Genomic DNA, 57671 nt, shown 5'->3' on the forward strand with positions numbered 1-57671 from the left:
CTTTTTGTTTCGCCATCGTTAAAAGAATAAGTTTTTGTCGTAAATCTAAGTCATCATAATTTTTATTTTCTTTCATTAAAGCATTATATAAATTCCGTTCTACTTGTTCCTTTTTCCCGAAATTAAACAACCAACCAACTTGATCTGCTTTTTTTCCATATTTACTATATTGATATTGAACACCGAATAGATTATTAGAAACTTCTCCTGTAAATATTCCTTGATTATCAAAACCAGCTTGGTATCCGTGAGCGATTTCATGTAAAGTTCCCCAACTCAGTTTATCTAACCACATCTTTGTACTATCTGAACTATTCGCTGTCCAATTTGCACCATAATAGGCACCGCCAGCACCGGATATATCTGCTTTTAAAAAATAACGATTTTGACTTTTTTTATTTTCAACCGCTGAACCATCTAAACCAATAATTGAATCATACATCGCAAAAATATTTTCATAATACGCAATTAACTCATCCAATGATTGAAAATCTTTTAAAGACCTTACTATTTCTTTATCTTTTTTAGGTATAAATAATTGAAAACTCTCCCCTTGAAGTAACGCATACTCTCCATCAAATTGATCCCATGTACTAAAAAATTGAGATACACTTCCTTGTTGTTTATAAATGGGAAGAGGTTTAGTAGCACTTTCATTCCCTACTTGGTACTCAAGTACAGCGTGCTCTTCACCATACGGAGTATCTATGAAAGGAACTAAAGGCGTATCACCTTGAATGGTAATCCATTCATTTCCTACTTGTATGGATTTTTCATTTTTAGAGTCATTAGACAATAAACGTAATGTTAATTTGTCTTTAAAATTAGGATTCGTTTGTCTTACCTTTAATGGTGTATTTCTCTGCAAAATAAATCCTAAATCTTGTCGATCGTGATATTTACCCTTACTTATGCCCGCCTGAAATATCCAAGTAGGCTCTTCTAAACTAGTAATTTCTTTTACATTTGTTCGTTCATCAGCATGTAAGTGTATATTTCCTATGAGGAAAAACATTGTATACATGATGCCTATAACAAGTAGCCTTTTCATTTACATATCTCCTTTTCTATTTTTTATATACAAAATACAATAAAACCCTCCTTCTTTACTTATAACTGTCGTCAGTAAGTTACTTATTAGTGTAATTATTATAGTTACATTAGCTCATGATTATCAATCATTAAATATATGTAATTTTGCATATATTAATGTTTAACGAAAAATTTCGAGATATCTTGTAATGATCCAATATTATTTCATACATTATTCAATAAAAAAAACACACGAAGCCCCTTAAGTCTTCATGTGTTTTCATACATGTTATTACATTTATAATTGAATAAATTATCTTATTCTGTAATATTAAATTTTGAAACCAATCCCCTTAATTCTTCCACCTTTTCTTTCATTTTGTTGGATTGGATTGATATTTGTTCAATTGATACGGCCTGTGATTGAATTGAATTTACTGTTTGAAGCGTCTCCTTTTTCACATCCGTTGCAGTTTCAGAAACTAGCGAAAGAGAAGCATTTACTTCTTCTGTACCAGCAGACATCTCTTCTGTCGCTGCGGATACTTCTTGAATTTGACTTGTAATCTTATCAATATCTCTCATAATAGACAAGAAGGTTTGATTCGCTTTGTGGGCAGCTTCTTTTCCTTCTACTGCCTTCTGTTGGCCTTTTCGCATGACATTAACTGTATCTTGAGTATCTTGTTGAATGGATTTTATTAAATGATTCACTTCCTTTGCAGATTCTTTAGATTGCTCAGCCAAGTCTCGAACTTCTGCGGCAACCACTGCAAATCCTTTCCCATTCTCTCCAGCACGTGCCGCTTCAATAGCGGCATTTAAGGCAAGAAGATTCGTTTGTTCGGCAATATTAGTAATTGCAGCGAGAGCTGTATCAATCTGTTGTGTACGTGTAACAAGTTTATTTATTACTTTTGATGTTTCCTCGACAACATCATGCACACTATTCATTTGAAGAATAGAGTGATTTATCACTTCACTACCGATATTTATTCGTTCTGTAGTCGTTACTGCTACCTCAGCGACTACAGCTGAAGATTCAGCTACAGTTTGCACCCCGGTTGTAATTTCTTCCATTGAGGATGAGCTCTCTTGAATACTAGTTACCTGTCCTTCTATTTTTGTTTTTACTTCTAAAACAGTCTGTACAACCTCATTTGAAATACTAGACGCTCGATTTGTATCTTGTAATACGCCCTCCGTAGTAGAAATAACCTCTTGTGTTGTCATCTTAACATTCGCAATTAATTGTTGAAGGTTATCTAACATACTATTAAAAGACTGAACAATATGCCCTAATTCATTATTTGCTTTATAAGGAGTACGTGTTGTTAAATCTCCAGCTGCTACTTTTTCCATATCACTTTGTAGTAACGCAAGTGGTTTTCGGATAGTTATTTTAATAATATATCCGATTAATATAATTATTAAAATTGCTAAAATCGAAATACTAACAAACATTATCATTGTATTTTGAGCACTATTATTATTTTCCTTCTGTAAAAGCTCTGCATTATTACTATTATATAAAATCAATTCACGAATTGATTTTATTGATTTTTGCATATTAGGTTCAATCTCTTTTAGGTAATATGCATATGCTTCCTCATTATTAGATTTCCCTAATTCTTGCGCTTTCTTCATTTGAGTCCTTAATTCATTAAATGTTTCATGAAACGTGTTATATAATTCTTTTTCTTTAGTAGAAATAACTTTAGCCTCAAACAGCTTTAAAAGATGATCATTTTCCTTACGAATTCCATCCATTTCTCTTATTAATTCATTCATTCTTTTTTCATCTTTTGATAACATTATTTCCATAAAGTTCATATTAACATGATAAAAATTAGATTCTACAATCCCAATCCGCTCAATTGGTAGTAAATTATCCTCATACATATTAGAAGAAGTACTTTTCCCTCTTTCTAGCCCCAAAAATCCTATTAGGGATAATACTATACATGCAATACTTGATATAGCTATTAGTATGTTTAGTTTTGTACCAACCTTACTGTTTCTTAATAATTCCAATTTAACATTCTCCATTCTAATATATAGTTTAAGTAATGTATTTTATAATAAGAATCCCAAAATTACGATGTTTATTTTGCGATATGCAATTTTGCATATCATCCACTACTGATTCAAAATAACCTAACATTGTAATTTTGGTTTTCCAAAAATTCATGATTATGAACACACCCTATTAATTCTTGAACTTCTCATCCAAAATATCCAAAAATATTGTGGCACCAGGGGAACCCATCATTGATGTATAAATTACACTACCATACAAGACTAGCTTAAAAATATTTTTCTTATTGCTCATTTTTCTATTTCCTCTCTATTAGAAGTACTCCTAGCACATCACACTAATAAAAACGATAGTATTAAAAAATAAGGAAAGACATAACACCTATGTCTTTCCTCTAAAATTGTAACACTCAATATACTCTTAGCTCTATTTGATTTGCCAGTTAAATCCTCACATTTCTTTCTTTATAATATCTCCTAACTCCGTCCAACTTGTAATCCGCGGGATATTGAGATGTTGATTGTAAGAAGTAGTTTTTGCATACACATTTATCGGTTTTCCTATTAACGTTTCTAAGACTGCCGGCTTATCATCAAAGAAATAGTTTAATTTTATTTCTTGTATGAAGTGTATTTTTTCTTCATCCTTCATTCCATAGAAAAAGCGATCTTCATGTACCGGAAAACCTTTTTCTATTAACCATTTTTTTGTTTGCTCTCCATGTTCTTTAGGCCGTGCTGTTATATAGTATATTTCATGTCCCTGTTTTTCTAATTCTTGTAATGTCTCTACTGCATATGGAAACGGTGAACAAGAAGTATAATAAATCTCATCCAGCAAACTATTCCACATATGACTGCCTTCCTCCGAAGTCATCCCAAATGCTTCATGAATTTCAATTGTTTTTAAAGAATGAAATACATCCAATCCTACTTTTTTGTTTAATTTCTTATTATATAAATGAAAAGCATGCTGCCTTAAATCAATTAATGTATCATCGATATCAAATCCAAACTTCACTCTTCATCGCTCCTTTCTGCAATCCATTTATCGGAACATATAAGTAGCTTTTATTCTCCTTATATTTTCCGATATTCTGGATAGCCAATAAATCTATAATCTTTTCCAACCTGGGTAAATGATACATCCTTAAATTCAATTGCATCTTGCATTTTAGTAATACCAGTCCCCTCTACAAAGCTAGGCGCCAATCTGCCCCCAATAATTTTTGGTGCGACATATAATATAAGTTTATCCATCAATTTATTTTCAATAAACGAAGCATTTACCTCTCCACCACCTTCAACAAGCAGGGAGGAAACTCCTTTTTGCCCTAAAACATCAAGCATTTCATGTAAGTTTATATGCTTTTCTCCGCTAGTAACAAATACTTTAACTCCTGCATTTTCTAATGCTATCTTTTTTTTCGCTGCATGATTACTTGTTGTAAATATCCAGGTAGGAGCTTCTCCATCTGTAACAACATTAGCTTCCATCGGTATGCGTAATGTCGAGTCCAATATTATTCGAATTGGATTTCGTCCATTTGGAATACGTGTTGTCAATGATGGATTATCCTTTTGAACAGTATTCGCTCCTACTAAAATAGCCGCATTTTCGTTTCGTATTTGGTGTACTTCTTGTCTTGCTTCTTTAGATGTAATCCACTTACTATCCGATGAAGACGTAGCGATTTTACCGTCTAATGTAACTCCTGATTTAATCGTTACAAATGGACGCTTTGTCAAAATATATTTATTAAAGACTTCATTCATTTTTTTAGATTCTTCTTCACACACTCCTACAAGTACTTCAATACCTGCATCTTGTAGAATTTTAATTCCACGTCCAGAAACAAGCGGGTTTGGATCAAGTGTAGCAACTACTACCTTCTTAATTCCTGCTTGTACAATTGCTTCAGCACAAGGCCCTGTTCTACCATGATGAGAACAAGGTTCAAGAGTTACATAGATTGTAGCACCACGTACCTGTTCTCCAGCCATACGTATCGCATGTATTTCGGCATGTGGTTCTCCGGCCTTCATATGTGCTCCGACCCCTACAATTCGATTATCATTTACAATTACAGATCCAACCAATGGATTTGGAGTCGTTTGTCCCTTCATAGCCTTGGCATTTTCTAGTGCTAGCTTCATATACAATTCATGCTCAAGCATGTAAGTGTCCCCCTTCAAAATGTCCAGAACGCTGAATCTTCGTTTGCAAATATTTCTCATTAAACTCTGAGATATCACCCCATAACGGTTCACGACTCGTAACATTTAATCCAGCTTTTTGTAACGCTTCTAATTTTTTCGGATTATTTGTAATAAGTTTTACAGGTTTTGAGCGTAGCGCTTTTAATACTTCAATTGTATCATCATAGTTTCGAACATCATCTTCAAAGCCTAGGTTCAGATTAGCTTCTACTGTATCTAACCCATTTTCTTGCAAGAGGTACGTCATTGCTTTACTAAACAAACCAATTCCTCTTCCTTCATGATTCGCTAAGTAAAATAAAGCACCTGAACCATGTTCTGTAATCATTTGTAAAGACTGCTTTAATTGGAATCCACAGTCACAACGTTTACTACCAAAGATATCACCGGTGTGACAAATACTATGCATACGAATTAGGGCATCTTCAGAATTCTCAAAATCACCATATACAAGCACACTAGATTGCTGCATATCAGCTAAATTAATAGATGAGAGTTTTTTGATAATTCCTTCTACACTATTTGTAACCTCACTACATTGTAACCAAGAATACCATTGGAAAATTTTAGTCTCCCCATATAAATTAATTGGCAATTTGATAGGTCCTACTAAATAAATATCCTTTCCATCTTGATGTATAAATTGAATTTTATCTTCTAACATATGAATTGTATCTGTTGTAACCATTAGGTACCTCCTAGTATTGAGAATCTCTAAAAATTCTCTTCCATTGTTATATTTTTTATTGTTTAACTTACACAACGTAAGTGTTTTTACAGATGCTATTCTTTTTTCTCTCAGCTTATATGCAATATGTATCATTACAACTTTGGCCATTTAAAGAAAAGAGTTTTAGTTACATAAAACAACTTAGTTACTTTATGTAAGTGAGTATACATTCGTAATTAATTTACGTCAAGTAATTAATTATAAAAACATTTGTTACTAATAGTAAGATGTTATATAATTTGTTTTAGGAGGTGAAGGAAAATGAATGATTCTACATTATGCCCTCGCTTTGAAAAAGGAATGAAATTTTTTAGCCAACGATGGACAGCACTAATTATTTACCAACTTTTTTCTGGATCTCAGCGCTTTTGTACGCTTGAATCTTCTCTTCCTGTTAGCGGAAGATTACTTTCAGAAAGATTGAAAGAATTAGAACTAGAAGGAATTGTCGAACGTAAAGTCTTTCCTGAGACACCAGTTCGTATAGAATATTCTTTAACTCAAAAAGGATTTGCTTTAGAAGCTATTATTCGCGGAATAGAAGAATGGTCACAGGAATGGATAGAACTTGAGGAATAACATAAAAGCTTTTTCGTATATAGTTTTAAGTAATCAAATTACAGATATCTATTATTAAAACGCTAGTTTTTCAAGCATTTATGAAAAGCTAGCGTTTTTTAATGAATAAAATAAAATTTAAGAAATGAAACAAGATGATCAAACCGATCACCTTGTTCCTTTAAAGATTAAAATAGTGATTTTAACAACTTTTATTAATACATACTCGATTAACAGAAATAATAAATAGAATTTTTGTAACTAAACAGTTTTATTTTCGCAATACAGTTAGCTTATCCCGCTATTTGCGGACAGTAAGACCACCACTGATTAAATTCCCATTTTATTGCATTTGAATATTACTTATGAAATTTCACACGCTCTTCAAGTGGTTGGAATTCTTTTTCACCTGGTGCAGCTGTTGGATTACCAAATGGCATTTGTGCAATTAGCTTCCAATTAGCAGGGACATTCCATTCTTGTTTTACCTCATCGTCAATTAATGGATTATAATGTTGTAAAGATGCCCCTAATCCCTCTGCTTCTAAACCTGTCCACACGACTAATTGGTGCATACCTGATGCTTGGTGTGACCAAATTGGGAAGTTTTCAGCATATGCAGCAAATTTTTCTTGAAGCGATTTAACGATAGCCTCATCTTCAAAGAATAGTACTGTTCCATAACCAGCTTTAAAAGAATCCATTTTTTGTTGCGTTCCTGAGAAATCTCCATCTCCAACTACTTTTCTTAATGTTTCAGTTGTAATATCCCATAATTTATCATGAGCTTCACCAAATAATACAACTAATCGCGCAGTTTGAGAATTGAAAGCTGATGGAGTATATTTCACAGCAAACTCCACAATTTCTTTAATTTTTTCATCCGATACTTGTACCTCTTTGTTAATTCCATAGTAAGTACGTCTTTCTTTCAGTGCAGTATAGAAATCTTTTGTCATAATTCATTTCCTCCTAAGTTTTAATATTCTTCAAAATGATACATTGCGAAGATAATATGAGTTGAAATGAGTTCATTTTTGAACCATTGAACACCATAACACCAATTGCTAGTCATTCTGAATCTAAACCACTGCTTCTTGCTTCAGTTTCCCTAAAAAAACACTTATAGCATCATTGATATAATCTAGTGATCATTCGGTATTATTTTACCCATTCTCTATTCATGTATCCTGCTTGTTTCATATTTACACAAATATGAAAATAACCTTAAATTGCTGGTCAAAAAAGCCAGGTAGCATGAATAACACATTACCTGGCTTTTTACATTTTTAATTTAAATTCAACTAAACATTACCAATGAATAGTAGTAAAAACTATACCTGTCACTTATTTAATAATTAACATCTCATAAGGATGTTGTTCCATAAATCTATTCTCCCAAGGAATCTCTAATGATGTCCAATTTGAACCACCGTCTACTGACTGATACACTCCTTTATTGCTAAACAGATAAAACGTTCCATCACTTGTTGCCTTTAATACTGGTATGATTGTGCCTTTAGGAGTTGGTAAACCTACATTCATTTCTGCCCAAGACTGATTTTTTTCTTTCTTATAAATAAATGATTCACAATTTCCATTATTGTAATCATGCGCTACGTGTGGATTTGAAGATGTCGCGATAATAATATTTTCTGGATCATTTGGGTTAACTGCCATTTGATATGCGTAATGATGCTTTAGCCCACTACACATATAGTTCCAAGTCTTACCTCCATCATTACTCTCCGCATACTCTTGACCTGGTTCTTTCAAGAATGAATCACCTAACACCCCGTATAAACGATTTGGCGCATCGCCATGTGATTTAAGAATGTGAATATCTTGAGGATAGTTCCCCTCTTTTTCCTCAGTCCATGTCTTACCTCCATCTACACTTTTAATTAATCCGCCTACCTCAATAGTCGTATAAATAGTTTCTGGATTATTAGCATCAATTTCAATATGTTTTACATGGTGTGTATATGTTCTTTGAGGAAAGAACCATGATGAATATGATGGCATTTGTCGATAATCAGTTAGCAGCTCAAAACTGTCTCCTCCATTTTTGGATACGAACATTGCGCTCGGTTCAGTTCCTACATATACAATCCCGTTACCGTCATCCCCCTTCGCTGGAGATACAGAAACTGCTGTAATAGCTCTCATATGAATAGCATTTGCTGGGAACACTTCACCAAAGGAAGGTAACGCACCAATCGCTTCCCATGAACTTCCTCCATCTTTACTTCTCCATAATCCCCTGTCAAAGGTACCACAATACATTCTTTCTGGATCGTATGGATCTGAAGCTAACGCAACCGGATTCGCACCTACAAACTGCGATTGGACGCTCCATGTTGAGTCTTTTTTTTCTGCAATTACAAGTTCTCTATCAAACGCTAATATGAATTTTTCCATAACTAAAATCTCCTCGTTTCATAATATATCTACTGTATTATTTAAATTTTTACCGTTACAAGTTATGAGATAACACTTATATGCTACAGCATATAAAGGATAAATTTTATAAGCAATATGTGATTAAAAACTTACATTATATAATTTGTTAACTTCACATCAGTATGATGAACAAGATGTCCTGTTAACTCATATAAGTCCATATGCCACCTTCAAATAAATCGCAATTTATATGCTATAGCATATATAATATAGAATGCATTATTTTATGTCAAACTTTAATACTGTTAATAAGTTCTTTAGCTCGCCTAAAGTAATTTAAAAGTCATAATATAAACAGAAACATTTTATTGAATAGAAAATAAAAAAAGAGTGCAATTTTTGCACTCTTTTTACTCATTTCTATTAGAAATCAAAGTTATCAGGATCTGGACCAACGCGGTGATTTTGATTTAATGCATCGATTTTTTCCATATCTTCTTTCGTTAATTCAAAGTTAAATACATCTGCATTTGCAATAATGCGGTGCTCTTTCGTTGATTTTGGAATTGTGATCACTTCATTTTGAAGGTCCCAACGTAAAATCACTTGTGCTGTTGTTTTACCATGTTTCTCAGCAATTGCCTGTAATGTTTCATTATCTAATAATTGACCTTGCATAAGTGGTGACCATGCTTCCATTTGAATACCTTGTTCTTTACAGAAAGCTTGTAATTCTTTTTGTGTTAAACGAGGATGGTATTCTACTTGGTTGATCATCGGCTTAATTTCTGCATCTTTTATTACATCTTGCAGATGGTGAATTTGGAAATTACTTACGCCAATTGCACGTACACGCTTTTCTTTATAAAGTGTTTCTAACGCTCTCCATGTATCTTTATATTTCCCTTCTACAGGCCAGTGAACAAGATATAAATCTAAATAATCTAGCTTTAATTTTTTTAAGCTCTCTTCGTATGCAGCAATCGTTTCTTCATATCCTTGATCTGCGTTCCATACTTTTGAAGTAATAAATAATTCTTCTCTTGAAATACCAGTTGTTTCAATACCGGCACGAATCCCCTCACCTACAGCTGCTTCATTTCCGTAAATTGCAGCTGTATCAATGCTGCGGTATCCTGCTTTAATTGCTGATTTAATCGCTTCTACAAGTTCTGGTCCTTCTTCTACTTTAAATACACCTAAACCAAACCAAGGCATTTCCACACCATTACTTAATACTGTTTTACTTTGTAAGTTTTTCATTTTATTTTCTCTCCTTTTATTTTACTTGATCTCTTTTTTCTAATGTCATGCTCCATGCTGTTAAAATAACAGCACCTACTACCATAATGCCGCCTACCCAAGCTGTATGAATTAACCCTAACGAGTTCGTTACAATACCGCCTAAATAAGCACCAAGAGCAATCCCAGCATTAAACGCCGCAATATTAATTGCCGATGCAACATCGACAGCACTCGGTACAAATCGTTCAGCTAACATTACGACATATACTTGTAACCCTGGAACATTCATAAATGCGAATAGCCCCATTAAAATAATTGTGATTAACCCAGCTACCTTAAATGGTGCCGTAAATGTTAAAACAAATAGTATAATCGCTTGAATAAAGAACATGTAGAATAGCGCTCGAATTGGATTATGATTCGATAATTTTCCGCCAATCACATTCCCTATCGCAATGGCGATTCCATACACTAATAAAATGATAGTAACCGTATTTGCTTTAAATCCTGTTACCTCTTGTAATAACGGAGATAAATACGTAAATGTTACGAATGTTCCCCCATATCCTAATGCAGTAATAATGAAAACTAGTAACAGTCTTCCGTTCGTAATCAGTTTAAATTGATCGCGGAATGATACAGACGCACCTTTTTTCATATTAGATGGAATGAGAATACTATTTGCAATTAAGGCGATAATTCCAATTACTACAATTGCTAAAAATGATGTTCTCCAGCCAAATTGTTGACCAATAAATGTTCCAATTGGTGCACCTGTAATAGTTGCAACTGTTACACCAGTAAACATAATCGCAATCGCGCTAGCCCGTTTATTTTCTGGGACAAGTGCCGCAGCAATTGTTGAACCAATTGACATAAACACACCATGCGAAAGTGCAGAAATAATTCGCGCAATAAGTAATACAGTGAAGCTTGTTGCTACCGCTGCGATCCCGTTACCAATAATGAAAATAATCATAATCCACATTAATAACGTTTTTCGTGACATATTAGCTGTTAATGACGTTAATACTGGAGCCCCAAACGCTACGCCTAACGCATATAAAGAAACTGTTAAACCAGCCGTTGTAACCGACACATGTAAATCTTCCGAAATAGATGGTAATAAACCGACACTAACAAATTCAGTTGTCCCAATCCCGAACGCACTAATTGCTAACGCTAACAACGCAAATATACTTCTTCGATTCGTCTGAACTTCTGAAGACGATGCTGTATATGAATTCAATTGAGTTTCCCCTCTTCCCTATAATTCCTATCATAATAGTGCGATAAAAAGGCCCTTTTATCTTCTAAAAAACATATTTAATCTCTACAAACGCTATTATGAATGGTTTCATTCTTTTTTTAAAGAACGCACTTTAAAGTACTATAGGTACTTTTTAGTACCGTAAAGCTTGTCTCTCTCTTACATGTACTATTATGAAATATATTCAATACAATGAATAGTACGTACTTTAAAGTGCTGTAGGTACTAAAAAGTAACATAGTTAGTTACCAGTACCGTAAAGCTTGTTTCTCTCTTACATGTGCTATTATGAATGATAAGCACCCTAATAAAAAGTACGTACTTTAAAGTACTATAGGTACTAAAAAGTAACATTTATATAACCTAGCTTATTTTGCTCAAAAATTGAAATCTACATTCCACGAAAAAGACTTTCAAATGAAGAAATACACTTTCCCGTAGAGGCAACTTTAGAGAATATTACTTAAACATATAAAGGATCATGTTCATTACCACAGACAAATAATAAAAAGGCAAAAACGAACAGAAATGTGTTCATTTTTGCCTTTTTTATTTAATGATTAAAATGTACGACTTTTGGAAAGGAAATCTGCATTAGCTCCTGTTACACCACTTTGTCCCCAGTTCCCTGGAATCATTTCACGAATAAGAATTAGCACTTTATCCAAAGGTGCATGAGTATATTTAGATGTTACTTGTGTAAGTTCGTTTACCCACTTATCCTTTGTCTCTTGATCAAATGTATTCCATATATCAATCTTAATAATAGCCATTCCATTAACGTTACGACCTAGTGTATCGTAAGACTCTTTTGTCTCCCAATCGGACACCCTACTTTTCACAGCAAAGGTAGCATCACTTGCTACAGCCCCAGCTTTCCCCCAGTTTTCTTTCTCAAGTTCCGTTATCAACACTTGAATTTTATCAGGGACAATTTTTAATAGTTTTATTGTAAGTTCCGTTACACTATAAATAAATTCCTTCTTTTCTTCTGTTGACATGGTTGGCCAAGTATTTAGCTCGATTAATGGCATAGTATTGCCCCCTAAATTTAATTATCTATTGACTAGTTACAACTATTGGTTCAAATGATTTTTAACTGCTCTTACTACCAATTCGTGATCTTCTTCTGGTGGTAATCCTGAAACTGTTATCATTCCAATAACCCCTACGTTTTTTATTCTGATAGGAAAGCATCCACCAAACGCAGCATATTCCGAAGTATCTAAAAGATATTTTTCATTATATGAAATTCCAGTTATTTCACTTTGTATCTGCATATAATACGAGCTACGATCATGCAGGGAAACGACTCGTTTTTTACGCTCAATCCATTTCGTATTTTCCGCATTTGTCCCTGTCATCTTGAAATGAAATAATTGCACACCATTTTTCGTTATATCGACAGCAATCAATTTCCCCTCTCGCTTTGCTGTTTCAACGATAAATAAACCTAGTTGCAAGGCATCTTCATTTGTAAAAGAGGAAAATTGAAGCGTTTCCTCCTCTTTTACAATTTGTTTACTTATTTCATTCAAATTTGAAGTACTCATATCTTTAACCTCCATAATTGTTTTATGCCACACCGACATTTTTTCGAAATTATTAGGCCATATAGTACAACCTTTCAATCAATCTGATTCCAAATAAACTGCTGTAACATCGTTGGTAACTAGTAGTACCGTAAAGCTTATTTTCTTCTTACTGGTGCTATTATGAATGATATTCAAAGTTATAAAAAGTACGCACTTTAAAGTGCTATAGGTACTTTAAAGTACTATTCTACTTATCCCTATCTTACAGAGACTATTATGAAATATATTTAACATCTTAAAAATGTATGTACTAAAGAATAATATTTTTAATCACTAACTTTTTTGATCAATCGTTATAATCCAATTTCATCAAAATTTTTATCAATTATTACACTATCCAACAATAGGAGGAAACAAAGATGGATGAAAATATATCCAAAAGCTGAAAAGCAGTTGAGTCCCTTGAGGAAATAGTTATAATTCACTACTTATAGAAATAGGCATACAAAAACGCCATCCTTTCCTATAATTCTACAGAAAGAATAGCGTATTTTTCAAAAATGAGTTCTTTTATTGAGAAACTTTGATTCTATATCATACATAAAAGGGCAACCAGTGCTAAAACAGCTGGAAGTCCTTGTTTCACAATAATTGATTTATTAGATGTGAAACCTCCGAAAATAGCTGCTACCACCACACAAATCACGAAAAATAATTGGACCATATAACCAATTGGATTGAGTCCAAGTACAAGTCCCCAAATGAGACCAGCCGCTAAAAATCCATTATATAAACCTTGGTTTGCAAACATAATGGCTACGTTTCGATCTCCTTCTAAATGCTTCGGTAATTTGAAAGCACGTTTCGCTACTTTTGAATCAATAAAAAACATTTCAAGGATCATGATAAACAAATGTTCTAATGCTACGATCCCGACTAAAATAGCTGCGATTATTTCCACACTATTCTGCCCCCTACACTCTCTATTCTTTAATATTCTCTACATTTTTTTGCACCTGTAATAGAACATGAATAAGTATTTTGCGTTCTTCTCCACTGATATTTACGAACATTTCCTTCATAAAATGTTCCTTTTCTTTCTTGTCAAAATATTAATTGATATATCAATTATTGATACATCAATTAATATACATCTCTCTTTTTATTTTTGCAAGTTTTTTTGCTCAATTGGTTTTATTTTGTTCCAGCAACTTTAAACCAATTCAAAACATCAGTTCGCATTTCTAGAAATCATAATTACTTTAAGTTCATTCTGACAATCATATTTAACTAAATATATAAAAGAATTGAGTTATATCTCCATCAATTTATAAAAATTAATTTTTTCTAAAAACAGATACTTTACGTTTTTTATAGTAATAAAAATCATTTTTTTGTTTCAGAGGCAATCCATTTTGTTAGCCTGATGGGCATAAGATAGCACCCATATGGAGAACCAATTATCTTTCAAGAAGATGGCTAGAAATCTGGAATTGGTACAGGAGTTGCCTACTTCCCCGATTCAGATGGTACTAATTTAGAGCTAATTGCTCCAAAAGGGCCATTTAGACGTGACTAATTAAAATATATTAATACTGAAAAACCACCTTTATGAGAGGTGGTTTTTTGTTGCTAATAGTGAAGGTTAATATTGAGGTCTGATTGATACCTATTCCTTTTCCACATCTTTCATCATACCATCGAAAGAATAGTCTTATAGCTATTTCAAATATTTCGGCAGTACTATATTGCTAGCAAGCTAAAATTTCATGGTACTCCCCAAAAACTCTGCTGAATCATAACCCAAAGTTCATTTTATCATTTCAAGGTAATTCGAAATTCTTAAGTTGTTGGGCACGGGGTACAGCTGAAAAACAGTGTATATTCATTAACTTCAAACTAATTTTGATGTAACAAAATTGTATTTATACCTTTTTAACAAATTCAGATTTTAATTTCATAGCTCCAAAACCATCAATTTTACAATCAATATTATGATCTCCATCAACTAATCGGATACTCTTTACTTTTGTACCAATTTTTACAACTGATGAAGTTCCTTTTACTTTAAGATCTTTAATTACTGTTACAGAATCACCATCGTTTAAAATATTTCCATTTGCATCTTTAATTACCTTTGTATCTTCACTATTTTCAGCTTCTAATTCTAAAGTCCACTCATGAGCACATTCTGGACAAACAAAAAGATTCCCATCTTCGTAAGTGTATTCTGAATTACATTTTGGACAATTTGGTAAATTAGACATATTTTTATTTCCTCCACTCATTTTCGTGTATTCTATTAAATAAATATTATTTTTAATTTCCCTTTTCCGTTTAAATATACGGAAAATATTCTCTTCTTACTGTTTGATACTTATTTGTTGAATGTATAAAAAAACTACTTGTTCACACCTTGTAAAAAATCTTCTCCACATTCTCCAAAGCAAACTTTCTTCTTCTCTATTTTTTAATAAAATGATGAAAAAGTAGATGAAATCAAACAAACTTTGTATGTGAAGTGAAATTTTTAAAAATCTAATGCATTTACTTTATTCTTTATTGTATTGATTTCCTGAGATTGCTGAGAAAGCCCTGTACACTCATGAAAAGCAAAATGCTTACACCCTATACATTTTCTTGTATTCAGATGTCCTAAAGCACAATTAATTGCTTCCCCGGTATGATCAAAAAAGTTTTCTTTCCCAATCTCAGCGTACAATCCATTCTTATCTAGATTGGCTTTTAGCTCTGATTGAATTCCAGAAATAAGAAGTACGCCACCTTGTTTTTTGAAGTGCTGAACAATATTCCTAAAGTAAGACTCTCCTGTGGTATCAATAAAAGGAACTTTTCCCATACGTAAAATTAAAACTTTAGGTTTATAATGAATAGTCGCTAAAATATTTTGTTCAAATGTTTGAGCAGCCCCAAAGAATAATGGGCCTTCTATTGTATAAATACTAATTTGTGGACAATCATGAGCTTTATTTACCACATGCGATAACAATTTTTCATTCTTTTTTGTATGATCAGGAAGCACTTTAGATATAACAAGCATATTACTCATACGTTTTGTAAACAAAATAACAGCTAAAATAAGACCGATCTCCACAGCTGTTGTTAAACTAGTAAATACAGTAAGTAAAAATGTTACTAGTAATACAAGGGAATCTCCTGTCTTCATTTTGAGTATGTGATAAAAATGTTTTTGTTCGCTCATATTCCAAGCTACCACCATTAAAATGGGAGCCATACTAGCAAGAGGAATATGTGAAGCATATGGAGCTAACAGTAAAAGTGTCAATAACACAAATCCCCCATGAATAATACCCGACATCGGAGATACAGCCCCACTCTTAATATTAGTCGCTGTACGAGCAATTGCTCCAGTTGCTGGAATCCCGCCAAATAACGGGGTAACAATATTTGCAATCCCCTGACCGACAAGCTCTTTGTTACTGTTGTGTTTACTATTTGTCATACCATCTGCCACGACAGCGGATAAAAGCGACTCAATTCCACCGAGCATCGCAATAACAAATGCAGGACCAATTAACTGTTTTATACGTTCTAATGTGATTTCTGGTATATCAAACTGAGGAAGTGTATTTGGAATCGTGCCATATGCTGTACCAATAGTAGGTACATGACCTGAGAAAAATACAGTTGCAATTACAGTTGAAATAACAACACCTACTAATGAACCAGGCACTTTTGGTAAAATCTTTGGTGTTATGAGTATAACAAAAAAGCAAATCAAAGCAGTTATAACACTATAAAAATTGGTAGTACTGATATGAGTGAAGAGTTCCTTCAAATTCGCTAGAAATTCCTCATGCTTTTTTATACCTGTTAAACCTAAAAAACTAGCAATTTGTCCCGTAAAGATAATAACAGCAATACCTGAAGTAAAACCAATTGTTACAGGACGTGGAATAAACTTAATTAAAGAGCCTAGTTTGAAGATTCCCATAAGACATAAAATAATTCCAGCTAACAAACCCGCGAGTAGTAAATTTTCGTATCCATAGGTAATTACAACTCCTAAAAGAATCGGAACAAAAGCACCTGTAGGTCCTCCAATTTGATACTTCGAACCACCAAACAGTGAAATGAGTATTCCAGCAATACAGGTTGTATAAATCCCATACTCTGGCTTAACACCAGAGGCTATAGCAAAAGACATAGCAAGTGGAATCGCAACAACTCCAACAATCATTCCTGAAAGAAGATCCTTTTGAAAATGTGCTAATGAATATCCTTCAAACCTTCCTGTAAATAACTTTCTCATTACAAACCCTTCTTTTCTATTTTTAATAGATCTGGATTACAAATGTATTTCTCGGTCCCTTATACAGAAAATTGTCCTTTTCACAAAAATAAAAAACATCCTAATATTTACTATATGTTTTACTTAAATGACACTCCAATTCACCTATATCTCCACCTTGTTGTACATAGGATTTCAATCTTTCTGCTAAACGTTCTCCGGCTCGACTATCTAGCTTCTTCGTATCAATAAACGATCTAATCCTTACCTTATCTGGAGTAATATCTCTACGAAACATTTGTCCTGGAATTTCACTCCAAAAACGATTCCATTCATCCAGTAATCCTATTTGATCAAATAAAAAACCTTGAATTCCACATAACCAAGCTGTACAAGCAGTATTTCTTTTTCGACATCCAACTCCATCTTGTAAATGTTGGCATGAAAAACAACAAGAATTTCCACTTTTTATACAAACTTCACAAACGTAATGAGCTCCTAATGAGCGAAATGTTTCAATCCCATGTTGGATGATATCTTCTTTCTTAACCTCAATACTCAACCTATCCCTCCTTGGCCATCATTTCACTTTCTGCTTCATCTAGCTCTTCTAACATTGAAATCGTATCGATTAAATGGTTGTTGAAAATCTTCCGTGCAACCACCAATAAATCCACAATAATAGGGTCTCGTAAAGAATATAAAACTCTTTTTCCATCTTTCCTACCAACAACAATATTTTTTGAACGTAGTACACTTAATTGCTGAGAAACAGCTGAGCCTTCCTTATTTAAAATATCTTGAATTTCGTTTACGCTTTTTTCACCTTCTGACAATAATTCTAAAATACCTATTCGCAAAGGGTGTGCTAAGGCTTTAAAGAAATCTGCTTTAAATTGTTGCATTTCGTTTCCCATTGAAATCCCTCCGTTACTTTTCCTCAATTTCAAAAAGTATCATATACATCTTCAAATGTTTGAATATGTATATGATACTTTTAAAACCTCGAATTTTCAATACAAATTTTACAATATTAATTAAGCATCAAATAGAGAAATATACTATTCAAATTCAGGTTCAAAATTTATTATCCAAAATAAAAGCGCCTAACATATTAGGGATATATAATACGTTAGGCGCTTGATATTTAAAATTTTTCGATTTAGGTCTTGATAATATTGGATGAGTATATGACCAAAACGCTAGATGACTAATATGAATAAACTTATTTGTAAAATTAATTCCTTAGAATATTTTAAGAGCAAGTTTTGAAAAAAACTATTCAAAACTTGCTCCTTATTTTCTCAGATCCAACTATTTTGATACTAAAACCAACAGTAGTGAATTAGAATAATGACTTAATACTTGCTAAGACAGTAAGTACACCTACAATAATAACAAATACGTTGCTCATTTTCCCTTTGTATTTAGCTAGTACTGGCACTTTTTGAATCGCATACATCGGTAATAGACATAAGATAGCAGCAACTAAAGGACCGCTTAGAGAATCAATAAGTCCAAGAATACTTGGATTTGTATAAGCAACAAACCAGCATGATAATACAACAAAAGTAAGAATTATTGTCTTAATTGTTTTTTCTTCAATATCTTTTCCACGTGATTTACCAAACTTAATAATCATGTCACGCATTACTTCAAATGCTCCTATATAATGGCCAAGGAAAGACTTTGTAATAGCCACAAAAGCAATAATTGGAGCTGCAATAGTGATTACAGGCGAATTAAGCTCATTAGCAAGATATGAAAGAATTGATAAGTTTTGCTCTTTTGCCATTTTTATATCATCTGGAGTCAAGCTCAATGCGCTACTCCAAACGAAGAACATAACAACAGCGAATGTCATGATATAACAAACCTTTTGTATTTGCGCACATTTAGCATCAGTGGCTTCGATTCCATACGTAGCTCTCTGTTTCACAACAAATGATGAAATCATAGGTGAATGATTAAATGAGAATACGATGATTGGTAGAATCATCAATATCGTCCCAAAATAGCCTGTTCCTGTTGAAGCAGTTGAAACAGCTGAAAAACTAAGCATTGACGTATTCCACTGTGGAATTAAAGATATTGCGATAAACAGTAGAGAAACTATGAAAGGATACACTAACATACTCATTACCTTTACAGTAATATCTTGACCAAAATTCAGTATAGCGATAAGACCAAGAACTAATACAAGTGATAAAATAGCTCTTGGAGGTTCTGGCATGTGCAATTGATGCACAATAAAACTACTTGCAGTGTTTGTAAGCGCAACCGAATACATTAGTACGATTGTATAAATTGAACCGAAATATACGATGTTAAAAATGATACTCGCTTTATTTCCGAAATACTCTCTAATTGTACCTGTGATCCCCTCATCAGCAGAATTAGAAGCGTATATCATTTTAGCAAGTGCCCTATGTGAGTAGTACATAACTGGATATGCAAGCAATGTAATTAGTAGTAAAGATAATAAACCACCTGAACCTGCATTAATCGGTAAAAAGAGCACCCCTGCTCCAATTGCAGTTCCAAATAGACTGAGTGCCCATGTAGTATCCTGCTTATGCCACTTTTTCGGATCTGCATATTGCTCATTTTTTAGTGCGGTATTTTCAGCTTGAACTTCTATTTTCTTTGCAGTATTCCCGTTCATATAATAACTCCCCCTTGTATCTATTCCTGCATTTCTCTTTGCAACTAATAAATATTCCCTTTTTGGAAAATGAATTCCTTACAAGTTGCCCCACATTGTATGTCCTTCATCATAATGAATCCAAATTGAAACATTCGCTAATTAGCGTCCTAATATAATTGTTAGCGTTCACAAAAAAGTTTACTCGTAATATCCGCTCTTTATATAAAGAACCCTTAAGAGAACAATATGGAATAGACTTCATAAATACGTTGCAACATTTCTAATAACAGTGTATTACTTTAATGGTTTCTCTTTTTTACTTTTAACAGTAATTTTAGCTAAACCGGCCTCTCTTCATTTGCGAGGCATTTCTTTCTCAATTCTATACATTACTTTCATAACTTCGGTAGCACTGATGATATTGCTCACACAAGCCACTGAAGCACATTACATACGTTTCGCCTCTAATCACACACCTTTCTTACTAATAATCGCATTTTTTATATTTTCTCCAGAGATAATAAAATTTCTCTCGACGCCCTCATTATAACGTGTATATTTATAAAATTAATATTTTTATATTTTCAGAAATATTAAAGAGGAATAATTTTATATGGATAATATTTTACAGTTAGCATGTAGCCATTGTTTTTATCGCTTAAAGCTGAATTAGTTAGTAAAAAAATACAATAATACATTGTTTTTCTAGGTGACTTATTATAAAAATACTTATATCCCCTTTTATCAAAAAATTTTATTTTAAACATAAAAGATATTCTAATAAATAATTAATGTAGGTAAAAAGAAAAAAATCCCAAAATAAAAAAACCAAATTTTAGGATATATATTATTAATATTGAATTCATATACAATTTAAAAAGCTACACTGAGCAAAAAACAAAAAAGCTGCCCCATATGGACAGCTCATTTACATAATTATCGTTATCAGGAATACACAAACAAATCACTTCAATATCATCTTAATTGTAGTTTGTTCGGCTCTTCTTCAGGGATATCTCTATGTTTGTAATGAATCGTTTTTACATCATTTCCTTTTATGCGAAAAGTAATTGTGTCCCATAAGGCGGATTGTGTGCACCCTCAAAAGTTTAAATTTTAAAATCCCTCATTAACTAGCTCTTTTATCGAGTTTAATTTTGAAGAAAGCTCGATAAACCATTCTTCATCCCCTGTTAATAATGCAAGATCTATAAGATAAAGGATTTGTTCCTTATTTATTACCTTTGATTCAGGGAGTTTGTTAACGTGTTTACTAAAGAGTAAAATCGCTTCGTTTATTGTGTACTGGCCGTCACGTTTCACAATACTAACTGTAACTATATCCTCTACATCATCAAGTGATACAATATAACCAACTATTAATTCACCTTCATTTGATATTCCACGAACCCAATCTCCTACTTTTAAAACATGATTATTATTTGACATCATACCGTTTCACCTTCCTATAAATATTTTTTGTGACGATAAAAAAGATATAAAAACAAATTATACTGTAATATTTTTCATTACATTTAAGTGTTAAGAACTCACGGCTATATAATAATTAAGCCGCTTAACGCTCTTGATTGATAAGGTCAACAACTTCTTTCATTGTATAATTCTTTAAGTATTCACCTAGATGCTCTTCAGCACCTAAGAAAATAGCGAAAAGAACTTTTCGCATATTCGAACCTACAACACACTGATTGTTTGATTCTGGACACTTCGGCTGCAAAGCACCTTCAGAGGTTATCTGATAAATATGCCAAAGATTAATTTCATCTAAATCGCGAGCGAAAATAAAACCGCCACCAGTCCCCTCTTTCGATTGTATAAACTTATGTTTTTTTAACAAACTTAGTACTTTGCGAATGCGTACTGGATGAACACCTGCACTTTCTGAAATAGCATTACTTGTTGACATCCGGTCTGGCTGTAAAGCTAAATAAGTTAAACTGTGTATGGCCAAGGTAAAGTCGCTGTTCATGATTTTCCTCCTACGATTAAAAATATTGTTTCTCATATATTAACATACTGTAGCCATAAATATTACAGATTGATTAGAACGTTAAAACATGTGGAATGCTTCTTGCCATAAAAAATTAATTCCCTTATATTCTATCCCGTCCCACCTATATCTGATAACTTCATTTAGCTTTTTAAGTTAAAAAGAAAATTAAACACTCCACTGTTTCTTCACTTGTTCTTCTGCCAACTGTTCAATTTTTGTCCAAATCGTATCTTTACTCACAATAACATTTGTTTGATAATTTTTATCATTATAATTAACTGTAACACATACTTCAATCATCTTCTGCTTCCTCCTTTCAAGAAAATTTCTTATTTATATTTAATACCTGAAAAATTTTGAATTTAGTTATAATCTCTAGCATATAACTTCATTTTTTTAAATAATTAAGTTTAAAAACCCCACTGTTTCTTCACTTGTTCTTCTGCCAACTGTTCAATTTTTGTCCAAATCGTATCTTTGTTCACAATGACATTTGTTTGATAGTTTCTATCTTTATAATTAACTGTAACGCATACTTCTATCACCTTCAGTTTCCTCCTTTCAAAAAATTTCTCTTTCATACTATTACTTATTAATTAGCCAACTTTTGCAGTTCAATGTTTAAAAATGTTCGGACACTACGTGGTAAAAATTTGCGAATTTCTTCTTCGTTAAAACCAATTTGCAATCTTTTTTCGTCCAGCATAATCGGGCGACGCAACATTAGTGGATGCTCAATTATTAATGTATAAAATTCATTTAGCGAGAGCTCATCAATATTTATATTTAAGTCCTGAAAAGTTTTGGATCTAGTTGAAATAATTTCAGTAGCCCCCTCTTCAGTTAAACGAAGAATCGATTTAAGCTCATCAACTGTCATAGAATTTGATACGATGTTTTTTTCAATATAATCAATTTGATGCTCTTCAAGCCATGCTTTCGCTTTTCGGCATGAAGCACAGCTTGCTGTTGTATATAGAATTACCATATTTAACTCACTCCTTTAATGTTATTAAACGTACATTTTAAATATCGCTTATTGAAATGTATTAAAAAAAATTACAGTTTAGAATCAAATTCACATAATGTTAATTATTCAGCAATGTTTCATTTATCTCTATTATTCATGCTACATTTTACAGACGTTAACAACTCACTTTTAAAAATCTTACTGTAATTTTAAACTTTACAGTTCGATTAATCAACTGTTAAGTCTTGGATTAATTTTAATAATACAACAAATTATTCTCATGTAAAATTCCCCATAGCATGATGGCTCCTTCAAAGCACATTTCACGCATTTCTTGCTTACAAGTGCTATTATGGATTATATTCATCCTAATAAAAAGTACGTACTTTAAAGTGTTATAGGTACTAAAAAGTAACATATGCATTTTTAAGTGCCGTTCTGCTTATTTCTCTCTTACATCGGTTATTATGACCGATATTTAGCACAATAAATAGTACACACTTTAAAGTGTTATAGGTACTAAAAAGAAATAATTTTAGTATTGCAACGGATGTAGGCTCACAACTGTAATCTAAATTCATCAAAGGAGTTTTTTTATGAAGACATACAATATTCCTGTAGAAGCGACTTTAGAAGTTATTGGCGGAAAGTGGAAAGTTGTTATCCTTTGTCATTTAAAAAAAGGAACAAAAAGAACGAGTGAATTAAAACGTTTAATGCCTGGTATTACGCAAAAAATGTTAACGCAACAATTACGGGAACTAGAAGAAGATGGTGTAATCCAAAGGAAAGTATATGACCAAGTACCACCAAAAGTAGAGTATTCTTTAACGGATTACGGTTCGTCTTTAGGAGCTATACTCGATTCCCTCTGTTCCTGGGGAGAAGTTCATCTTGAAAAAACCGGGAACACATCCATGCTGATTACAGCAGATGAATAATAACTGTAGAAGACATAAAAATAGGTTGAGACAATACTTGCCTCAACCGGTTTTTATGTCTCTTTATAATTTTTTGCCGTAATGACTGTTTCAAACTCAAAGGTTTCCGGTAGATGATCTGCATAAGAATATTCAAAAGTTCGTCCATCCGTTAAGTAAGCTACTTGCTCAACTCGCATTAGGAAATCCTGATTTGTTAAGTTCATAAACTGCTTTTCCCTATCATCCGGGCGAATCCCTTTAACCCTGACAACAGATGTCCCTACTTCAAGACCAAGTGTATTTTGAATATGTGAGTATATCGATTCCTCTAAAACAGAAGCCTCAACACCTGGGATAATCGAAATCGGCATCCATGTATGCTCCATAATCGTTGGAATGCTGTGAATGATGCGGAGGCGAATGATTTTATAGACGAAATCACCAATTGAAACTCCCAATTTCTCAGCAACTACTTCATCAGCACCTACAATCGCAAACTCGATAATTTTACTTTCTACCTCACTACCGTAAACAGCTTTCGTACCTGTTAAAGTTTGAATCATTCGTGCCTTTTCCTGCTGATGCCAATCTTGTACCACTGTTCCACTTCCGCGCCGACGGATAATGTAGCCGTCTCTTACTAATAGATCCAGCGCTTTTTTAATCGTAAGTGCTGAAACATCGAATTCTTCAGCAAGGACGGAGCTACTCGGAATTTTTTCGTTGATTTTATATTCACCGTCTAAAATTTGCTGTTTAATCTTTTGATAAATGCCGAGGTATTTTACTTGTGTTGATCCGCTTGCCATTTCCATACCTCCTTTATACTGCAAACTCTCTTCTATTCATTCAAATATAAAGCCTCAAGTTTGTAAACTGAAGGTGATGGGGCAGCAAATCCGTTTTCCAAGATTTCAATATTCGTTACTGCTTCTTCATCTTTCACAAGTTTTGGTGCACCATTTACAATTGTGTCATACGCTGCATCATAGAAACGACCGTAATCACCAAGCGGTGTTTTAATTTGTTTTTCAATCCAGTCACCATTTGCATTACGATACTTAGCAACTCCATAGTACATCGGTGAATCTTCACCAAACCCTGCACTCTCAGGCATAATCCCCGCTTTCAAATCATTTTCTTGCTGATCTTCACCGTATTTAATAAATGATCCATTTGTTCCATGAACGATAAAGCGTGGATAATCTTTCGCTACGATATGGTTCGTTTTCAGCTTAATCTTCAACTGATTTCCATAATGTAGACCAACATCGAAATAGTTATCAACCGCACCTTCCACTTCATTATTACGAATATCGTATGTCACTGTATTTGGACGGCCGAATAGTGAAATCATGCGGTCCATCGTATGAATACCTAAACTGTAAAATGAACCTTCTTCTTTTGGAGCTTCATGAGTGATTGAACCAGGACGGAAATAATCAATATGTGATTCAATCTCAATAATATCACCAAGGAATCCTTGTTCAACTACTTGCTTTACAGCTAAAAAATCACCATCAAAACGACGGTTTTGATAAGGCATAACGACTACACCTTTCTCTCGTCCTAAAGCTAATAATTCTTTCGCATGTTCTACTGTATCGCAAAATGGTTTTTCAACGATAACTGATTTTCCGGCTAGTATAACTTTTTTTGCTAATTCATAATGCGTATGTGCTGGCGTACAGATCGTCACGACTTGAATTTCTTTGTCATTCAACAATTCGTCCAAATCAGTAGTGAAGTAAACACCTCTTTCCTCATATGGAGCCGCTAATTCTTCATTTATTTGACGTACAAAAATCGTTTTTACTTTTATATTATTACGTGTCTTTAGATAAGGTAGGTGATAACGGTTAGCTGATTTTCCAAATCCAATAAAGCCCATTGTTAATGTCATGTTCTTCAACTTCCTTGCTCATAAATTTTCGTTTCTACATTTATTATATATTTTTATCTTTAAAAGTATATAGTTTTTGTTTTAAAATTATATATCAAAAAGTCGAGATAGAAATCATTTTCTGATCCCCATCTCGACTTTACGTTATAGACTTATGTCCTATCATCATTTTATTTACACTCGATGACTAGAGAGATACTTAGTTACACGCTCTTATTCATACATATAAGAACGTGTCATCGGAATTGTATCATTAATCCCTTTTGTAAATACAAATTGATGTAAATCAATATTACCTGTAAAGAACGAAGCTGCACATGCATTTAAATATAAACGCCACATGCGGATAAATCGCTCATCTTTCGTTTTGCGAACTTCCTCTAGTACGTTTTCAAAATTTCGAGCCCAATGTTGTAATGTATTCCCGTAATGTCTACGTAAGCTTTCCACATCAACAATGAAAAATTGTTCGTTTGTCATGTTCGTGATTAATTCGTTAACAGCAGGAACATACCCACCAGGGAATATATATTTTTCAATCCAACCATTCGTAGCACCACCATTAGCCGGAGAAGTAATGCAATGCAGCAGAGAAATCCCGCCATCATTTAGTAGTTTGTTAACTGTTTCAAAGTATTGCTTAATGTTGTCTTTTCCTACATGTTCGATCATACCTACACTAACAATTTTATCAAATTTACGATTCTTAATATCGCGGTAATCAAGTAAAGATACTTCAACTAAATCTGTAAGTCCCTCTTGTTTAATTCGCTCGGAAGTCTTTGCAAATTGTTCCTCACTTAACGTTACTCCCATCGCTTTCACACCGTACTGCTTAGCGGCAGCTGTAATGAGCTCACCCCACCCGCAACCGATGTCTAATAGCGTATCACCTTTTTGAAGGTTCAACTTTTTCAAAATATGATTTACTTTATTATGTTGAGCTGTCGTTAAAGAATCTTGCTCATTTTGGAAATATGCACAAGAATATGTCATTGTTTCATCAAGCCATAATTTATAGAAATCGTTCCCAATATCATAATGATGAGCAATATCATCTTTATTTTTTTGTTTTGAGAAATTCCATTTACTTTTGAAATATTGCAACTTACTATCACCTAAAAAGCTATCCTGCCTTTTATAAATAGATTGAATTGCTTTTTCAAGGTTACCCTCTATTTCAAGGTCTCCATTCATATATGCTTCACCGAATGCAATAGAAGGATCCTTAGCAATTTCTTTTTTTGAGAGCGGCTTATGGAATGTTATATGAAATTGAGGTTCCCCTTCGCCATATTGTATTGTTTCTCCATTCCAAAGTGTAATTTGAACTGGATCTGAAAACAGATTTTTAAGTATTTTTTTATAAAAAAGTTCTTCAACCATAAAAACATCTCCTACTAAAAAATTGAACAAAAAACTATACTAGTTAATAAGTCTTTTTGAACATAGCTTAAAATCTTTATGACTTCTTGCTACGAGTGTCATTATAAAACGGTTATATTATGAAGCATAGTACGTACTTTAAAGTGATGTAGGCACTTTTAAGTACCCATGGCTGAAACAGGTCCTCAAAAATTTTACTTTTCATCATAACAACTTTCTAAAGTTTTAAAACGAAAAACACCACCTCTTCATTAGGTGGTGTTTTCAATATTACATATAGAGATTTCACTTAACTTCTGTGTTTTTTCTATCTATGCATCGTTCTCCCCATGCGGTTAATTGATTTAATACATTTTGTAAAGACCACCCATAATCGGTTAGGGAGTATTCTACTCGAGGGGGAATTTCTTTGTAAATTTCACGTGTAATCACACCATCTTCTTCCAGCTCACGTAGTTGCTGCGTTAACATTCTCACAGAAATTTCAGGAATTAGACGTTGCAACTCACTCGTTCTCTTCGTCCCTTTCGTTAAGTGACATAAAATGACGACCTTCCACTTTCCACCGATAATTTCTAAAGTTGCTTCTATAGGTATATTATATTGTTTCACGCGATCTCCTCTCCTTTTTTATAAATTCCTTATCTATTGTTACGTAAAAATAAATAATTTTCTATACGGCACATTTTAGTTCCTACAGCACAAAAAAGTACCTATATTACAAAAAAGTAATTATGCTGCTTAAAAATCTCCCTCTATACAAAAAGAAAAAACGAACGTATTCTCGTTCGTTTTTTCTTTCTTTATTCAGCTGCGGTTATAAGCATAGACGTGTTACCATTCTTTTCAAGATGATTTTCTCCCCAGTTACAAAGAGTATCGAGTATAGAATCTAAAGAATGACCGTAATCAGTTAAAGAGTATTCTACTTTTGGTGGCACTTGGTTATACACTTTTCTCTCGATTACACCATCTTCTTCTAATTCACGTAATTGTTGCGTTAACATCTTTTGTGTAATACCAAACATTAATTGTTTTAATTCGCACGTTCTCTTTTTGTCTTTCTTTAAATGACAAAGGATAACTACTTTCCACTTTCCACCGATAACCTCTAAAGTTGCCTCTACAGGAATATTGTATGTTTTCATATAAAAATCTCCTTTAATAATTTTATAAGACAAATAAGCTAAAATATTTAAATATTACTTTTAAGTATCTATAGCACCTTAAAGTACGTACTTTTTATTGTGTTAAACATGTTTCATAATAGCATACGTAAACAGCAGATGAGTAGTACGGCACCAAAAAGTACCTGTATTACTTTTTAGTATCTATATCACTTTAAAGTACGTACTTTTCATTATGTAAAATACATTTCATAATAGCATTTGTAAGAGTTGAGTGAGTCATGCAGTGTTAGAAATTACCTGTTAGTACCTGTACTTTAAAGTGAGTATTTTTATCATACATTTTGTCAGACGATGAAATGACATGTTTTCATTTTCACATCCATTCACAATGAATAAATAATTTTCAAATACATTTTAGGAGGATATCTATAATGAGTAAATTACTAAAAGAAAAAATCGGGTTTGGTACAGCACCACTAGGAAATATGTACCGTAATATCCCAGAGGAAGAAGCAATCACTACAGTGGATGCTGCTTGGGAGAATGGCGTTCGTTACTTTGATACAGCTCCACTTTATGGATCTGGATTAGCGGAAATCCGTCTTGGTGAAGCACTGTCAAAAAGAAATCGTGATGATTACTTTTTAAGCACCAAAGTAGGTCGAACGATTTCAGATGAACTAGAAGATCCATCTGCACGTGATTTAGGTGAAAAAGGCGGACTTTTCGAATTTGGTCGCAAAAATAAAATGATCAATGACTATAGCGCAGACGCAACACTTCGTTCTATCGAGCAAAGTTTGAAACGTTTAAAAACAGATCGTCTAGACTTTGTTTTCATTCATGATTTAGCACAAGACTTTTATGGTGATGAGTGGATTTCACAATTTGAAACAGCTCGAACAGGAGCATTCCGTGCGCTAACACGTTTACGTGAAGAAGGAGTTATTAAGGGCTGGGGGCTTGGAGTAAACAAAGTAGAATCAATTGAACTTATGCTTGATTTAGAAGAAGCGAAACCAAATATATCCTTACTAGCTGGTCGCTATTCATTATTAGACCACGAACGTGCATTGCAACGAGTAATGCCTGCAGCTGTAAAGCATAATATGGATATTGTTGTTGGTGGCCCATATAGCTCAGGTATTCTTGCTGGAGGCGCTCACTTCGAATATCAAAAAGCATCGCCAGAAATTATTGCAAAGGAAAGCTCTTGCAGATCGTCACGACATCAGCATCAAAGCTGCTGCATTACAATTTTCACTAGCAAATCCAGCAGTTGCTGCCGTTGTTCCTGGTGCAAGTAAACCGGAACGAATTGTAGAAGACCAAAACGCCTTAAATACAGTAATTCCAGCAGCATTCTGGGAAGAAATGCGCGAACAAAAACTAGTAGCACCTAATGCACCACTACCAATCAACGTAAAATAATAATATAACTTTAATCAGTGGGAGCATCCCCCACTGATTATTTACCCGTAAATACCGTGATGAAAAGGAGCGTAATGAATATGGCACATACTACTACATCTATGGAAATTTTTGCTTCACCTGAACAAGTATGGCAATTAATCGGAGGTTTCAACTCCCTTCCAGACTGGTTACCTTATATACCTAGCAGTAAATTAACGGAAGGCGGTCGTGTACGTCATCTAGCTAACCCAGATGGCGATACAATTATAGAACGATTAGAAGTATTCAATGATAAAGAGCGCTACTACACGTATTCAATCATGAATGCACCGTTCCCAGTCACTAATTATTTATCTACAATCCAGGTTAAAGAAGGTACTGAAAGTAACACATCGTTAGTAGAGTGGTCTGGTACATTCACTCCTGTTGAGGTTAGTGATGAAGAGGCAATTAATCTGTTTCAAGGTATTTACAGTGATGGATTGAAAGCATTGCAGCAAGCATTTCTAGATTAATTCATGTAATTGATTGAGACGAAAAAGTAAATTAACAGTCAAATATTCGATTTTGTGGTTAAGTTCATTATGAAAGATAAACAAATACAAATTTCATGCACTCTTGTTAATCACACGAAATAAAAAATACTACCTCCAAATGGAAGGTAGTATTTTTTATTAATCAGGAAAAACAATTAATCCCTCTTCTTTTTCCTCCTGTTTTAAATCTTCTTCTGGGAAGGTTACAGTTGAATTTTTATCCCCTGTTCTTTTTGTTTCTTCACCTGGAAATACGAAAGTTGAATTTTCTTTTCCTTCATTTTTTTCTACGTTATCTGGAAATACCATAGGATCATTGGTAGTCAAATCACTATTAAAACCAAGGTTAGACAAAATCGCTTTTAAATCTGGTAAAACCCCTATTTTATCAGATGATGGGTTATTAGTCTTTGTGCCTGTATTAGGATTACTTAAAATTGCTCTCAATTCTTTTGGTGTATATGCCTTACCTAAATGTTCTTTAGCAATCCCTTGAATCGATACAGCAGCCCCAGCAATTATAGGCGAAGCGCTAGAAGTACCACGGAAATTAGAAGTATAACGATTAATTATGTTCTGATCTGTAACTTTTTGTCCTTTACTATTTTGATTTTGATATGTATCTAATGTATCAACATACTCTCCCCAACCATATACATCAATTCTACTACCATAGTTAGAGAAAGCTAAACGTTTATGAGGAACTCTTGCAGTAGATGCTCCCACTATAATAGCTCCTGAATCTTTAAAGTCTTGACTATTTCGATTTAAAATCTGCTTACCATTACGGTCTTTAAATTCATCTAAATCAATCCCACCATTACCAGCTGCTTCTACAATAATAATGCCTTTATCTGTACCTTTGCGAATTGCATTAAATATACTCGGGTATACTTCTACTGGTAAAGGGTCATCTCCATATCCATCATATTTAAAGGATTCTTCTATTAATAAAACATCTCCAGCCTGTAAAGAATCTACGGCACTTAAAATAGCATCTCTTACATCAATTCTCCCATTATCTCGGATTACTGAAATTACTTTTACCTTTGCTTTTGGTGCAATCCCTATGTTCCCAATCCCATTGTCAGCTGCAGAAACAACACCTAGAACTGAAGTACCGTGAGAAAGATCATTACTCATTTTTCCAGACATAAATTCAATATTTTGACCGACTAAATCTTCATGATTTAATAACCAGCCTTCTTCTAAATCTACAAAAGTTGCTCCCTGACCATTTCCTCCTTTAATTCCCCAAGCATAAGGAGCATTAATTCCTAAAGGTGCCTCTTCAAGATATCCCTGTCTTGAAAATCTAGGTTCATCATAAGGATTGACTGATAATACAGGCAATCTCGAACCAGTTGTTGTGTTTATACTCTTATTAGAACGAACTTGTATTTTACTAGAATCGTCATTAGCAGCATATACTGTATTTGTTACAAATGTCGTACCTATCCCAGCAAAAGTTGTAATTGCAAGTGATGATATCAACATACCTTTAAAATTTTTCATTTTTCCACCTCTATTTTTCTATTAGAAATAACATATTTAATAATGTGTATGAACTAAAAACATTTTATCTTATTATAAAAATAAATAGATTTTATAACTTTTTGATTTACATAAAAACTCCCTTCATTCTTGTAATTCAATATGTACATCTCAAAACAACAAACTTACTGTAACTATTATAGTTACACCTTTATTAATTTTCAACTACGAAATATAAATTTTTAAAAATAAATTTATATTACTTTAAAACAGCACTAACCTTTTACCCACATAAAGTGAAACTTTAATCAGTGGGGTTTTGTTCATCCCCCACTGATTATTAGCCCTCACCAATCGGGCATTTACGGGCAGTTAATGCGGGATAAAAATGCCAAATATCTATCCAAATTACAGCAATCAATAAGTTTATGGACTACGAAAGAAATACGAAAAAGCAAAGCACTAAGTGCTTTGCTCCTTATAAAATCCCTTTTAACTTTTCACCAATTAACTTCGCTACATACTCATAACCTTCTGGCCCAAAGTGTAATCCATCTTTTTCATCATTTTCTACAAATCTTTTATAATCCCGTTCTTGAATCATTTCAGCGAATACGTTTAGAAAATAACTTCCTGTTTCCCTCGCCACTTTCTCCACCACGTCTGCATACTGACTAAGCACTCTATTTGTTCTATTACGCTGTCTTTCTTCATCAACTGGTGCAGGACTAATCAGTAGTACTTTATCTGATGAAACTTGGTTCACAATCTTCTCTAAGTTTTCTTTATATGCTTGTAATGACACTTGAGAAAAAGAAACTGCATCATTCGTACCAAGAAAAACTGTTACGAAATCTGGTTTATATGATATTACATCTTCTTCAATCCTATTTAACGCATCGAATGTATTATCACCTGGAACACCTGCATTCACTACTTTCCAGTTCGGAAACATCTCTTGCAAACGTGGTGTTAATCTCGGCATTCCATCAAAAAATGTTTCATCAGCTGTAATACTATCTCCAAAACATACTAACGTTTTCATTAAGCTACTCTCCTTTTACGTATGAAACAACTTTCCTTCTATTGCTTTTATATATCTGTCAGCAGAACGTTCAACTGCCTCATTTGCATTTTCTTTTACTACTCGATGAAAAGCGTTGTATAAACGATTAAACTGTAACGGCTTCACTCGATTCACCATTTCTTCCACTTTTCTCGCTGGTAGTGGAATTAAGTTTGGATAGCTGTACATGAAGCTTACCCACCGCTCATCTGCTACAACTTGAATAATATCACCTGTTAACAAAATTCCTTTTCCGTCATTACCTTCTTCCCAATGTAAGACAGATCCACCTTTAAAATGTCCCCCTAAACGATGAATGACTAATCCATCAGCTAATTGTAAAGACTCACCAGACCAATAAATAATACGACTACTCGGACGCATCACCCACTCTTTATCATCTTCATGTATATAAATTGGTACATCAAATGTCTCTGCCCATTCTACTTGCGTTGAATAATAATGAGGATGAGACAATGCAATCGCATCTAATCCGCCAAGCTCTTTTATTTTCGTAATTGTCGTTTCATCTAAATACGTAATACAGTCCCACAGTAAACGATATGACTCTGTTTTCACTACAAATGCCGTTTGACCGATCGCAAATCCTGGTTTTGTCGTAATACTATAAAGTCCATTTTCCTCTTTAATTATTTCATTTTTATATGTATCATCTGTTTGCAAATTTTCTAAAGTCGTCCAAGACTGCCCTTTCGGATTCACATACTGCCTTTCTTCATCACAAATATGACAACTCACTGGTTCTTCTACACTCGCTGCATACTGCACGCCACACGTTGTACAAACGTAATTTTTCATCATAATTCCCCCTATCCCTAAATTTTTATTAAGCTGCTTTTTTATGTTCAATTAATAAACTTATAAAAGTAAGTAAATAGACAAATGTAACCGATAATGGAATTACAGTAAATCCTTTTTCGCTTCTACAACATTCATCTCACCATCTCCCCTAAAAATATTTGTACTATAAAGTCACCTCAACCTCACCCATCCAATAACGCCAAGCTGCTAAATAATCTTCTAAATCTTTCGGGTGGTGCCGTAAACATGTATCTATACGCAAATATAATCCTATGACTATCTCTTCATATAAATCACGGTCATTTTTATGAAATACACATTGTTTCATCGCATAACCAATCGTTTCTTTTGTTAAATCTTCCGGAGTTGAACAGAACGCATAAATTAAATCATATATAGGATCTCCTAACACTGGTAAAGGATCAATTACACCGTGCAGTTTATTCTCTTGAAATATAAAATTATGAAATCCAAGATCACCATGCAATAAAAATGGCTGATTTATTCCAGTCCCCCTACTTGGACTATTTGCTAACTTAAAAACCGTTCTATACGCTTCCTCACTTATGTAACGTCTTACATTTTCATGAGCTTCCATCACATTTGTCGTTAAAAATTCATTCCAAGATTGAACTAGGTTTTCTTTCCATCCCCAGCCATCAATCTCTGTAGCTACTTCATACTTATTGATAACTTCCTTTACAAGTTTACAAAGAACGCTCCGTTTATGGCCTAGTTTGCAAAAAGTTGTGCCCTCAAGGAATGAGTAAACAATATAGCGATTTAAAGGTTCCTTATAAAAAAGCTTTGGAAATAATTCATCCTTTTTATAAAACTGAAGAAAATAAGCTTCTTCACGTATGACATCCGATTCATTCAACTTTACAACGTATTGTTCATCTAACAAATATATAGTACTTGTCGTACCCCCGTTTAATGCTTTTACACTATTTGGATAATGTGAAATCACTTTCTCCTTAACTAGTTGTGCAGTGATTATTGAAATATCCATTCTCTCACCCTTTAACTCCGAATATTCCCTTAATTCAAAAGACAACTTTACTATTATTTGACAAACATAAGGGAATTCCTCCTAAAAATCTTAATATAACAAAAGATAATTTTATTTCATTGCAACTGCGTCTTTCAATATTCCATCATATAGTTCATTCCATTGATGGTAATGCGATGTAATTTCTTCACTCCAAATGTTCTTCATTTAATCTAGTAATTTCTATTGAATTATCTCTTTCTTTTAACTTATGAGCCAAACTTTCTACACCAAACACTTCTGTAAACGTATGACTGCCTACAATTAAATTAATCCCTTTAAATTTCGCATGTTGCACTGTATATAATGTTTTTTCACCTGTTATGTACGTGTCACACCCTTTTTCTAATGCACGTTCAATCAAATTTGTATTGTTTCCTGCACCGGTTAAAATCGCAATCCGTTTTACTGGTTTATCGTGATTTCTCCAGCTCTTCACTTTCTCTTCCATTCTTTCTTCAAGTTTTCCAACTAAGTTTGAAAAAGGAATCGCTTCTTTATATTCTCCTATTCCCGGTAGTTCTTCTTCCTCATACGTGGAATATTCCAGTATTGTATCTATCCCAATTCCGTTAAATAACGATGTACATGTGCCAAACTTTACAAAATCTAACGGCAAATGAATCCAAAAATGATTCATTTCATATTGCTTCAATTTCTCAATACAAGCCTCTTCCATACCAAATAAAAAACTCCACGGCGCATGATGTGTAACTATCATATCGACTCCATTTCTATACGCTTCTTCAATAGTTTCTAACGTTAAATTTGTTGTGTAACCGATTTTGTGAAATTCATCTTTACTTATATGAGTAAAACCATATTCATCATCGCCGTATTTATGAAGATGCTCTCCAAATAGTGATGTTATATGTTCGTTAAACTGCTTTATATTCATTTTATTTCTCCTTTCATTTACTTTTATATTTCAAAAATAAGGAAATACTAAATAAAAACGTTACATACATATAGGAGGACACCATGAAACCTGAATTTTTAAAAGCTGTACATGATGCCATTGGAAACGTCGAACATATTCATATAGAAGAAAGCGGTGCTGACAGCTTACTTATCCATCATGATGATGCACAGCAATTACAACAAGTCGCTAAAACGCTAGAAAATAACAATTTTCGCTCTGCTTTAAGAACAACTGGAGATGCTTCGTATATTGAAGTGTTGAACAGATAATGAAAGTCCGGATGTATGCCGGGCTTTCTTTTTTATATTAAAACTTCAAACTCTTTCACATACACCGCTGTTCCAGCAATATCTATTTGTAACTTTTCGTTTTCTATCCCTTTCGTTACATAAACAGTTACACGGCCATCTTTATTTATTTCCTGTCCTTGCTCAACGATTAAACCCAATTCATGTTCAAAATCTTTCTCTAAATACTCCGCATAATACGCTCCCATTACACCTGAAGCTGTTCCTGTCACTGGATCTTCAATCGTCCCAGCATAAGCTGACGAGAAATGACGGCCATGCATTTGTGCTAGTTCATCATAAGTTTCTAGACAAATTGGGTGAATAGAAGCATTAGGTATTTCTTTTAATACCGATGGAAATGCAGCATTATTAGGTTTCATTCTCTCACACGCATCTAGATTTTTAATCGGCACAATTACAGTCCAGTTTCCTGTACTTCCATATACTATCGGTAAACTTACATCTAAATCATTTACTTCTAAACCAATACTATGAGCTAATTCTTCTTTTGAACCTGCAAAATCTTTAAACTGAGGTGCTGTCTGCCTCATTTTAATAAAGGTTTCTCCATTTTCATTTACACCTATTTGTATCGGTAAAATCCCTGCCTTCGTTTCAATCGTAAGGTTACTTTTCTCTTCTAATAAACCTTTTTCGCGCAAGGCATATATCGTCCCTACTGTCCCATGACCACATAAATCCATTTCAAAACCAGGTGTAAAATAGCGCATTCTTATATCTCCTACTTCTGAGGAAAGAACAAAAGTTGTTTCGTTATATCCAACTTTTTCAGCAATAATTTGCATTTCCTCTTCCGTTAATCCATCTGCTTCTAATACAATACCTGCTGGATTACCCATACTCGGTTTATTCGTAAATGCGTCATAATGAAATACGTTTATAGTCTTCATTTTCTTTTCTCCTAACCTTCTTTAAAAATTTTATAATAAAGCTCTATCTCCGTTTTCAACGAACAATTATTTCTCCAAAATATTCTCTGCATCTTTTCATTTGAAGTATGTGTGCTTCCGATGTAATAAGTAGCCCCTATTTCCTTTAACATATGTAAAGATTGAAGATGCAGCCGGGAAGCAATTCCTTTCCCGCGATAATAAGGCATTACTCCAAATTAAAATAATCGCCCTTCACTTTCTGTTCCAGTTTCTATATGCGGTATGGACATACCAATCGGCTCATTTTTATCATAAAAAACAATACATGACTTTTCCCAGCCCTTACCTAACTCTGTTTGTACAGAATAAAAATGTTCATCGATAGTTAAAATTGAAGTTTGATTCCCTGAACCCGACATACATTGTTCCCAAATATATTTAAAATCTTTTTCCGATAACGTTCCTTCTGCTATTGATCGATATGTATATTGTCTTTCAAGCTCTTCTACATTGTTCAATTCTCTACATACTTCTATCTTTGCGGCATACAAAGAAAAACCGGCATCAAGTAACACTCTCACACTTGAGTTATGACTACTAAACCTCTTGTTTAATACAATACTCGCTCTTTTTAACTCCCAATTAAAACAAACCTCTTCAAATCTACTTATCTTTTCTTTATATGTTTGTACGTTATACAAAACGTCTTCTTCGATCTCTTCAATCGTTACTGCATTTGGTAAGCCATTTAATACTTTTTTAGAAGGGCCAAACAGATTCTGAATGATTGCAAGATCGTATATCACCATTTTAATTCCCCTACACCTGGCTCAATAAACTTGCCTGAAACATCCTCGTTTGAATCTATTACCCAATCATATATATTTTTTGCTTCTTCAGCGGGAGTCATATTCGCATCAAAAGCACCAATGTCAGTCTTTAATTTTCCAGGGTGAATAGCAGTTACATGAATTCCTTTATCCTCAAACTCTTGTTGTAAACAGAGCGTTAACATATTTTGTGCAGCTTTAGCAATTCGATATGAATATGAGAACTGACCTTGTGGAAACTCTTTGTTCGCCATTTTATGCAATGAACCTAACCGAGAGGACACATTTATGATTCTCGGATGATCCGATTTAGCTAAAGCCATATATGTACCTTTTACAGCTCGAATTACACCTAAGCAATGAATATTAAATAAGTCCGTTAACTCTTCTGAATTTGTATGTAAAACCTCAGTCTCCTTCCCAGTAATGCCAGCGTTATTTATAACTAGATCAACATGCTCTGTATATTCCTCAAGCTGCTTCTCAATTTGCTCCGTACTCTCATCAACCGATAAGTCTGCCAATATAGGAAAACATCTACAACTATACATTTGCTTCAATTGCGTTACCGCAACCTCAGTTCTAACTAACGGATAAACGATATGCCCCTTTTCATGAAATACTTTTACTAACTGTAACCCTAATCCCCGATTTCCACCTGTAATAACCACTCTCATATACTCATCTCCTTATTTTTAAAATAAATAAGAAAATCCATCCACTTACCATTCTCTAATGAAAATGCCTCTCTCTTGCATTCAAATGAAAAGCCTGCGCTTTCCGCAAGACGCACTGATGGCTCATTATCAACATGTATATGTAATTCGATTCTATGAAAATTAAGGCTATTAAAAAATAACGATAACGTAGCGTTTACACTTTCTACCCCATATCCATTTTTCCAATATTGATTATGAATAGAGTAGCCCATCATTGCCCACTGATAATCCATACGTAAAATTTTTATTAGCTCTAGCTTTCCAATATTAGCCCCATCTTCTTTACGAAAAATACCTAATACATACATCTCATCTCGATGTGCTGCTTCATCAAACCCTCTAATCCATTCCGTGAACCATTCTTTTGTTCGTGATGCCATAACTTGATAGCCATCGTCATATTTATACTGCGATGGCAGTCTCTTATTAAATCCATCTAACCAACTTTCGTAATCATCTTTTTGAAATGGACGGATAATGAGTCTATCCGTCTCTACTTCTAATAACGGTAGCTTCATTTAATTTCATCCCTCAAATTATTAATTGAATATTCTTTATTATCTTACACAAAATACAAAATCTAGTAAATTATTATGTTTTTGATACATAAAAACCCAGTCATGCTTTATACATAACTGGGTTCTCCATCGTTTCATAATTTTCTATTTCACAAGAACTACATCTCGTAATTCCCTCTTCAACACTTTTCCTAAAGCGTTTTTCGGTAACTCATCTATGAATACCACTTCTGGTATTTTGTAACTGGCTAATTTCTGTTTACAATACTGAGTAATACTTTCTTCTGTTAATATTGTTTCGCTATCCTTCACAATGAAAGCTCTTGGAACCTCTCCCCAAAAGTCATCTAGAACTCCAACTACTGCAACTTCTAAAACACCTTGTATTTCATGAATAACATCTTCTACTTGATCTGGATATACATTGTCACCACCGCGTATAATAACGTCTTTATATCTTCCCATAATATGCAGGAATCCATCGTCATCTATCATGCCAGCATCACCCATGTTAAACCAGTTATCTTTTACTACCTTCTTTGTTGCCTTTTCATTATTCCAATACCCTTTAAACATGTATGGACTTTTCACATGAATCTCTCCAACTTCATTTGTTGTTAGTTCATGTCCTGTTTCCGGATGAACAATTTTCACCTCTACATTTTTCAAGGTTTTTCCTACAGAAGACATCTTTTCTTTTCCCATCATTGGATGCCATGAGGTTACAACCCAACCTTCTGTACTACCATAACCTTGCACCATATAGATTCCTTTTTCCATATATTTTTGAATGAGTGTTTCTGGCACTTTTGTACCACCGCTTTGTGCCACTTTAAAGGTTGAAATATTACGTTCTTTTTTATTTAATTCATCAAGCATGTAACTATAAACAGCAGGGAACGCAAGCATCGTAGTAATTTTCTCTTCTTCAATCTTATCCCAAATAATAGCAGGATTCGAATCAGCTAAGAAAATCATCGTAACGCCATGATAAATACAATTTAAAATAGAAAGCACGCCACTCATATGGAACAATGGATGCACAGATAAAAAGCGTTCACCTGCTGGGATTTCTCTTTGTCCCGCAATTTCAGCAAAATAGTGATGTAAGTTTTTATGTCCAATTACACATGCTTTCGCCTGTCCAGTCGTTCCTGAAGTAAATAAGTAAATGGCGTCGTCTTCTTCATGAACTTCTACGTTCGGTTCTGTCGTTGGCTGTTTTTGCAGCTCTAATTCAAATGAACCAAAACCTTCTTTTGTCGTTTGAATTACATAAGGAATTTCTTTAACAGCATCAACATTTAATAACACTTCACTAAATTCTTCATCAATAACTAACACTTTTAATTTCGCTTCTTTTACAATTGTTTCTAATTCATATACAGTAAGCTGATGATTTAGCGGAATAAATACCGCTCCAATTTTTAAACTTGCCATCATAACGCTTGGAAATGGGTGATTATTTTTGCATAGTATTCCTATACGATCTCCTCTTTGCACACCATTATGTAACAAATAATGTGCAAGCTGATTTACTCGTTCATTATATTGCTGAAACGAATATCTTTTCTTCCCTCCTACAAGCGCTTCCAAATTTGGTGACTGCATTGCTCTCTTTTGTAATAATTGTCGCATCGTTCTCAAGTAAAACTCCCCTTTATATATGTTAGGTTTTTTATTTTACCAGATTAACTATTAATTTACTAAAGATTACACTTAGTGAATATAAGAAGAATATAAAATAGCCATTTACTTCACAAGTAAATGGCTATTTTTCATTATATATTAGAATACTTCTTGTTCATTACATATTGCACATACTCAGGTGCACTTTTATCAATCTCTTCATCACTTAGTTTATATTCTGCACCATATAAATAAAAGGAAGGTATAAATTCCATACCTGTATATAGGCATGTAGCTTGGAATGGTTTCGTCAACTCATCCATTGTAATCCCACTATTTTCATAGTCTTTTTCTAATCCACCTATAGAAATAGCTACACCAAATTCTTTCCCCTTCACTTTATCTCCTTGTGATCCGTACGCAAATCCATATGTTAATACATCATCGAACCATTTTTTTAATAATGGTGGTGAGCTGTACCAGTAAAGCGGAAATTGAAATATATATCTGTCATGTTCTACTAATAACTTTTGCTCTTGTTCAATATTAAACTCCCAATTTGGTGCCACCTTATATAATTCATGCACCGTAATTTCATCTGAATGTTTCTCAAGTTCTTCTATCCATCTTTTATTAATTTTTGATTTTTCAATATGAGGGTGTGCTACAATTACAAGTGTTCTCATCATTTTCCAGCCCCTTTATAAATTAATCAATCCTTTACGTATTAGTATGAATGAGTTACATATAATTGAAAAGTACGTACTTTCAGGTACTATAGGAACCTTGAAGTACCTTTGGAGGTGTTATATGAATCAAAATGATAATTGCCCAATTGCAACAACACTCGATGTAATCGGTGGAAAATGGAAAGTTCATATTTTATGTATTTTGTCGGATGGAAAAATGCGAACAAATGAAATTAAACGAGAAATCCCAAACATTACACAAAAGGTTCTTACACAACAACTTCGGCAACTTGAAGCTGATGGGATTATCTATCGTACCGTATATCAAGAAGTACCACCAAAGGTTGAGTACACCATAAGTGAATACGGAAAATCTTTAATGCAAATAATGAATGATCTGTTTGAATGGGGAAAAGATCATCAAATTAAAAGATTACATGACTAAAAAAGCACTATATACTTTGTTTAATCCTCTACGTTCATATTTTTTATTTCTATAAAGTTTATTTTCATCATTTTTTAGCTAACTTGTTTTCTTAGATTGATGGACGTGACCCCACATCCATCAATCTAAAAAGATACAATTAGAAAAATGAAATTTCTATAAAGTTTCGCATATAAACACTACTTCCGCCTCATTAAGCGCTCGCTCTACTTTTTCTAATCTCAATTGTACGTAAGCTATAAAGAAGCACCCCTAAACCGAGAATTTTTTCATTATTAGACACATTAGAACCTAAGGTAATAGTAGGTACATTTAAACCCATAAACCTTTCACTCCATTCTATAGGCATATAAAAAGATACTCCTTAAAAATAAAAAACGCTATTCTCTCTGTAAAATCATAGAAAAGAATAGCGTTTTTTATTTTGAAATAGAAGTCATTATTTAAACTAAACATGCTAATATTGATTTTGTGCGATTGTCAGTTACCTCATAATAAATTTCTAATCCTTTCCGAGTACCTGTAACCATTTTAGCAGCTTTTAGTTTAGATAAATGTTGACTAATTGTACTTTGAGGCATTTGTAAATCCCCATACATTGTTGTTACATTAGTAGGACCTTTTGCAAGCATTATTTTTACTAAAGATAGACGAACTGGATGCGCCAATACCTTTAACACCTCAGCGATTTCTTGAAACATTTCTTTTTTTTCTTTCATCTTATTTCTCCCCTTTTATATACATATTTATGTTATCCATATATATAATTCGAAGGTATATGCGTTTTTATGTCCGTCATTTTAAAAAAATATAAAAAAACTTTAATCCGAAACTAAAGGATTAGCTTAACATACTGTCTCACTATTCATAATGAATAGGAATCTCGTTATAGAAGCAGCAGTTTTTATGCTACAACTCTACATTCAACTAACTAAAACTAATGAAAAAAAGAGCAGATAGTCCGCTCTTTTATGATGCCTCCTTATGTTCCGTGGAATGTTTAACACTCCCCAGTCTCTTTAGTTTATTCCACCCTACCGCTACTCCTCGAAGCGATGAGAATATAGATTTAATGACAACATAAGTCATAAATTGACGATAAATAAAACGTTGTAAAATTAACCATACTAATGGTTTCGGATTTTCTTCCTCTAATTTAAATGCGAACAGAGAAGCGAAAAGATCCATTAAAAAGAATACAAAATAAAATCCTAAAACTTTTAGCGGATTACTACTAAATAGTCCTATAATCATTAATATATCTGCAAAAGGAGCAATGAATTGCAGAACATATTGGAATAACCACATGTTAGGCAGTGCAATAAACCCTAACGTTTTATGTTTTGAATTACACAACGCTTTTCGATGTTTCCAAAGACATTGAAGTGTACCATATGACCAACGATATCGCTGTTTAATGAGACTTTTCACATCCTCAGGTGATTCCGTAAAAGCATGCGCTTTTTCTTCATATACAATTCTATGCCCTTGACGTAAAAATGTAATAGTAAGATCGGTATCTTCTGCTAATGTATCTTCGCTTAAATATCCAGATTCAACTACATTCTTCTTGCGCCACGCCCCAATAGCTCCTGGAACTACTGTAATACAATTTAACTCATCAAAAGCTCTACGTTCTAAATTAAACCCTGTAATATACTCAACATGTTGCCAAGTAGTTAACAAATTCCGTCTATTCCCCACTTTGACATTACCTGAAACTGCAGCTACATTCTGATCTTCAAAGTGTCTAACCATTAAAGAAATAGCGTCTTGCGCAATAATAGTATCCGCATCTAAAGTGACAATGATTTCTCCTCGCGATTGTTGAAACCCTAGGTTCATTGCCGATGATTTCCCGCCATTTCCTTTCTGAATGAAACGAACTTTAGGGTGTTTATAAAATGTTTCTTTCATTACTTTTGACGTACCATCTGTCGATCCGTCATCCACAACAATAACTTCAAATTCTCTATAATTACTATTCAAAATTGAGTGAATCGTCTTGGCTATCACCTTTTCTTCATTATATGCCGCTATGACAACACTAACAAAAGGTTGATAAGACGAATTAATATAGCGAGATAACGTTTTTCTTTTCTGCTTCCATGCAAAATAAATTAAGAATAAAAATCGAAAAATCCCTAATCCAATAGCAATATAAAAAATAGTAGTTAATATATGTTTAAAGTATCCCGCTCCTGAAAAGACAGCTTTATTGTAAAGTAAATATTGCTTCCCCTCAGAAGAAACAGGAGGCATAATTTCATCTCGTTCTTTATTCATTAAATCTGAAATTGTTACAAAACTATATCCATGCTTTTTTAGGTCTTTAATAATGATTGGGAGCGCCTCTACTGTATGTGTACGATTCCCTCCCGCATCATGGAGAAGAATAATATTTCCCTCTCCCTTATAAATGGGATTAAGAGCACGCTTTACTAATTCATTTGTTGATGGTGTTGCCCAGTCTTCGGGATCAACTTTTTCCGCTACCATTGTATAGTTCATATTTTGTGCACGTAAAATAGGCAATATTTCATTTGATGAATCCGGGTTAGCATCCGCTTCATATGGCGGTCTAAATAAAACCGTAGAATGTCCAGTTACTTCCTGAATTAAACGTTGCGTCGTATTAAGTTCTACTTTCGTTCGCAGTAAAGACGTATCAGCTATGTTAGGATGCTTGAAAGTATGATTGCCAATTTCATGCCCTTCATCGTATATTCTTTTTACAATACTAGTATTTAGTTGTGCGTTTTCACCAAGTACAAAAAAAGCAGCTTTTATTTGATTCTCTTTTAATATATCTAAAATTTCTGGCGTATATTTCGGGTCTGGTCCATCATCAAATGTTAATACTACTTGTCTCCCATTTGGTTTTCCATATCGTTGCACTTCATATGCAGATGGTAAGGATTGATATACTTCATCTGTAAGGTAACCATCTTTGCCTACTTTAAAATCTCTCAATCCATTTTTTCTTTCATTCTCAATCTGTAAAATTTCACCTTGTCCAGAATAATTTACTTCATCTAAACTATTGATTTTATGTAATACATTAGGATTTTTTTGTACCTCAATCGGATTTTTTAAAACGTTCCATATTGTAGGATCTTCTGCTCCTAATCTCCATAGCGCAAATCCATTTACATTATTGTCCATTGCGATTTTCACTTGATTATAGAGAGTAACGCCATCTAAGAACCAAGCAGTATGTTCTTTCTCTCCTGTTTTATATCTAAAATAAGGGTTCCCACTAATCTTATCCCATTGAATTTTCATATTTGAATCATGAGCCATTGCCATAACTTCTGAGAAAGTTAAAGATTTCGCAGCTTCTTTACTATTTACTTCCCAATCATACCCATAGTTACCGAAAGCAACTATAAGTTTATTAGACGGAATATTCAGTTCTTTCAATGTATGTTGGAACCACTTATTTGAAGCAATTGGTCCTGGTTCCCCGGCTCCATAGTGCTCATCGTACATCATTACAATCATTCGATCTATTATTTTTGCTAACGCACTATAATCAAAAGCCTTATCATTAGCTGGAACATCTTGTGTAACGAGCAAATCATGTTGATGAAATTCCGTAGTAAGTTCTTTCATAAAATTTGTTAAGTTTTCTCTATCACTTTCAGGTACGGCCTCAAAGTCAATATTAATTCCTGAAAAATGATTCTTTTTAACTTGGCTTACTAAATCATTAATAAACTTTGTCTTTACATCATTTGAGGAATTCAGTAACTTATGAATTAGCCCACTATCAGGACCAGAAGCTTCCTCAGTATAATTAGTAAGCAAAGGCATAATCTTCACTTGATTTTTTTCTGCCAACTTTACTATCTCAGGTTTGATTTCACTTCTAATCGTTAAATCTGCTTTTAAATGATACCACTCTGGTACTAACGTAGTTAAGGAATCGATATTTTCTTTTAAAGAAGCGGTACTATTTTCATCCCAGTTTACATAAAAACCATACACTTCTTTAGGTTGTTTACTATCCTTCGGCGGATTCACCAAATTTTCATTATCCTTCGTTCCGGTATTTGGGTTAAATTCTTCCTTCTTTAACTGCTGATCACTAAGTTTTTGATTAATTGGTACAAGTTTAGTATCTTGTTGTACAGCGGTATTCATATTTGGAATTTCTGGTGTTGAAAAAATACTTTGAAAGAAAAAATAAAATAAAACACCTACACTAACTATTGAGATACATAGAAACGAAATAAAGGCTATGTTTCTCCTTCCTTTCGGATCATAAAAAACAGGTTTTTCTTTATCTTTCTCTTGTTGAATGTTTTTCTCCATTATATTTTTCACATACTCCTTCTTAATAGAACTATAAAATAATAAAGTGCAACTTTAATCAGCCCTCACCAATTGGGCATTTACAAGCAGCCCAACTCCCACCTAACTTCTTTGCTCCAGCCAAATTTTGAGATGGGAGTTTTACTGCCCACAATAGCGAGAGAAATCCTTTTAGCTTTGAAATGAATCTCTCACTTCCATATTCTATTGATTCTTCTTTTCATTCCCTTGCTGGTGGCCTCTATTTTCTTGTTGAGACCCCCTACCGTTGTTCCCTTGCTCGTTTCCGTCATTTTCTTTCTGGGATCCTCTTCCATTGTTCCCTTGCTGATTCCCGTTATTTCCTTGTTGAGGATCTCTTCCATTGTTCCCTTGCCCATTTCCATTATTCCCTTGTTGAGACCCTCTTCCGTTGTTCCCTTGCTCGTTCCCATTATTTCCTTGTTGAGACCCTCTTCCGTTGTTCCCTTGTCCATTTCCATTATTCCCTTGTTGTGATCCTCTTCCGTTGTTCCCTTGCCCATTTCCATTATTCCCTTGTTGTGATCCTCTTCCGTTGTTCCCTTGCCCATTTCCATTATTTCCTTGTTGTGATTCTCTTCCGTTGTTCCCTTGCTGATTCCCATTATTTCCTTGTTGAGCTTCTCTACTGTTATTCTCCTGTTGATTCCCTCTATTTTCTTGCTGAGATCCTCTTCCATTGTTTTCTTTTATTTGCTTCGATGGCTGTCCCTCTGTTTTCTTTTGTTCTTTCTGCTCTTGCTTTTCATATTTTTTTTCTTTTACAGGAGATAAATCCATTGATGCATCAGGAGATGACTCCGGCTGTGATTGCACCTCTTCTTCATTTTCCACCGGATTAGGCGGCGTGGCAGGAGGAGTAAGCGATTTGTTTTTCTCATTCTCTTGCTTTATATAGACACCTGTGCCAATTCCAGCTTTTCTAGCATTCTCTCGTACTTGCATCGTGCTACTTTGATATTCAACTGTAATATGTTTTAACTCATATTCTTTCTTCAATTCTTTCATTGCCTTTTCTAACTGTGGTTCTAGCGCCTTGTCCTTTGCAACTGCTGTTAGCATAACTTGCTTATCATTCGTTAAATACTTATCCTCTTGACTTTGCTTTATAATAGTACGTATTACTTCTTGTAATTGTTTATTTTCCCATTGCTTCAATTCTTTTAAAATACGCCTTCCATCATCATTACAAGCCTGTAAATCTATAACACGAAAATCCTTCGTTACGCTCACCTCTAAACTTGGATTTATATCAACTGAGACGTAAGCAAATACTTTTTCTTCTGGTTGGTTGTAGAAAAACAGCACTGCAAATAGAAAACAAGCAACAAGTATTGATGCAGGTTTTAGAAAGGAAGGGATCGAAAAATGCGATGCTTTTTGTTCTTGCTCATCAAATGAGATTTCCTCCCCGATCATGCAAGAATCCCCTTTTCTTTTACACGTAATAAACTCTCCATTTGGTGTTAAAACAACTACGCTATGCTTTTTTATATCCATCACAATTCCTTTATTCATCATGCTTTTCCCCTCTTATGTAATCCAGAATATATGTATAGTTGTTTGCAAAAATAATACACATTGCAATAATGTATTTTCTATGTCGTTCCAACGTTTTACGACTTACCCTAACACGCGGTTCAATATGTTTAAGCGGTAACTTTTTCTTTCGGAACAGCTCTTCCATCATTTCCTCTTCTTTTATAATAATTTTTACAATTTCTATTAAGTGCTCACGCGTATCACGATGCTTAGGAGATTCTTTAGCAAGCTCTGAGAATGTGATTTTAAACTCAGCTAGCACACTTTGAAAATGAAGAATTTCCTCCTTACGGTTACTATTTTCCATCTCTTTCATATACTCTGTAAGCGACACTTGCATTTCTAACATTTCCTCTTGCTCATCTTCTTTTAAAAAGACAAAGTTATGTTTAGACTCCTTACGTATATAGTCAATTACATCTCTTTTTATAAGAAGATCAGCAAACGCTAAAAAGGATTTTCCTTTTGTATAGGAATACTGTTCAATTGCTTCGTTAAACGCAAACAATCCAATGCTATATTCATCATCCTGTTCTGTAATATATCGGCGGCAGACAGATGAAATTGATTTTCTAATAAAAGGCTGATACTGTACGATAAATGCTTCTTTATCTGCTTCGTTGTTTTGTATGTTATATACGATATCTTCTATTTTCGGTTTTCTTAAGATCTTCATTACTAAACTCAACACTTGTAATCTCCCAGCCTCCTTCAAATAGCAAAATGGCCACTACAAAAGTGACCATTTAACCAGATTTTCTTGGTACTTTTCTTCGGTCTTGTTTTCTTGCTGTTAGTTATATTTTTCGAGTCTAACTTTTTCCAACGTTTTCTTAATGATTTTCCTTTTCTCTCGGCACTACAGTTAGGTTTGTATTTTTATCTACTTTCTTATTTTCTACCGTTCGTTTTGCTTATTCTTTTTCTATTTTATCTGCAATCCTTGAATAACTCTCCTCTATACCATTGGTAATTTCATCCTTTTATTTTGGATGCCCACCTAATCTAGTAATTTTATTAATGCTTTATATTCTTTCATAGTCATTTTTCTTCTATTTATTTTCTTCACTATACATATTCGGAGGAATACATAGTTTTATGGGGGTCAAAAAATATTTTCATAAAAAAATACATATTTATTTCAAAAATAAAAACCACCAATTTGAAAAAGGATAATCAAATTGGTGGTTTTCTTATAATATCTATTAAATTAAGTTGGATTCTCATTATATCTAAAAAAGTACTAGCTATCCTCTTCTGATTTTCTCCATTTTTATCTTTCTTGGTTATCATAATATGTCTTATCTGCGTATTTTCTATCATTTCCTTTTAGATAAGCTAAAATTACTTTTGGATTTTTAAGTAAAGTCCAGTCTCCATATGTATCAAATCTTCTGCATGAAGTTATCATTCCATTTTTAATAGTACCGAATTTCTTATTTTTTTTCTTTCCCCACTCTTTTAAACGTTTAGCGAAATCTGCATCTTCTGCCATAAGCATGTTTTCATTAAATCCGTTGATTGCCATAAAGTCTTTTCTATAGCACCAAAAAATCCCTACAGATATAGCTCCGTACTTAAAAAGTAAGGGGATTATGATTAACATTGCGGAGAGAAATATTCCTAAAGATATTCTTTCAAACTTACCATTCACCCCACCACCAATGTATGTACCTGAAGCTAAATATTTATCCACATTAAACAACATAGACTCTGTCATTATGGTATCAGCGTCTATAGTAACGATTATTTCTCCACTAGCTATTTTAGCCCCTGCATTTCGAATTTTAGATAAGTTTTTATCGTTATTTTTCAATGTAACACAATTATAAGATTTTGCTATTTCCTCTGTTTTATCTGTACAACGATTTAAAACAACTATAACTTCCGTTTGCTCTTTATATGCCTCTGATGCCTTTGCAATTGAATCTAAACATTTTCTAATGTACTTTTCTTCATTATGCGCAGGAATTATAATAGAAAACTTCACATCTTTTTTCAAATTAACTTCTAAAGATTCGTTTGTCTCAGTCATAATATTCCCCCCTTATTTTATAAGGTAAATATCTACTATACATAAATTATATTAATATTTATTAGGTTATATTATAGAAACTGAAGGTAAAGAGGCTCTTACTGTCGACGTTCAAAAGCAAGACGTACAGCAAGCCCCATTAAAACACTTGCCATAAGCCAAAGCTGTACTCGTAGCCACGTCGGGCGTGTGCCAAACCATTTTGCAATTTTACTTGCTGTACATACAATTACAAGGTTAACTATAAAGCTAACAGTGATTTGCGTAAGTCCCAAAACTGCACCTTGAAAAAGCAACGATCCCTTCTCTGGATCTTCAAATTGAGGTAGAAGTGATACATACAAAATAGCAATCTTTGGATTCAAAAGTAACCTATCCGTAGAGCTACTAAAACTACTACGAATAAAGCAAAGCAACATGTAATATTTCGAATCCACTTTTGTATATCACCAAAATACCTTTCTATATATAGCGTTGATAGTAAGCATAAGAAATAAAACAAAGAAAGAAAGGCAGCGAGGTATAGGTCCATTTTTATCTTCATGGCTGGAATTATACTCCTTACCAAACTTCTAAATGAAATGTATAGCTAAGTAGTTACCTTATTTTTCAAAAAAATTCTGATTATTTCTTTTTCACTTCTTCTACAAATTCCCATGTCTCTCCGTTATCTTTTGATTGATAAAGTGCACTACTATCGCCATTGTAGTCTCCATCTGCCCCTTGTCCAACTAACATATTAAAAACCCCATCTTTCTCATATGGCATACTAGGTGAATCAAAAGGACTTATTGTGGACTGTGTATGATCTAATTTCACTTCATGCGGCGGATATTCTACCTTTTTAAAAGATACTCCCCCATCATCTGTGCGATATAACTCTCCTTCATTACCAGAAGGCCTAATTGCTCCTAAAAACCCAAGTTTATCATTTATAAAAGTGATTCCTGATACACTACCAATCCCCCCATTAAATGGGTCTGGATTGATAACCTCCCATGTTTTCCCTTCATCACTAGTCTTGCTTAATGAATAAAAGGCGCTCCCTAATGCTTTATCTGTCATATTTAGTTTATAACCAACTTCTTTCGATAGGAAAAACTGTTCTTTTTCATTCTTTAAATCTTGTTGTTTCTTCTCTTTAAGCATATCTTCTTTTGGAGGCGTCTTTGATTTACTCCAACTTGCGTCACTTATTAAATTATATCTAGCAGGGACTAGCTCTTGCTCTTTTCCAGGGACAAATATAGATACAGTATATCCAATGATATCAGAAGCTGCTTTTTTAAGACTCTGTCCCTTACCATCCTCAGTAATATTAATAATTCCCTCTGTATTGGATCCCCAATTTCTTTTTCCATAATAAATCAACCCATACTTACTTTCATTCCATTTTCTAACCGTTTGCTTAACTGGAATCGCCTTAACCGTTTCAATTAAAGGTTCTACTAATTTATCATCATTATAATCAGGCTTTGCGTATCCGTCTCGTATTATAGTAATATCTTCTGACTTCTTCTTATTATAAGAGATTAAATAAGTTTCTTCTTTCCCATCATCATTTTTCCCATAAACAAATGTATCAAACGCTGTGATTGTTCCATCTGAATGAAATGTAAGATCAAAATCAGTTGCCATATACAATTTCTTTGGCAAAGGATATTTTTTATTTATATCTTCAAAAATACCTTCTACTCCAGACTTATATATATTATTATGTTTAAGTTTAACTGACCTTTCATGTTTTAACTTTTCTATAAACCATGCCAATTTACCATTGTAATTTATTGCACTTTTATAAATCTGCATCCCATAAAATGATGTAATTGCAACAATAATGATAATAGAAATGGATCTCCATGCTATTGAATTTGTTAATTTTTTAGATTCATATTCTCTATTTTTTATCACCCGCATTGTAGTAAATATAGTTATGGATATAAAAAGTACTATACATAATAACAAAATGTAAATATTATAATTCATTCTTCCGTACTTACAGTATAAGGCCAACTCATAACAAAAAATTCCGTATACAATTATTAGTATTGGATTTGTTACTAATGACAGAAGTATCCTTTTTGTATTTTCTCTAAATATAGAAACCACCCCTAATTACATGAATTACTGATATTAAGTATACTTTATTGTAAAGTAACAAAAAAGCTATTTAATCTTGCCGCAAAAAATACAATAGACATCTTTCTATTAAAGCCGTTTACAAATCTAGTTGTTTCATAGACAATGGATTTTTGAGTGAATACTAAAGTTGCTTCATTTATATGAATTACAAATCCAAGCATGATGCTTAATAAAAAAATAAATCCTGTCATACGCCCCTGTGTAATGGAACGAGAAATAAGATAAATCAAAATAGGCCCAGGTGAACAAACCATACTAAGTAAAACAAGCGCAAAAGCTAGCAAAGTACTCAGGCTCACCATAAACCTTCCTTCTTTATCTTACATAAAATTTCCTATTGTACATTTTATCATGATTGAGGAGAGAAAAGATTAATATAAACCGATGCAGCTAAGTAATAGTATCGGATCAAATGTAGTGTAATCACATATTTCTCATTCTCTTAAGTAAGGACTAAAAATAACCTATCCATAGAGCTACTAAAACCACTACAAATAAAGCAAAGCAACATGTAATATTTCGAATCCACTTTTGTATATCACCAAAATACCTTTCTATAAATATAGCGTTGATAGTAAGCATAAGAAATAAAACAATATAAGTAAAAGATCCCAATTTATCGTTAAATTTTTCATTAGTAAATGTACTTACATGAAGGAATAGAAAAACAAACGTTACTATGAATAGCTCAAATAATCTTTTTTTATTCAATCTGCCACCACCTTACAGCAATTCCCTTTTATTCCATTTCATCAGAACATACTGTGTAGCAGTATATGAATATTATATTCATTTCAAAAAGGCCAACAATACAAGATCGTTAGCCTCTACTTTCTATATTCGCACCTTTTATCACTTTACTTCCTAACAACCGGAATCCACATTTCACCAAATACTAAGCCATTTCTCTGTCCCATCTCAACCGTTGTATTCGGTCCACCAACGTAGGCAAAATCCTTTGCTTCTGGTAAAGCTTGACCGAAGGCGATGCCAGTAAGCTTATTACTTAGCTCTTTAGCCGTTTTGTCTTCCCCTTTCACTACTAAGTATTCTCCCCTCGGAAACTGAATCACTCTAGATTCTTCTTCTATTTGTGCTTCTGTCATGACACCCGCATAATACATCATTTTGTTATTCACCGCTTCGCTCACGGAAAAAATGTATTCATTTGTAGCTAAAGCTTTTAAAGTGTCCAGCCTTCCATCTTCTTTAACAGCCGACCAAAAGTCTTCCTTTTCTTTATTTATTCCAGCAAAGTCTGTGTATTCACTCTTAATTTCAGTTCCAATACCTAACACAATAAAGCTATCTTTTTCTTCTATAGAATAATTTTTCATATTCAAAACCTGCCTCTTTTTTTATTAATCAAACGATTTATCTTTTCATCTGATACGTTTATAATACCTTTAAACCATGTCAAAAAATGATACTGTTTAGGAGACTAAAATGAAAAAAGTTGAACGGATTAATACAATTATGCGGTATATCAACAACCGCTCTCACTTTACAATTTCTGAAATTATACAAGAATTTAACATATCACGGTCGACAGCTATTAGAGACATTAGAGAAATTGAAGCTATGGGAATGCCACTTGTCGCTGAAGTTGGGAGGACCGGGGGATATTTTGTTATGCACAACTCTATCCTGCCCGTTGTTCGCTTTACTGATAATGAAGTGAAAGCTCTTTTTATTGCCTTTATGGCTACAAGGAATCAACAACTTCCCTACCTAAAGAGTCGTCAATCTTTAGCCGAAAAACTACTAGGACTCATCTCAGAAACCCAGCAAGATGATCTCGTTCTTTTAAATCAACTCTTGCTTTTCCAAGGGACTAACCCTCATAATCCCGATCTACTTGAGCTTTCTGATCTCCCCCATCCTATGTTAGAAAAACTCATTCAAATCCTTCTTTTGGATAACCATTTATTGATTACTATGAAAGAAGATGAAGAAATCAAGTCTTATCCAATTTATCTATTGCACCTTTATCAAGAAAAAAGCCATTGGATCATTGAAGGGTTTGACTTAAAAAAAGAAAAGAAGATGATGTTTCCTGTCGATGATCTCATTAATATCGAACCATACACGACGAACAAAAGGCTAAATAAGAAAAAGATTTTAGAAAAACTAAGTAAGAAGGACGAAGCAATTAACCTTGTATTTGAACTTGGTCCGACAGCAATTGCCCAGTTCAAAAAATACCATCCTTTAAAAATTTCAATATCTTATACTAATCCTTACCAATCCACAGCCATTTTACAAACTTTTATCAATGTTAACAATCCCGATGAAATGACGGAAATAATAAATTGGCTGCTTTTTCTAGGGAAGGATATTAAAATCAAAGAAATTCCCGATGAAGTATTAGCAGATTTACAAAAACGAGTGTGCTTATACATTCCATAAGCAGTGAGCCTCAAATATTAAGCTTTATGGACAATTATTCTATTTTTAAATACCATTTCATTTACTACAATGAGAGCATGATAAATAATAAAAGCACGGAAAATCTCCCGTGCTTTTCTAAATATATATTATTCCTGAAGGTTTCGTTTATCTCGTTTCTTACCCTAACTGACGTTTAAATGCTTTACTGGCGAAAAAGTAAGAAATAATCATTATACCTACGCACCAAGCGAGCGCAATCCAAATATCGTTTCCAACAGTTCCTTCATATAAAAGAGCACGAATCGCATTCACGATTGAAGTTACAGGCTGATTCTCTGCAAACGCACGAACAATTTTTGGCATCGTTTCGGTAGGCACAAAGGCCGAACTAATAAATGGAAGAAAAACTAGCGGGTACGAGTAAGCAGTCGCCCCTTCCATAGACCTCGCTTTCAATCCTGGAATGATAGCTAGCCATGTTAGCGCCAGCGTAAACATCCCAAGTATCCCAGCTACCGCGAGCCAATCTAGAATATTAGCACTGGAACGGAAACCCATTAAGAGTGCAACAAGAATAACCACCACGATAGTAAGTACATTAGCAACCAGAGAGGTTAGAACGTGAGCCCACAATATCGATGAGCGCTTAATAGGCATCGTAATGAAACGTGCCATCAGCCCACTCTTTACATCCATAAAGAGTCGCACGGAAGTGTAAGCTACACCGGATGCGATAGCCATTAGCAAAATTCCCGGCAATAAATAATTAACGTAGTTTTCCGTTCCAGTTTTTATTGCGCCGCCAAACACGTAGACAAATAATAGCATCATCATAATCGGTGTAATCGCTACTGTAATAATTGTATCCGGACTGCGCATAATGTTACGCATTAAACGACCTAGTAATACACCTGTTTTACTTTTCATTTACATCTCCTCCTTTTTGCCAATGATCGCAAGGAATATTTCTTCCAATGTCGGTTGCTTCTCGATATACTCCACTTTTGCTGGCGGGAACATCTCTTTTAGTTCAGCAAGAGTACCTGTCGTAATAATTTTTCCGCCATGCAAAATAGCGATACGGTCTGCCAGTTGTTCTGCTTCCTCCAAGTACTGAGTCGTAAGCAAAATAGTTGTACCGCTACCAGCAAGTTCCTTGACTGTATCCCACACTTCGATTCGCGCTTCAGGATCAAGTCCAGTCGTTGGTTCGTCAAGAAAAATAACTGCTGGCGCCCCAATCAAACTCATCGCGATATCAAGCCGGCGCTTCATCCCGCCTGAATACTGATCTGCCCTTTGGTTTGCCGCATCAGTCAGACTAAATCTTGCAAGTAGATTGTCAGCAACTTGAGCGGGATTGGAAACACCACGTAATTTGGCGATCATTATCAAGTTTTCCCTCCCAGTCAGCATACCGTCTAAAGCTGCGAACTGCCCTGTCAAACTGATACTTTGACGAACATGATCTGATTGACTCTGTACATCAAATCCACAAATACTTACTTTACCGCTATCTTGCTTCATTAGTGTCGAAAGGATGTTGACCGTTGTCGTCTTTCCCGCTCCATTTGAGCCTAGCAGCGCGAAAATTTCTCCACGCTGCACCTCAAAATCTACCCCTTTTAAAACTTCCTTGTCTTTAAAGGATTTTTTCAAGCCTTTTACAGAAATCGCTGCATGACTCATACTTTTTTCCTCCCTATAAAAATGTTTTGCGAAGACTATTTATTTACCTCTATCTATTTAGTATCACCGATATTCTGTATTACTTAGTACCGAGTTAAAAATATAACTGAATAGCTATGATGGCAATTCATATGTGTAACCAGCTAATCAGTCGGTACTAATTATTCCATTTATTTTTTTCTCAATTTCTTCATAATACTTTCATTCAAATCTTCACGATACTTGGAGACGTAAGTTTTAGCATTTGCCACTAGTTCGTCAGCAAAGGAAGCCACGTCATCCCCAGTAATGTCAAGCACTTGTCTTCCTTCCGCTGCACCCGCTTCGAACAAATCGATTAATTCATACTGTATGTGTAACATATCCATCCCGTTACCCGCTGAAAAATTCCACATGTAGTTTTGAATTTTCTTAAATACAAATTGGTAGTCCTCTGGCAGAGCCTCAACTCGTGCCATCATCATTTTGTACTCTTTTTTATCACCAATTAACTTTTTGAACATTTCTAACATCTTATTTTCCTCCTTTTTTATAAAACCGAACAAGAAATTTCCAAAGTATCGGCCGGAACATTTTATCTTATGAACCTATTTTGACTTCAAGACGTTAATTTTTGACGATACAAAATCCCATTTTTCCCAAAACAATTCAAGCTCCTGGCGGCCTTCTTCATTTAATGAATAAAACTTACGAGGCGGTCCCATATCTGATGGTTTCTTTTCAATATTCACAAGCTTTTTCTTCTCTAATCGTACGAGGATGGTATACACCGTACCTTCCACAACTTCGGTAAACCCAAGATCATTCAGGTGGCGGGTAATCTCATAGCCATACGTTTCACGGCGACTAATGATTTCCAGTACACACCCTTCCAGTGAACCTTTCAGCATTTCAGTTAAATTTTCCATGTCCTGATCCTCCTTTACCCCCTATTCTGTCTGACTTATATTTAGTATCACAGAGTACTAAGGCGAATTTTTTACTGAATAGTTTTTGAGTAAAACCACACTATTCAGTATTACTTATTACAACTACATTGTATGACTAAGTAGCGATGAATGTCAACTGATTTTCAAATTTTTTCTATAATCCGCTATTACCTATTGTCTACTGAAAATATTTTGAGAAACAACACTACTCAGTATTGCTTATTACAACTACATTGTATGACTAAGTAGCGATGAATGTCAACTCGATTTTATATTTTTTTCTAAAATCAACTATTACCTATTCGATACAGCCTGTTTTCTTTTTTTAATTTCCCCATACCTATCCCACTAAGAAAAGAAACTACCCCAAAATAAAAATTCTACATTTTTGTTTTGGGGCACTATACTATACCAAAGTTAATAAATATGGCTAGCTCTTCTTATTTAATAAGACAGATCATTTTTTTGTTACGATAACATCATACCTATGTCTTCTGCTGCATTTGTAATTAGTTTTAAACCAAATGTTTCTTGTAATACATCAAGCACGCCAGGTGAAATAAATTCAGGAGCCTTTGGACCGATGCGAATATCTTGAATCCCAAGACTAAATAGCCCGAGTAAAATGGCAACCGCTTTTTGTTCAAACCATGATAGCACAATACTTACTGGCAATTCATTCACCTCACATTGGAAAGCATCAGCTAATGCAGCCGCTATTTTCACTGTAGAAATGGAATTATTACACTGTCCTAAATCAATGTAACGCGGAATTTCCGTACCAGGTACAACACCGTAATCTACATCATTAAAGCGGAATTTTCCGCAAGAAGTTGTTAAAATAACTGTTTCTTGCGGAAGCGACGTTGCTAATTCACGATAATATTCTCCGCCTTTTCCCGGTGCATCACAACCGGCGATAACAAAGAAACGCTTTATTTTCCCTTCTTTTACTGCATCAATAATTTCTGGAGCTAATGACAATACTGTATTATGATGAAAGCCTGTCACT

At 33.8% G+C, this 57671-nt stretch carries 57 protein-coding genes and 8 pseudogenes (2 of these 65 only partly in view); 8 read left to right on the top strand and 57 right to left on the bottom strand.

Annotated features, from left to right (window positions below; genetic code table 11):
• The 5 genes from MR112_RS19135 to MR112_RS19155 form a co-directional block, all read right to left on the bottom strand.
• Window positions 1-1051 carry the beginning of a putative mucin/carbohydrate-binding domain-containing protein gene (locus tag MR112_RS19135; RefSeq protein WP_071741111.1) on the bottom strand. 1178 nt of this gene lie to the left of the window's left edge, so only the first 1051 of its 2229 coding nucleotides appear in the window; it begins with the start codon at window positions 1049-1051; its stop codon lies beyond the left edge, outside the window.
• 299 nt (window positions 1052-1350) lie between these two features.
• Window positions 1351-3066 (bottom strand): MCP four helix bundle domain-containing protein, encoded by a 1716-nt coding sequence (locus MR112_RS19140; protein ID WP_174766969.1) that lies wholly within the window; start codon window positions 3064-3066, stop codon window positions 1351-1353.
• A 454-nt stretch (window positions 3067-3520) separates the two neighbouring features.
• Window positions 3521-4090: a 5' nucleotidase, NT5C type gene (locus MR112_RS19145; protein ID WP_000668224.1), complete on the bottom strand. Its 570-nt coding sequence runs from the start codon at window positions 4088-4090 to the stop codon at window positions 3521-3523.
• 59 nt (window positions 4091-4149) lie between these two features.
• On the bottom strand, window positions 4150-5247 hold the full coding sequence (ribD, locus tag MR112_RS19150; RefSeq protein WP_139362488.1) for a bifunctional diaminohydroxyphosphoribosylaminopyrimidine deaminase/5-amino-6-(5-phosphoribosylamino)uracil reductase RibD: 1098 nt from the start codon (window positions 5245-5247) through the stop codon (window positions 4150-4152).
• Window positions 5240-5977 (bottom strand): GTP cyclohydrolase II, encoded by a 738-nt coding sequence (locus MR112_RS19155; protein ID WP_000258858.1) that lies wholly within the window; start codon window positions 5975-5977, stop codon window positions 5240-5242. Before MR112_RS19155 ends, ribD begins: the two co-directional genes overlap by 8 nt.
• A gap of 303 nt (window positions 5978-6280) precedes the next feature.
• On the opposite strand from MR112_RS19155, the gene MR112_RS19160 reads away from it, so the two are divergent.
• Complete coding sequence (locus MR112_RS19160; protein WP_001000104.1) at window positions 6281-6598, top strand: winged helix-turn-helix transcriptional regulator; 318 nt, start codon at window positions 6281-6283, stop codon at window positions 6596-6598.
• A gap of 338 nt (window positions 6599-6936) precedes the next feature.
• On the opposite strand, the gene MR112_RS19165 is transcribed toward MR112_RS19160, so the two are convergent.
• The 7 genes from MR112_RS19165 to MR112_RS19195 all read right to left on the bottom strand — a co-directional run bounded on the left by MR112_RS19165 (window position 6937) and on the right by MR112_RS19195 (window position 13991).
• Window positions 6937-7536, bottom strand: coding sequence for a nitroreductase family protein (locus tag MR112_RS19165; protein WP_000158938.1), 600 nt, complete (start codon window positions 7534-7536; stop codon window positions 6937-6939).
• 388 nt (window positions 7537-7924) lie between these two features.
• Window positions 7925-8998 carry a WD40/YVTN/BNR-like repeat-containing protein gene (locus tag MR112_RS19170; RefSeq protein WP_000410430.1) on the bottom strand — a complete coding sequence of 358 codons (1074 nt, stop codon included), beginning with the start codon at window positions 8996-8998 and terminating at the stop codon, window positions 7925-7927.
• A gap of 405 nt (window positions 8999-9403) precedes the next feature.
• Complete coding sequence (locus MR112_RS19175; RefSeq protein WP_000793565.1) at window positions 9404-10243, bottom strand: aldo/keto reductase; 840 nt, start codon at window positions 10241-10243, stop codon at window positions 9404-9406.
• Window positions 10244-10259: 16 nt separating this feature from the next.
• Window positions 10260-11474 (bottom strand): MFS transporter, encoded by a 1215-nt coding sequence (locus tag MR112_RS19180; protein WP_001089891.1) that lies wholly within the window; start codon window positions 11472-11474, stop codon window positions 10260-10262.
• Window positions 11475-12055: 581 nt separating this feature from the next.
• On the bottom strand, window positions 12056-12529 hold the full coding sequence (locus MR112_RS19185; RefSeq protein ID WP_001128306.1) for a tautomerase family protein: 474 nt from the start codon (window positions 12527-12529) through the stop codon (window positions 12056-12058).
• A gap of 42 nt (window positions 12530-12571) precedes the next feature.
• Window positions 12572-13087 (bottom strand): heme-degrading domain-containing protein, encoded by a 516-nt coding sequence (locus tag MR112_RS19190; protein ID WP_139362489.1) that lies wholly within the window; start codon window positions 13085-13087, stop codon window positions 12572-12574.
• A 532-nt stretch (window positions 13088-13619) separates the two neighbouring features.
• Window positions 13620-13991: a DUF1304 domain-containing protein gene (locus MR112_RS19195; protein ID WP_000402473.1), complete on the bottom strand. Its 372-nt coding sequence runs from the start codon at window positions 13989-13991 to the stop codon at window positions 13620-13622.
• Between the two features lie 483 nt (window positions 13992-14474).
• On the opposite strand from MR112_RS19195, the pseudogene MR112_RS19200 reads away from it, so the two are divergent.
• Window positions 14475-14609 (top strand): annotated as a pseudogene (locus MR112_RS19200) (VOC family protein); the annotation flags it as partial.
• Between the two features lie 346 nt (window positions 14610-14955).
• Here MR112_RS19200 and MR112_RS19205 read toward each other — a convergent pair.
• The 11 genes and pseudogenes from MR112_RS19205 to spxA form a co-directional block, all read right to left on the bottom strand.
• Window positions 14956-15297, bottom strand: coding sequence for a zinc ribbon domain-containing protein YjdM (locus MR112_RS19205; protein ID WP_000067659.1), 342 nt, complete (start codon window positions 15295-15297; stop codon window positions 14956-14958).
• Window positions 15298-15560: 263 nt separating this feature from the next.
• On the bottom strand, window positions 15561-17324 hold the full coding sequence (locus MR112_RS19210) for a SulP family inorganic anion transporter (protein ID WP_001228486.1): 1764 nt from the start codon (window positions 17322-17324) through the stop codon (window positions 15561-15563).
• Between the two features lie 100 nt (window positions 17325-17424).
• On the bottom strand, window positions 17425-17865 hold the full coding sequence (locus MR112_RS19215; protein WP_000021461.1) for a hypothetical protein: 441 nt from the start codon (window positions 17863-17865) through the stop codon (window positions 17425-17427).
• A gap of 1 nt (window position 17866) precedes the next feature.
• Window positions 17867-18220: an ArsR/SmtB family transcription factor gene (locus tag MR112_RS19220; RefSeq protein WP_000526187.1), complete on the bottom strand. Its 354-nt coding sequence runs from the start codon at window positions 18218-18220 to the stop codon at window positions 17867-17869.
• Between the two features lie 428 nt (window positions 18221-18648).
• The gene (locus MR112_RS19225; protein ID WP_001014168.1) at window positions 18649-19968 is read right to left on the bottom strand and encodes an aromatic amino acid transport family protein; all 1320 of its coding nucleotides are present in this window, start codon (window positions 19966-19968) and stop codon (window positions 18649-18651) included.
• Window positions 19969-20925: 957 nt separating this feature from the next.
• Window positions 20926-21059: pseudogene (locus MR112_RS29065) on the bottom strand (DUF3888 domain-containing protein); the annotation flags it as partial.
• 7 nt (window positions 21060-21066) lie between these two features.
• Window positions 21067-21402, bottom strand: coding sequence for an IDEAL domain-containing protein (locus MR112_RS19235; protein WP_000987462.1), 336 nt, complete (start codon window positions 21400-21402; stop codon window positions 21067-21069).
• A gap of 124 nt (window positions 21403-21526) precedes the next feature.
• Entirely contained in the window at window positions 21527-21940 is a 414-nt protein-coding gene (saiR, locus tag MR112_RS19240; RefSeq protein ID WP_001083465.1) for an Rrf2-family transcriptional regulator SaiR, read from the bottom strand.
• Window positions 21941-22129: 189 nt separating this feature from the next.
• Window positions 22130-22264, bottom strand: coding sequence for a BA3454 family stress response protein (locus tag MR112_RS19245; RefSeq protein ID WP_078187588.1), 135 nt, complete (start codon window positions 22262-22264; stop codon window positions 22130-22132).
• Between the two features lie 110 nt (window positions 22265-22374).
• A complete protein-coding gene (locus MR112_RS19250; protein ID WP_000573515.1) occupies window positions 22375-22509 on the bottom strand; it encodes a BA3454 family stress response protein in 135 nt (44 codons plus the stop codon).
• 47 nt (window positions 22510-22556) lie between these two features.
• Entirely contained in the window at window positions 22557-22952 is a 396-nt protein-coding gene (spxA, locus tag MR112_RS19255) for a transcriptional regulator SpxA (protein ID WP_000236189.1), read from the bottom strand.
• A gap of 578 nt (window positions 22953-23530) precedes the next feature.
• On the opposite strand from spxA, the gene MR112_RS19260 reads away from it, so the two are divergent.
• The gene (locus tag MR112_RS19260) at window positions 23531-23875 is read left to right on the top strand and encodes a winged helix-turn-helix transcriptional regulator (RefSeq protein WP_000860831.1); all 345 of its coding nucleotides are present in this window, start codon (window positions 23531-23533) and stop codon (window positions 23873-23875) included.
• A 53-nt stretch (window positions 23876-23928) separates the two neighbouring features.
• Here MR112_RS19260 and MR112_RS19265 read toward each other — a convergent pair whose 3' ends face one another.
• The 5 genes from MR112_RS19265 to MR112_RS19285 all read right to left on the bottom strand — a co-directional run bounded on the left by MR112_RS19265 (window position 23929) and on the right by MR112_RS19285 (window position 28294).
• Entirely contained in the window at window positions 23929-24666 is a 738-nt protein-coding gene (locus tag MR112_RS19265) for a GntR family transcriptional regulator (RefSeq protein WP_074554943.1), read from the bottom strand.
• Between the two features lie 32 nt (window positions 24667-24698).
• Window positions 24699-25760, bottom strand: coding sequence for an oxidoreductase (locus MR112_RS19270; RefSeq protein WP_089171491.1), 1062 nt, complete (start codon window positions 25758-25760; stop codon window positions 24699-24701).
• Between the two features lie 213 nt (window positions 25761-25973).
• Window positions 25974-27146: a cyclopropane-fatty-acyl-phospholipid synthase gene (locus tag MR112_RS19275; RefSeq protein WP_000229034.1), complete on the bottom strand. Its 1173-nt coding sequence runs from the start codon at window positions 27144-27146 to the stop codon at window positions 25974-25976.
• Window positions 27147-27431: 285 nt separating this feature from the next.
• Window positions 27432-27758, bottom strand: coding sequence for a winged helix-turn-helix transcriptional regulator (locus MR112_RS19280; protein WP_000816339.1), 327 nt, complete (start codon window positions 27756-27758; stop codon window positions 27432-27434).
• Window positions 27759-27949: 191 nt separating this feature from the next.
• The gene (locus tag MR112_RS19285; protein WP_000860816.1) at window positions 27950-28294 is read right to left on the bottom strand and encodes a winged helix-turn-helix transcriptional regulator; all 345 of its coding nucleotides are present in this window, start codon (window positions 28292-28294) and stop codon (window positions 27950-27952) included.
• 479 nt (window positions 28295-28773) lie between these two features.
• Between MR112_RS19285 and MR112_RS19290 the strand changes: the two are divergent.
• Both MR112_RS19290 and MR112_RS19295 read left to right on the top strand, forming a co-directional pair.
• Window positions 28774-29707: pseudogene (locus MR112_RS19290) on the top strand (aldo/keto reductase).
• Between the two features lie 80 nt (window positions 29708-29787).
• A complete protein-coding gene (locus tag MR112_RS19295) occupies window positions 29788-30204 on the top strand; it encodes an SRPBCC family protein (RefSeq protein ID WP_000951512.1) in 417 nt (138 codons plus the stop codon).
• Window positions 30205-30363: 159 nt separating this feature from the next.
• On the opposite strand, the gene MR112_RS19300 is transcribed toward MR112_RS19295, so the two are convergent.
• The 6 genes and pseudogenes from MR112_RS19300 to MR112_RS19320 all read right to left on the bottom strand — a co-directional run bounded on the left by MR112_RS19300 (window position 30364) and on the right by MR112_RS19320 (window position 35556).
• Window positions 30364-31740, bottom strand: a complete 1377-nt coding sequence (locus tag MR112_RS19300) for a S8 family peptidase (RefSeq protein WP_000787684.1) — start codon at window positions 31738-31740, stop codon at window positions 30364-30366.
• Window positions 31741-32197: 457 nt separating this feature from the next.
• Window positions 32198-32764, bottom strand: coding sequence for an SGNH/GDSL hydrolase family protein (locus tag MR112_RS19305; RefSeq protein ID WP_000855207.1), 567 nt, complete (start codon window positions 32762-32764; stop codon window positions 32198-32200).
• 15 nt (window positions 32765-32779) lie between these two features.
• A complete protein-coding gene (locus MR112_RS19310; RefSeq protein ID WP_078186961.1) occupies window positions 32780-33607 on the bottom strand; it encodes an MBL fold metallo-hydrolase in 828 nt (275 codons plus the stop codon).
• Between the two features lie 25 nt (window positions 33608-33632).
• A pseudogene (locus tag MR112_RS29070) lies at window positions 33633-33728 on the bottom strand (DUF7010 family protein); the annotation flags it as partial.
• Window positions 33729-33770: 42 nt separating this feature from the next.
• Window positions 33771-34619 carry an aminoglycoside phosphotransferase family protein gene (locus tag MR112_RS19315; protein ID WP_002026086.1) on the bottom strand — a complete coding sequence of 283 codons (849 nt, stop codon included), beginning with the start codon at window positions 34617-34619 and terminating at the stop codon, window positions 33771-33773.
• Window positions 34620-34806: 187 nt separating this feature from the next.
• Window positions 34807-35556, bottom strand: coding sequence for a Nif3-like dinuclear metal center hexameric protein (locus MR112_RS19320; protein WP_078186962.1), 750 nt, complete (start codon window positions 35554-35556; stop codon window positions 34807-34809).
• Window positions 35557-35639: 83 nt separating this feature from the next.
• Here MR112_RS19320 and MR112_RS19325 point away from each other — a divergent pair, with 83 nt between their 5' ends.
• Window positions 35640-35849, top strand: a complete 210-nt coding sequence (locus tag MR112_RS19325; RefSeq protein WP_000801653.1) for a hypothetical protein — start codon at window positions 35640-35642, stop codon at window positions 35847-35849.
• A gap of 32 nt (window positions 35850-35881) precedes the next feature.
• On the opposite strand, the gene MR112_RS19330 is transcribed toward MR112_RS19325, so the two are convergent.
• The 6 genes and pseudogenes from MR112_RS19330 to MR112_RS19355 form a co-directional block, all read right to left on the bottom strand.
• Window positions 35882-36781, bottom strand: a complete 900-nt coding sequence (locus tag MR112_RS19330) for a PhzF family phenazine biosynthesis isomerase (protein ID WP_017673107.1) — start codon at window positions 36779-36781, stop codon at window positions 35882-35884.
• Window positions 36782-36792: 11 nt separating this feature from the next.
• Window positions 36793-37569, bottom strand: a pseudogene (locus MR112_RS19335) (GNAT family N-acetyltransferase).
• Entirely contained in the window at window positions 37566-38270 is a 705-nt protein-coding gene (locus MR112_RS19340) for an SDR family NAD(P)-dependent oxidoreductase (protein ID WP_242245218.1), read from the bottom strand. Before MR112_RS19340 ends, MR112_RS19335 begins: the two are co-directional and overlap by 4 nt.
• On the bottom strand, window positions 38267-38830 hold the full coding sequence (locus tag MR112_RS19345) for a GNAT family N-acetyltransferase (protein ID WP_078186965.1): 564 nt from the start codon (window positions 38828-38830) through the stop codon (window positions 38267-38269). The genes MR112_RS19340 and MR112_RS19345 overlap by 4 nt, the downstream gene beginning before the upstream one ends.
• A 144-nt stretch (window positions 38831-38974) precedes the next feature.
• On the bottom strand, window positions 38975-40468 hold the full coding sequence (locus tag MR112_RS19350) for a class I adenylate-forming enzyme family protein (protein ID WP_078186970.1): 1494 nt from the start codon (window positions 40466-40468) through the stop codon (window positions 38975-38977).
• A gap of 143 nt (window positions 40469-40611) precedes the next feature.
• Window positions 40612-41145 carry an NAD(P)H-dependent oxidoreductase gene (locus MR112_RS19355; protein ID WP_002164479.1) on the bottom strand — a complete coding sequence of 178 codons (534 nt, stop codon included), beginning with the start codon at window positions 41143-41145 and terminating at the stop codon, window positions 40612-40614.
• Window positions 41146-41269: 124 nt separating this feature from the next.
• Between MR112_RS19355 and MR112_RS19360 the strand changes: the two genes are divergently transcribed.
• A complete protein-coding gene (locus MR112_RS19360) occupies window positions 41270-41593 on the top strand; it encodes a winged helix-turn-helix transcriptional regulator (protein ID WP_001072980.1) in 324 nt (107 codons plus the stop codon).
• A gap of 193 nt (window positions 41594-41786) precedes the next feature.
• Here the strand turns inward: MR112_RS19360 and MR112_RS19365 are convergent, their stop codons facing one another.
• The 12 genes and pseudogenes from MR112_RS19365 to MR112_RS19420 form a co-directional block, all read right to left on the bottom strand.
• A complete protein-coding gene (locus tag MR112_RS19365) occupies window positions 41787-41942 on the bottom strand; it encodes a hypothetical protein (protein WP_166669637.1) in 156 nt (51 codons plus the stop codon).
• Window positions 41943-42036: 94 nt separating this feature from the next.
• Window positions 42037-42312 (bottom strand): ArsR/SmtB family transcription factor, encoded by a 276-nt coding sequence (locus tag MR112_RS19370; protein ID WP_000660066.1) that lies wholly within the window; start codon window positions 42310-42312, stop codon window positions 42037-42039.
• A gap of 250 nt (window positions 42313-42562) precedes the next feature.
• Window positions 42563-45910 (bottom strand): trifunctional glycoside hydrolase family 18/polysaccharide deacetylase/glycosyltransferase family 2 protein, encoded by a 3348-nt coding sequence (locus MR112_RS19375; protein WP_242245232.1) that lies wholly within the window; start codon window positions 45908-45910, stop codon window positions 42563-42565.
• Window positions 45911-46114: 204 nt separating this feature from the next.
• Window positions 46115-47452: an anti-sigma factor domain-containing protein gene (locus tag MR112_RS19380; RefSeq protein WP_078186967.1), complete on the bottom strand. Its 1338-nt coding sequence runs from the start codon at window positions 47450-47452 to the stop codon at window positions 46115-46117.
• Complete coding sequence (sigI, locus tag MR112_RS19385; RefSeq protein WP_242245219.1) at window positions 47442-48164, bottom strand: RNA polymerase sigma factor SigI; 723 nt, start codon at window positions 48162-48164, stop codon at window positions 47442-47444. Before sigI ends, MR112_RS19380 begins: the two co-directional genes overlap by 11 nt.
• 582 nt (window positions 48165-48746) lie before the next feature.
• Window positions 48747-49508: a glycosyltransferase family 2 protein gene (locus MR112_RS19390; RefSeq protein ID WP_078186969.1), complete on the bottom strand. Its 762-nt coding sequence runs from the start codon at window positions 49506-49508 to the stop codon at window positions 48747-48749.
• 98 nt (window positions 49509-49606) lie between these two features.
• Window positions 49607-49876 (bottom strand): annotated as a pseudogene (locus MR112_RS19395) (LysE family translocator); the annotation flags it as partial.
• Window positions 49870-50011, bottom strand: a pseudogene (locus MR112_RS19400) (DUF3963 domain-containing protein); the annotation flags it as partial. The pseudogenes MR112_RS19400 and MR112_RS19395, both read right to left, overlap by 7 nt.
• A gap of 121 nt (window positions 50012-50132) precedes the next feature.
• The gene (locus MR112_RS19405) at window positions 50133-51617 is read right to left on the bottom strand and encodes a WD40/YVTN/BNR-like repeat-containing protein (RefSeq protein WP_370658492.1); all 1485 of its coding nucleotides are present in this window, start codon (window positions 51615-51617) and stop codon (window positions 50133-50135) included.
• A gap of 169 nt (window positions 51618-51786) precedes the next feature.
• Window positions 51787-51952: pseudogene (locus tag MR112_RS19410) on the bottom strand (LysE family translocator); the annotation flags it as partial.
• Between the two features lie 151 nt (window positions 51953-52103).
• The gene (locus tag MR112_RS19415) at window positions 52104-52361 is read right to left on the bottom strand and encodes a DUF3963 domain-containing protein (RefSeq protein WP_001036214.1); all 258 of its coding nucleotides are present in this window, start codon (window positions 52359-52361) and stop codon (window positions 52104-52106) included.
• Between the two features lie 146 nt (window positions 52362-52507).
• Window positions 52508-52987 (bottom strand): GyrI-like domain-containing protein, encoded by a 480-nt coding sequence (locus MR112_RS19420; RefSeq protein ID WP_002041563.1) that lies wholly within the window; start codon window positions 52985-52987, stop codon window positions 52508-52510.
• Window positions 52988-53096: 109 nt separating this feature from the next.
• Between MR112_RS19420 and MR112_RS19425 the strand changes: the two genes are divergently transcribed.
• Entirely contained in the window at window positions 53097-54059 is a 963-nt protein-coding gene (locus MR112_RS19425; protein ID WP_063225552.1) for a helix-turn-helix transcriptional regulator, read from the top strand.
• A gap of 159 nt (window positions 54060-54218) precedes the next feature.
• Here the strand turns inward: MR112_RS19425 and MR112_RS19430 are convergent, their stop codons facing one another.
• The 5 genes from MR112_RS19430 to hcp all read right to left on the bottom strand — a co-directional run.
• Window positions 54219-54968, bottom strand: a complete 750-nt coding sequence (locus tag MR112_RS19430) for an ABC transporter permease (protein WP_075678096.1) — start codon at window positions 54966-54968, stop codon at window positions 54219-54221.
• Window positions 54969-55730: an ABC transporter ATP-binding protein gene (locus MR112_RS19435; protein WP_242245220.1), complete on the bottom strand. Its 762-nt coding sequence runs from the start codon at window positions 55728-55730 to the stop codon at window positions 54969-54971. It lies immediately after the preceding gene.
• A 170-nt stretch (window positions 55731-55900) separates the two neighbouring features.
• A complete protein-coding gene (locus MR112_RS19440; protein WP_000891986.1) occupies window positions 55901-56242 on the bottom strand; it encodes a DUF1048 domain-containing protein in 342 nt (113 codons plus the stop codon).
• A gap of 75 nt (window positions 56243-56317) precedes the next feature.
• The gene (locus tag MR112_RS19445; protein ID WP_000429487.1) at window positions 56318-56638 is read right to left on the bottom strand and encodes a PadR family transcriptional regulator; all 321 of its coding nucleotides are present in this window, start codon (window positions 56636-56638) and stop codon (window positions 56318-56320) included.
• A 489-nt stretch (window positions 56639-57127) separates the two neighbouring features.
• Window positions 57128-57671, bottom strand: partial view of a hydroxylamine reductase gene (gene hcp / locus MR112_RS19450; protein WP_242245221.1) — the 3' end only. 743 nt of this gene lie beyond the right edge of the window; the window shows 544 of its 1287 coding nt (coding positions 744-1287); the start codon falls outside the window, past its right edge; it ends in the stop codon at window positions 57128-57130.

The organism is Bacillus cereus group sp. BfR-BA-01330, from assembly GCF_022663885.1.
GTDB lineage: Bacteria > Bacillota > Bacilli > Bacillales > Bacillaceae_G > Bacillus_A > Bacillus_A cereus.

Excerpts from the sequence above, each read along its gene's own strand:
- ribD (WP_139362488.1), bottom strand. The coding sequence starts at position 5,247 with ATGCTTGAGCATGAATTGTATATGAAGCTAGCACTAGAAAATGCCAAG.
- MR112_RS19155 (WP_000258858.1), bottom strand. The coding sequence starts at position 5,977 with ATGGTTACAACAGATACAATTCATATGTTAGAAGATAAAATTCAATTT.
- MR112_RS19160 (WP_001000104.1), top strand. The coding sequence starts at position 6,281 with ATGAATGATTCTACATTATGCCCTCGCTTTGAAAAAGGAATGAAATTT.
- MR112_RS19165 (WP_000158938.1), bottom strand. The coding sequence starts at position 7,536 with ATGACAAAAGATTTCTATACTGCACTGAAAGAAAGACGTACTTACTAT.
- MR112_RS19170 (WP_000410430.1), bottom strand. The coding sequence starts at position 8,998 with ATGGAAAAATTCATATTAGCGTTTGATAGAGAACTTGTAATTGCAGAA.
- MR112_RS19175 (WP_000793565.1), bottom strand. The coding sequence starts at position 10,243 with ATGAAAAACTTACAAAGTAAAACAGTATTAAGTAATGGTGTGGAAATG.
- MR112_RS19185 (WP_001128306.1), bottom strand. The coding sequence starts at position 12,529 with ATGCCATTAATCGAGCTAAATACTTGGCCAACCATGTCAACAGAAGAA.
- MR112_RS19190 (WP_139362489.1), bottom strand. The coding sequence starts at position 13,087 with ATGTCGGTGTGGCATAAAACAATTATGGAGGTTAAAGATATGAGTACT.
- MR112_RS19205 (WP_000067659.1), bottom strand. The coding sequence starts at position 15,297 with ATGTCTAATTTACCAAATTGTCCAAAATGTAATTCAGAATACACTTAC.
- MR112_RS19210 (WP_001228486.1), bottom strand. The coding sequence starts at position 17,324 with ATGAGAAAGTTATTTACAGGAAGGTTTGAAGGATATTCATTAGCACAT.
- MR112_RS19220 (WP_000526187.1), bottom strand. The coding sequence starts at position 18,220 with ATGGGAAACGAAATGCAACAATTTAAAGCAGATTTCTTTAAAGCCTTA.
- MR112_RS19225 (WP_001014168.1), bottom strand. The coding sequence starts at position 19,968 with ATGAACGGGAATACTGCAAAGAAAATAGAAGTTCAAGCTGAAAATACC.
- MR112_RS19235 (WP_000987462.1), bottom strand. The coding sequence starts at position 21,402 with ATGATGTCAAATAATAATCATGTTTTAAAAGTAGGAGATTGGGTTCGT.
- saiR (WP_001083465.1), bottom strand. The coding sequence starts at position 21,940 with ATGAACAGCGACTTTACCTTGGCCATACACAGTTTAACTTATTTAGCT.
- MR112_RS19245 (WP_078187588.1), bottom strand. The coding sequence starts at position 22,264 with ATGATTGAAGTATGTGTTACAGTTAATTATAATGATAAAAATTATCAA.
- spxA (WP_000236189.1), bottom strand. The coding sequence starts at position 22,952 with ATGGTAATTCTATATACAACAGCAAGCTGTGCTTCATGCCGAAAAGCG.
- MR112_RS19260 (WP_000860831.1), top strand. The coding sequence starts at position 23,531 with ATGAAGACATACAATATTCCTGTAGAAGCGACTTTAGAAGTTATTGGC.
- MR112_RS19265 (WP_074554943.1), bottom strand. The coding sequence starts at position 24,666 with ATGGCAAGCGGATCAACACAAGTAAAATACCTCGGCATTTATCAAAAG.
- MR112_RS19270 (WP_089171491.1), bottom strand. The coding sequence starts at position 25,760 with ATGACATTAACAATGGGCTTTATTGGATTTGGAAAATCAGCTAACCGT.
- MR112_RS19275 (WP_000229034.1), bottom strand. The coding sequence starts at position 27,146 with ATGGTTGAAGAACTTTTTTATAAAAAAATACTTAAAAATCTGTTTTCA.
- MR112_RS19285 (WP_000860816.1), bottom strand. The coding sequence starts at position 28,294 with ATGAAAACATACAATATTCCTGTAGAGGCAACTTTAGAGGTTATCGGT.
- MR112_RS19295 (WP_000951512.1), top strand. The coding sequence starts at position 29,788 with ATGGCACATACTACTACATCTATGGAAATTTTTGCTTCACCTGAACAA.
- MR112_RS19300 (WP_000787684.1), bottom strand. The coding sequence starts at position 31,740 with ATGAAAAATTTTAAAGGTATGTTGATATCATCACTTGCAATTACAACT.
- MR112_RS19305 (WP_000855207.1), bottom strand. The coding sequence starts at position 32,764 with ATGAAAACGTTAGTATGTTTTGGAGATAGTATTACAGCTGATGAAACA.
- MR112_RS19310 (WP_078186961.1), bottom strand. The coding sequence starts at position 33,607 with ATGATGAAAAATTACGTTTGTACAACGTGTGGCGTGCAGTATGCAGCG.
- MR112_RS19315 (WP_002026086.1), bottom strand. The coding sequence starts at position 34,619 with ATGGATATTTCAATAATCACTGCACAACTAGTTAAGGAGAAAGTGATT.
- MR112_RS19320 (WP_078186962.1), bottom strand. The coding sequence starts at position 35,556 with ATGAATATAAAGCAGTTTAACGAACATATAACATCACTATTTGGAGAG.
- MR112_RS19325 (WP_000801653.1), top strand. The coding sequence starts at position 35,640 with ATGAAACCTGAATTTTTAAAAGCTGTACATGATGCCATTGGAAACGTC.
- MR112_RS19330 (WP_017673107.1), bottom strand. The coding sequence starts at position 36,781 with ATGAAGACTATAAACGTATTTCATTATGACGCATTTACGAATAAACCG.
- MR112_RS19340 (WP_242245218.1), bottom strand. The coding sequence starts at position 38,270 with ATGAGAGTGGTTATTACAGGTGGAAATCGGGGATTAGGGTTACAGTTA.
- MR112_RS19345 (WP_078186965.1), bottom strand. The coding sequence starts at position 38,830 with ATGAAGCTACCGTTATTAGAAGTAGAGACGGATAGACTCATTATCCGT.
- MR112_RS19350 (WP_078186970.1), bottom strand. The coding sequence starts at position 40,468 with ATGCGACAATTATTACAAAAGAGAGCAATGCAGTCACCAAATTTGGAA.
- MR112_RS19355 (WP_002164479.1), bottom strand. The coding sequence starts at position 41,145 with ATGAGAACACTTGTAATTGTAGCACACCCTCATATTGAAAAATCAAAA.
- MR112_RS19360 (WP_001072980.1), top strand. The coding sequence starts at position 41,270 with ATGAATCAAAATGATAATTGCCCAATTGCAACAACACTCGATGTAATC.
- MR112_RS19365 (WP_166669637.1), bottom strand. The coding sequence starts at position 41,942 with ATGCCTATAGAATGGAGTGAAAGGTTTATGGGTTTAAATGTACCTACT.
- MR112_RS19370 (WP_000660066.1), bottom strand. The coding sequence starts at position 42,312 with ATGAAAGAAAAAAAAGAAATGTTTCAAGAAATCGCTGAGGTGTTAAAG.
- MR112_RS19375 (WP_242245232.1), bottom strand. The coding sequence starts at position 45,910 with ATGGAGAAAAACATTCAACAAGAGAAAGATAAAGAAAAACCTGTTTTT.
- MR112_RS19380 (WP_078186967.1), bottom strand. The coding sequence starts at position 47,452 with ATGATGAATAAAGGAATTGTGATGGATATAAAAAAGCATAGCGTAGTT.
- MR112_RS19390 (WP_078186969.1), bottom strand. The coding sequence starts at position 49,508 with ATGACTGAGACAAACGAATCTTTAGAAGTTAATTTGAAAAAAGATGTG.
- MR112_RS19420 (WP_002041563.1), bottom strand. The coding sequence starts at position 52,987 with ATGAAAAATTATTCTATAGAAGAAAAAGATAGCTTTATTGTGTTAGGT.
- MR112_RS19425 (WP_063225552.1), top strand. The coding sequence starts at position 53,097 with ATGAAAAAAGTTGAACGGATTAATACAATTATGCGGTATATCAACAAC.
- MR112_RS19430 (WP_075678096.1), bottom strand. The coding sequence starts at position 54,968 with ATGAAAAGTAAAACAGGTGTATTACTAGGTCGTTTAATGCGTAACATT.
- MR112_RS19435 (WP_242245220.1), bottom strand. The coding sequence starts at position 55,730 with ATGAGTCATGCAGCGATTTCTGTAAAAGGCTTGAAAAAATCCTTTAAA.
- MR112_RS19440 (WP_000891986.1), bottom strand. The coding sequence starts at position 56,242 with ATGTTAGAAATGTTCAAAAAGTTAATTGGTGATAAAAAAGAGTACAAA.
- MR112_RS19445 (WP_000429487.1), bottom strand. The coding sequence starts at position 56,638 with ATGGAAAATTTAACTGAAATGCTGAAAGGTTCACTGGAAGGGTGTGTA.